The sequence below is a fragment of the Pseudomonas frederiksbergensis genome (assembly GCF_000802155.2).
GTDB lineage: Bacteria > Pseudomonadota > Gammaproteobacteria > Pseudomonadales > Pseudomonadaceae > Aquipseudomonas > Aquipseudomonas frederiksbergensis_A.
The window spans coordinates 1-57,671 of sequence record NZ_JQGJ02000003.1; the positions used below are offsets into that span (position 1 = coordinate 1).

Annotated in this window: 52 protein-coding genes (1 of these 52 running past the window's edge); 27 read left to right on the forward strand and 25 right to left on the reverse strand. The window is 59.8% G+C overall.

The window, feature by feature from the left end:
* Positions 1–118: 118 nt before the first annotated feature.
* Positions 119–1,318, reverse strand: coding sequence for a tyrosine--tRNA ligase (gene tyrS, locus JZ00_RS06015; RefSeq protein ID WP_039590840.1), 1,200 nt, complete (start codon positions 1,316–1,318; stop codon positions 119–121).
* 212 nt (positions 1,319–1,530) lie between these two features.
* On the opposite strand from tyrS, the gene JZ00_RS06020 reads away from it, so the two are divergent.
* Both JZ00_RS06020 and JZ00_RS06025 read left to right on the forward strand, forming a co-directional pair.
* On the forward strand, positions 1,531–2,949 hold the full coding sequence (locus JZ00_RS06020; protein WP_039590838.1) for a peptidoglycan DD-metalloendopeptidase family protein: 1,419 nt from the start codon (positions 1,531–1,533) through the stop codon (positions 2,947–2,949).
* 2 nt (positions 2,950–2,951) lie between these two features.
* A complete protein-coding gene (locus JZ00_RS06025) occupies positions 2,952–4,043 on the forward strand; it encodes an anhydro-N-acetylmuramic acid kinase (RefSeq protein WP_039590837.1) in 1,092 nt (363 codons plus the stop codon).
* 68 nt (positions 4,044–4,111) lie between these two features.
* On the opposite strand, the gene erpA is transcribed toward JZ00_RS06025, so the two are convergent.
* Complete coding sequence (erpA, locus tag JZ00_RS06030) at positions 4,112–4,462, reverse strand: iron-sulfur cluster insertion protein ErpA (RefSeq protein WP_039590836.1); 351 nt, start codon at positions 4,460–4,462, stop codon at positions 4,112–4,114.
* 149 nt (positions 4,463–4,611) lie between these two features.
* The gene (argC, locus tag JZ00_RS06035) at positions 4,612–5,646 is read right to left on the reverse strand and encodes an N-acetyl-gamma-glutamyl-phosphate reductase (protein ID WP_039590835.1); all 1,035 of its coding nucleotides are present in this window, start codon (positions 5,644–5,646) and stop codon (positions 4,612–4,614) included.
* Between the two features lie 134 nt (positions 5,647–5,780).
* Here argC and hemJ point away from each other — a divergent pair, with 134 nt between their 5' ends.
* The 6 genes from hemJ (at position 5,781) to coq7 (ending at position 10,213) form a co-directional block, all read left to right on the forward strand.
* Positions 5,781–6,212 carry a protoporphyrinogen oxidase HemJ gene (hemJ, locus tag JZ00_RS06040; RefSeq protein WP_039590834.1) on the forward strand — a complete coding sequence of 144 codons (432 nt, stop codon included), beginning with the start codon at positions 5,781–5,783 and terminating at the stop codon, positions 6,210–6,212.
* Between the two features lie 33 nt (positions 6,213–6,245).
* Complete coding sequence (locus JZ00_RS06045; RefSeq protein WP_039590833.1) at positions 6,246–7,214, forward strand: NAD(P)H-dependent flavin oxidoreductase; 969 nt, start codon at positions 6,246–6,248, stop codon at positions 7,212–7,214.
* Between the two features lie 42 nt (positions 7,215–7,256).
* Positions 7,257–8,219 carry a DUF805 domain-containing protein gene (locus JZ00_RS06050; RefSeq protein ID WP_039590831.1) on the forward strand — a complete coding sequence of 321 codons (963 nt, stop codon included), beginning with the start codon at positions 7,257–7,259 and terminating at the stop codon, positions 8,217–8,219.
* Between the two features lie 62 nt (positions 8,220–8,281).
* The gene (locus tag JZ00_RS06055) at positions 8,282–9,103 is read left to right on the forward strand and encodes an SDR family NAD(P)-dependent oxidoreductase (RefSeq protein ID WP_039590829.1); all 822 of its coding nucleotides are present in this window, start codon (positions 8,282–8,284) and stop codon (positions 9,101–9,103) included.
* A gap of 49 nt (positions 9,104–9,152) precedes the next feature.
* A complete protein-coding gene (locus JZ00_RS06060) occupies positions 9,153–9,491 on the forward strand; it encodes a histidine triad nucleotide-binding protein (protein ID WP_039590827.1) in 339 nt (112 codons plus the stop codon).
* A gap of 74 nt (positions 9,492–9,565) precedes the next feature.
* Positions 9,566–10,213, forward strand: a complete 648-nt coding sequence (coq7, locus tag JZ00_RS06065; RefSeq protein ID WP_039590824.1) for a 2-polyprenyl-3-methyl-6-methoxy-1,4-benzoquinone monooxygenase — start codon at positions 9,566–9,568, stop codon at positions 10,211–10,213.
* Between the two features lie 72 nt (positions 10,214–10,285).
* Here coq7 and speD read toward each other — a convergent pair whose 3' ends face one another.
* Both speD and JZ00_RS06075 read right to left on the reverse strand, forming a co-directional pair.
* Positions 10,286–11,080: an adenosylmethionine decarboxylase gene (speD, locus tag JZ00_RS06070; protein ID WP_039590886.1), complete on the reverse strand. Its 795-nt coding sequence runs from the start codon at positions 11,078–11,080 to the stop codon at positions 10,286–10,288.
* Between the two features lie 238 nt (positions 11,081–11,318).
* Positions 11,319–11,741 carry an OsmC family protein gene (locus JZ00_RS06075; protein ID WP_039590822.1) on the reverse strand — a complete coding sequence of 141 codons (423 nt, stop codon included), beginning with the start codon at positions 11,739–11,741 and terminating at the stop codon, positions 11,319–11,321.
* A gap of 234 nt (positions 11,742–11,975) precedes the next feature.
* On the opposite strand from JZ00_RS06075, the gene crp reads away from it, so the two are divergent.
* Positions 11,976–12,620 carry a cAMP-activated global transcriptional regulator CRP gene (gene crp / locus JZ00_RS06080; protein WP_039590820.1) on the forward strand — a complete coding sequence of 215 codons (645 nt, stop codon included), beginning with the start codon at positions 11,976–11,978 and terminating at the stop codon, positions 12,618–12,620.
* On the opposite strand, the gene JZ00_RS06085 is transcribed toward crp, so the two are convergent.
* The 4 genes from JZ00_RS06085 to JZ00_RS06100 are packed head-to-tail and all read right to left on the reverse strand — an operon-like array spanning position 12,617 to position 15,797.
* Positions 12,617–13,309, reverse strand: coding sequence for a lipoate--protein ligase family protein (locus tag JZ00_RS06085; RefSeq protein ID WP_039590819.1), 693 nt, complete (start codon positions 13,307–13,309; stop codon positions 12,617–12,619). The two genes, crp and JZ00_RS06085, sit on opposite strands and share 4 nt — an antisense overlap.
* A 2-nt stretch (positions 13,310–13,311) precedes the next feature.
* Positions 13,312–14,148: an indole-3-glycerol phosphate synthase TrpC gene (gene trpC, locus JZ00_RS06090; RefSeq protein WP_039590817.1), complete on the reverse strand. Its 837-nt coding sequence runs from the start codon at positions 14,146–14,148 to the stop codon at positions 13,312–13,314.
* Positions 14,145–15,194, reverse strand: coding sequence for an anthranilate phosphoribosyltransferase (gene trpD / locus JZ00_RS06095; protein ID WP_039590815.1), 1,050 nt, complete (start codon positions 15,192–15,194; stop codon positions 14,145–14,147). The genes trpC and trpD overlap by 4 nt, the downstream gene beginning before the upstream one ends.
* 9 nt (positions 15,195–15,203) lie before the next feature.
* The gene (locus JZ00_RS06100; protein ID WP_039590813.1) at positions 15,204–15,797 is read right to left on the reverse strand and encodes an aminodeoxychorismate/anthranilate synthase component II; all 594 of its coding nucleotides are present in this window, start codon (positions 15,795–15,797) and stop codon (positions 15,204–15,206) included.
* Between the two features lie 409 nt (positions 15,798–16,206).
* On the opposite strand from JZ00_RS06100, the gene estP reads away from it, so the two are divergent.
* Positions 16,207–18,114: an esterase EstP gene (gene estP, locus JZ00_RS06105; RefSeq protein ID WP_039590812.1), complete on the forward strand. Its 1,908-nt coding sequence runs from the start codon at positions 16,207–16,209 to the stop codon at positions 18,112–18,114.
* A 65-nt stretch (positions 18,115–18,179) separates the two neighbouring features.
* Here the strand turns inward: estP and trpE are convergent, their stop codons facing one another.
* The 10 genes from trpE to JZ00_RS06155 all read right to left on the reverse strand — a co-directional run bounded on the left by trpE (position 18,180) and on the right by JZ00_RS06155 (position 30,574).
* Complete coding sequence (trpE, locus tag JZ00_RS06110) at positions 18,180–19,661, reverse strand: anthranilate synthase component I (RefSeq protein WP_039590810.1); 1,482 nt, start codon at positions 19,659–19,661, stop codon at positions 18,180–18,182.
* A 70-nt stretch (positions 19,662–19,731) separates the two neighbouring features.
* Positions 19,732–20,550, reverse strand: a complete 819-nt coding sequence (locus JZ00_RS06115; RefSeq protein ID WP_039590808.1) for a phosphoglycolate phosphatase — start codon at positions 20,548–20,550, stop codon at positions 19,732–19,734.
* Positions 20,547–21,221 carry a ribulose-phosphate 3-epimerase gene (rpe, locus tag JZ00_RS06120; protein WP_039590807.1) on the reverse strand — a complete coding sequence of 225 codons (675 nt, stop codon included), beginning with the start codon at positions 21,219–21,221 and terminating at the stop codon, positions 20,547–20,549. Before rpe ends, JZ00_RS06115 begins: the two co-directional genes overlap by 4 nt.
* A gap of 78 nt (positions 21,222–21,299) precedes the next feature.
* Complete coding sequence (locus JZ00_RS06125; protein ID WP_039590804.1) at positions 21,300–22,448, reverse strand: iron-containing alcohol dehydrogenase; 1,149 nt, start codon at positions 22,446–22,448, stop codon at positions 21,300–21,302.
* 144 nt (positions 22,449–22,592) lie between these two features.
* Positions 22,593–23,417 carry an ABC transporter permease gene (locus tag JZ00_RS06130; RefSeq protein ID WP_039590802.1) on the reverse strand — a complete coding sequence of 275 codons (825 nt, stop codon included), beginning with the start codon at positions 23,415–23,417 and terminating at the stop codon, positions 22,593–22,595.
* A gap of 12 nt (positions 23,418–23,429) precedes the next feature.
* On the reverse strand, positions 23,430–24,677 hold the full coding sequence (locus tag JZ00_RS06135; RefSeq protein WP_039590800.1) for an ABC transporter permease: 1,248 nt from the start codon (positions 24,675–24,677) through the stop codon (positions 23,430–23,432).
* A gap of 238 nt (positions 24,678–24,915) precedes the next feature.
* A complete protein-coding gene (locus JZ00_RS06140) occupies positions 24,916–25,959 on the reverse strand; it encodes an ABC transporter substrate-binding protein (protein ID WP_003206153.1) in 1,044 nt (347 codons plus the stop codon).
* Between the two features lie 50 nt (positions 25,960–26,009).
* Complete coding sequence (locus JZ00_RS06145) at positions 26,010–27,134, reverse strand: ABC transporter ATP-binding protein (RefSeq protein ID WP_039590798.1); 1,125 nt, start codon at positions 27,132–27,134, stop codon at positions 26,010–26,012.
* A gap of 345 nt (positions 27,135–27,479) precedes the next feature.
* Complete coding sequence (locus JZ00_RS06150; RefSeq protein WP_039590796.1) at positions 27,480–28,109, reverse strand: response regulator; 630 nt, start codon at positions 28,107–28,109, stop codon at positions 27,480–27,482.
* A gap of 59 nt (positions 28,110–28,168) precedes the next feature.
* Positions 28,169–30,574 (reverse strand): PAS domain-containing sensor histidine kinase, encoded by a 2,406-nt coding sequence (locus JZ00_RS06155; protein ID WP_039590794.1) that lies wholly within the window; start codon positions 30,572–30,574, stop codon positions 28,169–28,171.
* Between the two features lie 74 nt (positions 30,575–30,648).
* Here JZ00_RS06155 and JZ00_RS06160 point away from each other — a divergent pair, with 74 nt between their 5' ends.
* Positions 30,649–31,644 (forward strand): alpha/beta hydrolase family protein, encoded by a 996-nt coding sequence (locus JZ00_RS06160; protein WP_039590792.1) that lies wholly within the window; start codon positions 30,649–30,651, stop codon positions 31,642–31,644.
* Between the two features lie 31 nt (positions 31,645–31,675).
* Here the strand turns inward: JZ00_RS06160 and JZ00_RS06165 are convergent, their stop codons facing one another.
* The 3 genes from JZ00_RS06165 to JZ00_RS06175 are packed head-to-tail and all read right to left on the reverse strand — an operon-like array spanning position 31,676 to position 34,138.
* Positions 31,676–32,443, reverse strand: coding sequence for a TerB family tellurite resistance protein (locus tag JZ00_RS06165; RefSeq protein WP_039590791.1), 768 nt, complete (start codon positions 32,441–32,443; stop codon positions 31,676–31,678).
* Between the two features lies 1 nt (position 32,444).
* Positions 32,445–33,116, reverse strand: a complete 672-nt coding sequence (gene murU / locus JZ00_RS06170) for an N-acetylmuramate alpha-1-phosphate uridylyltransferase MurU (RefSeq protein WP_039590790.1) — start codon at positions 33,114–33,116, stop codon at positions 32,445–32,447.
* A complete protein-coding gene (locus JZ00_RS06175) occupies positions 33,113–34,138 on the reverse strand; it encodes an aminoglycoside phosphotransferase family protein (RefSeq protein WP_039590788.1) in 1,026 nt (341 codons plus the stop codon). Before JZ00_RS06175 ends, murU begins: the two co-directional genes overlap by 4 nt.
* A 130-nt stretch (positions 34,139–34,268) precedes the next feature.
* Here JZ00_RS06175 and JZ00_RS06180 point away from each other — a divergent pair, with 130 nt between their 5' ends.
* The 11 genes from JZ00_RS06180 (at position 34,269) to JZ00_RS06230 (ending at position 48,357) form a co-directional block, all read left to right on the forward strand.
* On the forward strand, positions 34,269–37,067 hold the full coding sequence (locus JZ00_RS06180; protein ID WP_039590786.1) for an LPS-assembly protein LptD: 2,799 nt from the start codon (positions 34,269–34,271) through the stop codon (positions 37,065–37,067).
* The gene (gene surA / locus JZ00_RS06185; protein WP_039590785.1) at positions 37,048–38,364 is read left to right on the forward strand and encodes a peptidylprolyl isomerase SurA; all 1,317 of its coding nucleotides are present in this window, start codon (positions 37,048–37,050) and stop codon (positions 38,362–38,364) included. The genes JZ00_RS06180 and surA overlap by 20 nt, the downstream gene beginning before the upstream one ends.
* Complete coding sequence (pdxA, locus tag JZ00_RS06190) at positions 38,361–39,350, forward strand: 4-hydroxythreonine-4-phosphate dehydrogenase PdxA (protein ID WP_039590783.1); 990 nt, start codon at positions 38,361–38,363, stop codon at positions 39,348–39,350. Before surA ends, pdxA begins: the two co-directional genes overlap by 4 nt.
* Positions 39,347–40,165, forward strand: coding sequence for a 16S rRNA (adenine(1518)-N(6)/adenine(1519)-N(6))-dimethyltransferase RsmA (gene rsmA / locus JZ00_RS06195; protein WP_039590781.1), 819 nt, complete (start codon positions 39,347–39,349; stop codon positions 40,163–40,165). The genes pdxA and rsmA overlap by 4 nt, the downstream gene beginning before the upstream one ends.
* A gap of 108 nt (positions 40,166–40,273) precedes the next feature.
* Positions 40,274–40,654 (forward strand): Co2+/Mg2+ efflux protein ApaG, encoded by a 381-nt coding sequence (gene apaG, locus JZ00_RS06200; RefSeq protein WP_039590780.1) that lies wholly within the window; start codon positions 40,274–40,276, stop codon positions 40,652–40,654.
* Positions 40,654–41,529 carry a symmetrical bis(5'-nucleosyl)-tetraphosphatase gene (locus tag JZ00_RS06205; RefSeq protein ID WP_039590778.1) on the forward strand — a complete coding sequence of 292 codons (876 nt, stop codon included), beginning with the start codon at positions 40,654–40,656 and terminating at the stop codon, positions 41,527–41,529. Before apaG ends, JZ00_RS06205 begins: the two co-directional genes overlap by 1 nt.
* Before the next feature lie 33 nt (positions 41,530–41,562).
* Complete coding sequence (glpE, locus tag JZ00_RS06210; protein ID WP_039590776.1) at positions 41,563–41,892, forward strand: thiosulfate sulfurtransferase GlpE; 330 nt, start codon at positions 41,563–41,565, stop codon at positions 41,890–41,892.
* 300 nt (positions 41,893–42,192) lie between these two features.
* A complete protein-coding gene (locus tag JZ00_RS06215; RefSeq protein ID WP_030139230.1) occupies positions 42,193–44,115 on the forward strand; it encodes a PrkA family serine protein kinase in 1,923 nt (640 codons plus the stop codon).
* A 117-nt stretch (positions 44,116–44,232) separates the two neighbouring features.
* Positions 44,233–45,504, forward strand: coding sequence for a YeaH/YhbH family protein (locus JZ00_RS06220; RefSeq protein ID WP_039590774.1), 1,272 nt, complete (start codon positions 44,233–44,235; stop codon positions 45,502–45,504).
* The gene (locus JZ00_RS06225) at positions 45,501–47,066 is read left to right on the forward strand and encodes a SpoVR family protein (protein WP_039590772.1); all 1,566 of its coding nucleotides are present in this window, start codon (positions 45,501–45,503) and stop codon (positions 47,064–47,066) included. Before JZ00_RS06220 ends, JZ00_RS06225 begins: the two co-directional genes overlap by 4 nt.
* Before the next feature lie 64 nt (positions 47,067–47,130).
* Positions 47,131–48,357, forward strand: a complete 1,227-nt coding sequence (locus tag JZ00_RS06230) for a multifunctional CCA addition/repair protein (protein WP_039590770.1) — start codon at positions 47,131–47,133, stop codon at positions 48,355–48,357.
* Positions 48,358–48,470: 113 nt separating this feature from the next.
* On the opposite strand, the gene folK is transcribed toward JZ00_RS06230, so the two are convergent.
* Together folK and folB are read right to left on the reverse strand one after the other, a co-directional pair.
* A complete protein-coding gene (folK, locus tag JZ00_RS06235; RefSeq protein ID WP_039590768.1) occupies positions 48,471–48,989 on the reverse strand; it encodes a 2-amino-4-hydroxy-6-hydroxymethyldihydropteridine diphosphokinase in 519 nt (172 codons plus the stop codon).
* Positions 48,980–49,333: a dihydroneopterin aldolase gene (gene folB / locus JZ00_RS06240; RefSeq protein WP_039590767.1), complete on the reverse strand. Its 354-nt coding sequence runs from the start codon at positions 49,331–49,333 to the stop codon at positions 48,980–48,982. The genes folK and folB overlap by 10 nt, the downstream gene beginning before the upstream one ends.
* Positions 49,334–49,407: 74 nt before the next feature.
* Here folB and plsY point away from each other — a divergent pair, with 74 nt between their 5' ends.
* A complete protein-coding gene (gene plsY / locus JZ00_RS06245; protein ID WP_039590765.1) occupies positions 49,408–49,977 on the forward strand; it encodes a glycerol-3-phosphate 1-O-acyltransferase PlsY in 570 nt (189 codons plus the stop codon).
* Between the two features lie 7 nt (positions 49,978–49,984).
* On the opposite strand, the gene tsaD is transcribed toward plsY, so the two are convergent.
* Positions 49,985–51,010 (reverse strand): tRNA (adenosine(37)-N6)-threonylcarbamoyltransferase complex transferase subunit TsaD, encoded by a 1,026-nt coding sequence (gene tsaD, locus JZ00_RS06250; protein WP_039590763.1) that lies wholly within the window; start codon positions 51,008–51,010, stop codon positions 49,985–49,987.
* 199 nt (positions 51,011–51,209) lie between these two features.
* On the opposite strand from tsaD, the gene rpsU reads away from it, so the two are divergent.
* The 4 genes from rpsU to JZ00_RS06270 all read left to right on the forward strand — a co-directional run.
* Complete coding sequence (rpsU, locus tag JZ00_RS29960) at positions 51,210–51,425, forward strand: 30S ribosomal protein S21 (protein ID WP_002551877.1); 216 nt, start codon at positions 51,210–51,212, stop codon at positions 51,423–51,425.
* A 480-nt stretch (positions 51,426–51,905) separates the two neighbouring features.
* On the forward strand, positions 51,906–53,864 hold the full coding sequence (gene dnaG, locus JZ00_RS06260; RefSeq protein WP_039590759.1) for a DNA primase: 1,959 nt from the start codon (positions 51,906–51,908) through the stop codon (positions 53,862–53,864).
* 67 nt (positions 53,865–53,931) lie between these two features.
* Positions 53,932–55,779, forward strand: a complete 1,848-nt coding sequence (gene rpoD / locus JZ00_RS06265) for an RNA polymerase sigma factor RpoD (RefSeq protein WP_039590757.1) — start codon at positions 53,932–53,934, stop codon at positions 55,777–55,779.
* A 123-nt stretch (positions 55,780–55,902) separates the two neighbouring features.
* Positions 55,903–57,671, forward strand: partial view of a bifunctional diguanylate cyclase/phosphodiesterase gene (locus JZ00_RS06270; RefSeq protein ID WP_039590753.1) — the 5' portion only. It continues 1,975 nt past the right edge of the window; only the first 1,769 of its 3,744 coding nucleotides appear in the window; its start codon is at positions 55,903–55,905; its stop codon lies off the right edge, out of view.

A 57,671-nucleotide genomic window follows, 5' to 3' on the forward strand; every position in this document is an offset into this window, starting at 1 on the left:
CCCGCTTTGCCGAAACCATCTAACTCATTGAAACTCAAGGAGTTTTACGCTTCGACTGCGCCGGAAGTGGGGCGAATTATAGACATCCAGAATTTGCCGTCAACCGTTATTTTCAGCTTTATTCGGATTTCAGCGTAATACGCGCAAACGCCTTCTTGCCAGCTTGGCAGACATGCGTAGAACCCAGCTTATATATATAGGTGCGATCCACTACCACCCCATCAATACGCACACCACCCGAGCCAAGGAGATCTCGCGCCATCGCGGCGTTCTTGACCAAGCCCGCCTTATTGAGGACAGCCGCGATCGGCATATCTTCCGCAGCAGTCAAGCCAATCTCAGGCAAGTCATCTGGCAGCTCGCCATCTTTCATACGATTACCCGCCGCACGATGAGCGCTGGCCGCAGCCTCTTCTCCGTGGAAACGAGCGACGATTTCCTCAGCCAGCTTGATCTTGATATCTCGCGGATTAGCCCCCGCCTCAACATCGGCACGGAACGCATTGATCTCATCCATGGACCGGAAGCTCAGCAGCTCGAAATAACGCCACATCAGCGCATCAGGAATGGAGACCAACTTGCTGTACATGACGCCCGGCGCTTCCTGGATGCCCACGTAATTGCCCAGGGACTTGGACATCTTCTTCACGCCATCCAGCCCTTCCAGCAAAGGCATGGTCAGGATGCATTGCGCCTCCTGGCCATAACCACGCTGCAGCTCACGCCCCATCAACAGGTTGAACTTCTGGTCGGTACCGCCGAGCTCGACGTCCGCCCGCAGTGCAACCGAGTCATAACCCTGAACAAGCGGGTACAGGAATTCGTGGATAGCGATTGGCTGATTGCTGGTATAGCGCTTATCGAAATCATCACGCTCGAGCATACGAGCGACAGTGTATTGAGACGTCAATCGGATGAAATCAGCCGGCCCCATCTGATCCATCCAGGTGGAATTGAAAGCCACTTCGGTCTTGGCCGGATCCAGGATCTTGAAAACCTGAGTCTTATAGGTCTCGGCATTATCAAGAACCTGCTCTCGGGTCAGCGGCGGACGCGTCGCGCTCTTGCCGCTTGGATCACCGATCATCCCGGTGAAGTCGCCTATAAGGAAGATGACCTGATGCCCTAGATCCTGGAACTGACGCAGCTTATTAATAAGCACGGTGTGACCCAGGTGCAGATCGGGCGCTGTCGGATCAAAACCGGCCTTGATGCGCAGCGGCTGCCCGCGCTTGAGCTTCTCGACCAGCTCGGACTCGACCAACAATTCTTCCGCACCACGCTTGATCAGCGCTAGCTGCTCTTCAACCGACTTCATAACAGACCCGTAAGGCTCAGATTCAAAGGGCCCCAACCATACAAGAACGCTCACCAAATACAAGGTTTGCGGGGTGCGCAGGCGCCAATCCACAGAACAGAAGGCTCGCGGGCTTGCTTCGCAGGGGTTTTGGTTATATTTTATACAGTTATTTCATCTTCATCATGTCATTCATCTTTTCCAATTCATTTTTTTAAAAGTCAAAATTACTTATGACCACAGAACCGTCTAAAGCGCCGCCGCTTTACCCGAAGACCCACCTGCTTGCCGCAAGCGGTATCGCAGCCCTCCTTAGCCTGGCGCTCCTGGTATTTCCCTCCAGCGATGTCGAAGCCAAAAAGACGACTCTGAGTCTTGAACTGGAAAGTCCTGCTGAACAACTGACACAAGAACAAGACGCCGCTGAAGCCGTTCAAGCCACAAACGAAGCGGCCGCCTCTCCATTTGCACAGATTGAGAACAGTCCGGAAGACACTGTCCAAGCCGCCGCCCAGGCAGAAGCACCTGCTGCAGCAGAAAAGAAAGGACCGAACCACCGCGAAGTGATTGTTGCCAAGGGCGACACACTTTCCACTCTGTTCGAAAAAGTTGGCCTGCCCTCGACCTCGGTCCATGAAGTCCTGGCCAGCGATAAACAAGCCAAGCAATTCACTCAATTGCAGCGCGGCCAGAAGCTTGAATTCGAGCTCAATCCCGAAGGCCAGCTGACCAATCTGCACACCAAGCTGAGCGACCTGGAAAGCATTACCCTGACCAAGAACGACAAGGGTTATGTGTTCAACCGTATCACCGCCAAGCCTACCGTTCGTTCCGCCTACGCTCACGGCGTCATCAACAGCTCACTGTCCCAGTCGGCCGCACGCGCCGGCCTTTCCCATAGCTTGACCATGGACATGGCCAGCGTATTCGGCTACGACATCGACTTCGCCCAGGACATACGCCAGGGTGACGAGTTCGACGTGATCTATGAGCAGAAAGTAGTGAATGGGAAGAGCGTCGGCAACGGTCCGATCCTTTCCGCGCGCTTCACCAACCGCGGCAAGACATACACCGCCGTGCGCTACACCAACAAGCAAGGCAATAGCAGCTACTACACCGCCGACGGTAATAGCATGCGCAAGGCATTCATCCGCACACCGGTTGATTTCGCCCGCATCAGCTCGAAGTTCTCCGCCGGTCGCAAGCACCCGATCCTGAACAAGATTCGCGCCCATAAAGGTGTCGACTACGCCGCCCCCCGTGGTACGCCAATCAAGGCCGCCGGCGACGGCAAAGTGTTGTTGGCCGGACGTCGGGGCGGTTATGGCAACACTGTGATCATCCAGCACGGCAATACCTATCGTACGCTGTACGGTCACATGCAGGGCTTCGCCAAAGGCGTGAAGACGGGCGGTTCCGTCAAGCAAGGCCAGGTTATCGGGTACATCGGGACAACCGGCCTTTCCACTGGACCGCACCTGCACTATGAATTCCAGGTCAACGGCGTCCACGTCGACCCGCTTGGCCAGAAACTGCCGATGGCCGATCCGATCGCCAAGGGCGAGCGCGCGCGCTTCCTGGCTCAGAGCCAACCCTTGATGGCCCGTATGGATCAAGAGAAAGCCACGATGCTGGCCTCGAGCAAGCGCTGAGCATGGAGCTCTACATCGGTGTGATGTCCGGGACCAGCCTTGATGGCCTGGATATCGCACTGGTCAACCTGACCCCGGCGATCAAGTTGATCGCCACCCACTACATCCCCATGCCCGCCGCCCTGCGCACCGAACTGCTTGAACTGTGCAGCAGCGGGCCCGATGAGATTGCCCGCTCCGCCATTGCCCAGCAAAGTTGGGTCAAACTGGCTGCACAGGGCATCCATGCCCTGCTCAACGAGCAGCAACTCAAGCCTGCAGACATCACGGCGATTGGCAGCCACGGCCAGACCATTCGCCATGAACCAGCCCGCGGATTTACCGTGCAGATCGGCAATCCAGCGCTATTGAGCGAATTGACCGGCATCACCGTCGTAAGCGACTTCCGCAGCCGTGACGTCGCCGCTGGCGGACAAGGCGCCCCACTGGTCCCGGCGTTTCACGAGGCGCTGTTCGAAGAGCGGGTCGGTAATCGCGCCGTTCTCAACGTAGGCGGCTTCAGCAATCTCAGCCTGATAGAGCCCGCGAAACCTGTAGCCGGTTTCGACTGCGGCCCAGGTAACGTACTGCTCGATGCCTGGATATATCAGCAACGAGGCGAACATTTTGATCGCGATGGCCAATGGGCTGCCACCGGGAAAGTCGAACCGATCCTACTCAACACGCTGCTCAGCGACCCCTTCTTCGCCACCAAGGGACCGAAAAGCACCGGGCGCGAAGTCTTCAACCTCCCTTGGCTGAGCCATCATTTGTCGAAGCTGAAACCCTTCGCTCCGGAAGATGTACAGGCAACGTTGCTCGAACTGACTGCGCTGACCATTGTTGAATCACTGCAGCATGCCCAATCGAACACTCGGGAATTGCTGGTCTGCGGGGGCGGCGCGCACAACCAGACGCTTATGAAGCGTCTGGCTGACTTGCTACCCAATGCCAACGTCAGCAGCACGGCAGCGTACGGTGTGGACCCGGACTGGGTTGAAGCGATGGCTTTTGCCTGGCTTGCCCATTGCTGCCTTGAACGCATCCCAGGCAATCGTCCAAGCGTCACGGGTGCCCGGGGCCCGCGCGTGCTCGGCGCCATCTACCCGGCCTGAGAAATGATCATTGCAGGCAATAAAAAACCGCAGGGCCGTGAGGCACTGCGGTTTTTTTGCTGAAGCACTTAGATCGAAAACGAAGAACCACAACCACAAGTAGTAGTAGCGTTTGGATTCTTGATCACGAAACGCGACCCTTCCAAGCCTTCCTGGTAATCCACCTCGGCACCCGCCAGGTACTGGAAGCTCATCGGATCGACGACCAGGCTGACGCCTTCGCGCTCGACAATGGTGTCATCCTCAGCCACGTCCTCATCAAAAGTGAAGCCGTACTGGAAACCTGAACAACCGCCGCCCGTCACGAATACGCGCAGCTTCAAACGATCATTGCCCTCTTCATCGACCAGGCTCTTCACCTTGTGCGCAGCACCTTGGGTGAATTGCAAAGCCGTGGGGGTGAAGGTTTCGACGCTCATGCTGAATATCTCCCGGCGTTTACGCCGCCATAATGCGTGATGGCGGGCATTATCCGCTTCTCCTACAAAATTGGTCAACTATTTAGAAGAGCAGTGGCGAACTACAAGCTTCAAGCCTGGAGCCGCCAACGTAGCGCCTACGGCTGCCGTTACGGCAGCATCCCCGCGTGTGACAGCCCCAGGCGCTCATCCAGCCCGAACAGGATGTTCAAGTTCTGGACTGCCTGCCCGGACGCGCCCTTGACCAGGTTATCGATGACCGACAACACCACCACCAGATCCCCATCCTGCGGCCGATGCACGGCGATCCGGCAAACGTTCGCACCACGCACGCTGCGGGTCTCAGGGTGGCTGCCGGCGGGCATCACGTCGACGAACGGTTCGTTGGCGTAACGCTTTTCGAACAACGCTTGCAGGTCCACTGAACGGTCGACCACCGTTGCATAAAGAGTGGAATGGATGCCACGTATCATCGGGGTCAGGTGCGGCACAAAGGTCAGGCCGACATCCTTGCCCGCTGCCCGGCTCAATCCCTGGCGAATTTCAGGCAGGTGGCGGTGTCCCTTGACCGCGTAGGCCTTCATGCTTTCCGAGGTTTCGGAATACAGCGAACCGACACTGGCGCCACGCCCCGCACCGCTGACACCGGACTTGCAGTCGGCTATCAGCCGCGAAGCATCGGCAAGACCGGCCTCCAACAACGGAAGGAATCCCAACTGCGTCGCAGTCGGGTAGCAACCCGGAACCGCAATCAAGCGCGCCTGCCTGATTTTTTCCCGATTGACTTCGGGCAAGCCATAGACCGCTTCATCAAGCAGCTCTGGTGCTCCGTGAGGCTGGCCGTACCACTTGGCCCATTCCTGGGCATCCTGCAGGCGGAAGTCTGCCGACAGGTCGATGACCTTGGTCCCGGCGGCCAGCAATTCACCGGCCAGGCCGTGAGCAACACCGTGGGGCGTGGCGAAAAACACCACGTCGCACGCGCCTAGGGTCTTGATGTCCGGGACGCTGAATGCCAGGCCGTCGTAATGACCCCGCAGGTTCGGATACATGTCGGCGACGGCCAAGCCGGCCTCGGATCGGGAAGTGATGACCACCACCTCAGCCTGCGGATGCTGCGCCAGCAGACGCAGCAGTTCGACACCGGTGTAACCCGTGCCGCCGACGATACCGACCTTGACCATAAACCTGCCCTCACCGAACCCACTGGAAAGCCGTCGATGATAGGGGCCGCAGGGCGCCGCGACAACCGTCAAGGTGACGTGTGGCCGCTCTAACCTCTACTATCGGGCTACCGTGAATCTGGGAATAACTAAAAATGCTCTATCTATGGCTCAAAGCACTTCACATTGTCAGCATGGTCTGCTGGTTCGCCGGCCTGTTCTACCTGCCTCGCCTGTTCGTCTATCACGCCCAAAGCGAGGACAGCGTCAGCAAAGAACGCTTCAGTGTCATGGAGCGCAAGTTGTATCGCGGCATCATGGGGCCGGCGATGATTGCCACCTTGGTGTTCGGCATCTGGCTGCTAAGCCTCAACGCCAGTGCCTATTTCACTCAAGGAGGCTGGATGCACGCCAAGCTGACCCTGGTTGTGCTGCTGATCGGTTACCACCATATGTGCGGCGCCCAGGTGAAGCGCTTCGCCCGTGGCGAAAACACCCGCAGCCATGTCTTTTATCGCTGGTTCAACGAAGTGCCGGTTCTTATATTGCTGGCTATCGTAATTCTCGTCGTGGTCCGTCCGTTCTAATTCCAACCGCATACTGACCAGGGGTGCCATCCAATGTCGCTGCCCGCTTTGCTTGAACAACGTCTGCGACTGCCCGTCGCGGCCGCACCGATGTTTCTCATTTCCAACCCCCAGTTGGTGCTGGCCTGCTGTCGCAATGGTGTTATCGGCAGCTTCCCGGCGCTGAACCAACGCGAAAGCAGTGGCTTCAAGGCGTGGCTGGAAGAAATCGAAGCAGGCCTGGCCAAGCTGGAAAACCCGGCACCCTATGCGGTCAACCTGATCGTCCATAACAGTAATCCGCGACTTGAGGCCGACTTGGCGATCTGCATCGAACATAAGGTGCCGATCGTCATCACCAGCCTGGGCGCGGTTAAAGAACTGGTCGACGCAGTCCACGGCTATGGCGGGCTGGTATTCCACGACGTGACCACCCGCCGCCATGCCGAAAAAGCCGCCGAGGCAGGCGTCGATGGCCTGATCGCCGTTGCAGCAGGCGCCGGTGGACACGCCGGCACTTGGAGCCCGTTCGCACTGCTCGCGGAAATCCGGCAGTTCTTTGATAAAACCCTGCTGCTCGCAGGATGTTTGAACCATGGCCATCAGATATTGGCGGCTCAACTGCTCGGCGCGGATTTGGCCTACTTAGGAACGCGCTTTATCGGCACGATCGAAAGTCACGCGCCCGACGCTTATAAAGAGATGTTGCTCACATCCAGAGCTGCCGACATCGTGCATACTCCTGCTGTGTCCGGAGTGCCCGCCAGCTTCATGCGCCAGAGCCTGGAAAGTGCCGGCTTCGACCTTTCCGCCCTGCACGGCAAGGGCACGGCGAACTCCGGCTCAAAACTCAAACCGCTGAATGATGAAGCCAAGGCCTGGAAAACCGTATGGTCCGCAGGTCAAGGCGTGGGTGAGATCCATGATTTGCCAAGTGTCGATCAGTTGATCGCACGCCTGGATGAAGAATACCGCCACGCGCAAGCACGGGCGGCACAGCTTGGCGGCCAATGGCCCCGCTGAAACCAACCAAAAAAACCAATTTGAAAGACAAGGATGCCAGGCATGAGCGAAAACCGTTTCAACATCGTATTCGACGGGGCTTTGCTGCCTGGCGTCGATACGACGACCGCCAAGCTCAATCTCGCCGAACTGTTCAAAAGCGATGTCAGCGCGATAGAGCGCCTGTTCAGTGGCCGCAAAGTGTCCCTGAAAAACAACCTGTCCCAGAATGAAGCGCAGCAGTATCTCGAAGCGCTCCATAAAACCGGGATCGATGCACGGATCGAAACCGAACCGTCCCTCCAGTTGAATCTTGGCGAAGTGCAGGAATCGCCCCAGCCGAGTGCACGGCATCCTGAGTCGATCATCGACCCTGCCTCTCCCTACGCGCCTCCACGAGCACAAGTAGGCGAGGCATTTGCCGAATATGGCACGCTAAAGCCCTTCAGCTTCGAAGGACGTATCGGGCGCCTCCGCTACCTGGCCTGGACCATGGTTCTGACCCTGGCCATGCTTCCCCTTGTCGGCCTGGGCTTCTGGCTCGCCACGACCTGGCTGCTCGCTTCCGATTCGATCGCGGGGCTGATTGTCGGCGGCCTGGTCGCCGCCGTCGTCGTGCTGGCGTTTGCCTTTGTGAGCATCCAGTTCAACGTCCAGCGCCTGCATGACCTCGGCTGGTCAGGGTGGTTGTGGCTGATCAACCTCGTTCCATTCGTGGGCAGCATCTTCCCGTTCATCCTCATCATCGCTCCGGGCAATACCGGCGCAAACCAGTACGGCCCGCCTCCTCCGCGCAACACCACGGCGGTCAAGCTGCTGGCGTCGCTTTGGCTGGTGATGATCGTCTTGATTTTCATGGCCACGTTCGCCGGTATCTTCGGAGCCCTCCAGGAGGATTACGACAGCAGCGACGTGAGCAGCTATGAAAGCAGCGAATATAGCGACCAGAGCGCCGAAGAACCCGCGGCGGAGGCAGCCGAGCCCGCCTCGCCTTCTGTAGACTACCAAGAAGAAGAGGAACAATAAGCGTACTTCGCGCCGGTGACTGCCACGTCCAACGGCGCGAAGCCGTTGCGATGGAGAACTGCATGACCCGTTACGCTCTGATCACCGGCGCCTCCAGTGGTATCGGCCTGGCCATGGCCGAAGCTCTGGCTCGGCGCGGGCGCAACCTGTTACTGGTAGCTCGACAGCGCGATCGGCTGGAAAGCATTGCTATCGAACTGACCCAACGATTTGGCGTGGAAGTCCTGTTTCGGGCTTGCGACCTGAGCGAGCCCTTGCGGCTTTCAGGTTTTCTCCTGGAATTGGAGGACGGCGAGCGACAGATAGACCTGCTGGTCAATTGCGCCGGCATCGGCACCTGCGGTCCGTTCCTGGGCCAGGACTGGATGACCGAACAAGACCTGATCGAAGTGAATATCCTTGCCCTGACCCGCCTCTGTCATGCAGTAGGCAACAGCATGGCGCTGCACGGAGGCGGCCAGATTCTCAACGTCGCCTCTATCGCCGCGTTCCAGCCCGGCCCCTGGATGAGCACTTATCACGCCAGCAAGGCCTATGTGTTGCACTTCTCCGAAGCCCTTCGGATAGAGCTCAGGAAATGCGCAATCAAGGTATCAGTTCTTTGCCCGGGTCCAAACCATGCAGTTTTTTTCGCCAAGGCCCAGGCGGACGAGCAGAAACTGCGTAGTAACAAAAAGTCGATGAGCCCTGAAGAAATTGCGCTGTATGCCGTCCGCGCATTGGACCGGGACCGCGCCATCATCATCCCTGGGCGTCGCAATCGCTTGATCGCCATGCTGCCACGACTCGCGCCGCGCTGGCTGGTTCGAACCCTGGCCGGCATATTCAATAAAACCTGCTACTCACGGTGCCCCCCCTCCGACCTGAAAACCCGGGCTCGCTGACCGAGCCGGCGGTACACTCGAACTCAACCAATCCAATGGAGATACAGCTGTGGATACTCTGTTCACCAAGATCATCAGCCGGGAAATCCCGGCCAGGATCCTCTACGAGGATGACCAGGTCCTGGCCTTCCATGACATTGCTCCGCAGGCTCCGGTGCACTTCCTGGTCATCCCGAAAAAGCCGATCCGCACCCTCAACGACCTGACCGAGGAAGACAAGGGACTGGCCGGACACATCCTGTTCACCGCCCAGCGCCTGGCGCTAGAACTTGGCTGCGAGGAAGGCTTTCGCGTGGTGATGAACTGCAATGAACTTGGCGGGCAAACTGTCTATCACATTCATATGCATGTGCTGGGACAGCGCCAGATGAACTGGCCGCCGGGTTGATACCCTGACCCAACGCAAATCCTCAGCGGCCGATTGAGTTAAACTGGCCGCCGTGATTTTTTCCGGAGGTACGCATGACTACCCAACGTCACTACTCGCCCATTGACCGTTTGCTGCTGCAAGCCGATACCGCGATGCGCACGCTGCTACCCTTCAGTGGCCAGCCGTACCGCCCATCACCGGCAATCGTGCAGCCGGACGTGCAGATGAGCGACGAAGAGACTCGCCATGTCGCTGGGCTGATGCGCATCAACCACACCGGTGAAGTTTGCGCCCAGGCCCTTTATCAAGGGCAGGCGCTGACGGCAAAACTGCCGCAGGTCCGCGAGGCGATGGAACAGGCCGCCGAAGAAGAAATCGATCACCTGGTCTGGTGTGAGCAACGCATCCGCCAACTGGGCAGCCATACCAGCGTGCTGAATCCGTTGTTCTATGGGATGTCCTTCGGGATCGGCGCGGTCGCCGGCTTGATCAGCGATAAAGTCAGCCTCGGTTTCGTAGCGGCAACCGAGCATCAAGTGTGCAAGCATTTGAATGAACACCTGCAGCAATTGCCGGCCGAGGATGACAAATCCAGGGCGATACTCGAACAGATGCGCGAGGACGAGGAGCACCACGCGGAAAGCGCGCTCGATGCAGGCGGCTTCCGCTTCCCCGCGCCCGTCAAGTTCGGCATGAGTCTGTTGGCGAAGGTGATGACCAAGAGCACCTATCGGATCTGATAACGGAACCAGCCTCCAGAACCAAAAAAGGCGACTGTCCCCAAGGGCAGTCGCCTTTTTTTTGCCGAATCCTTAGCGCGGCATGTTGCGCGCGTAGAAGATTTCCAGCATTTCGTGCTTCACACGCTCTTCCACCTGGCCACGCTGCTCGATAGACAGGTTGCTGGTGGCGTCACCGAACAGGTAGTTATCCAGTTCGAAGTCCTTGAGGAGCATTTTCGTGTGGAACAGGTTTTCCTGGTACACGTTCACGTCGGTCATCTGGTACGCGTCGCGAGTGTCCTCGGACAGATAGTTCTGAATCGAGTTGATCTCATGATCGATGAAGTGCTTGTGGCCTTCCACGTCCCGGGTAAACCCACGCACGCGATAATCCACGGTCACAATATCGGAATCGAACTGGTGAATCAGGAAGTTGAGTGCCTTGAGCGGTGAAATGACGCCACAGGTCGACACATCGATGTCCACTCGGAACGTCGCGATACCGTCCACCGGATGGATTTCCGGATAGGTATGTACCGTGATGTGGCTCTTGTCGAGGTGTGCCAGGATAATTTCAGGCAACGGACCCGGCGACTCTTCGATCTGGCTGTCGGTCGGTGTTACCGGCTCTTCCGAGATCAGAATGGTCACGCTGGCGCCCTGGGGTTCATAGTCCTGACTGGCGATGTTCAGGATGTTGGCACCAATGATATCGACAACTTCAGTGAGGATCTGCGTGAGGCGCTTGGCGTTGTACTCTTTATTGATGTACTCGACGTAGGCCTGCTGGTCTTGCGGGGTTTCCGCATAGCAGATGTCATAGATGTTGAAGCTCAAGGTCTTTGTCAGGTTATTGAACCCATGGAGCTTGAGTTTGCTTTTCACCGTTTGAAAACTCTCTGTGTATTGCGGCCCGGCCGCGTGATCAAGCATGCCCGTCAGATGCGAACGACGCACCTGCGTAGGACGGTTAACACCTCTTCGCGATGGCGATTTTGGTTGTCTGTCCAGGCAAATGACCGACCACTGGCCGATCACCGCCCTGAAAAAAGTGGCGCATTATGCAGACGTCAGCTTCTGATCGCCAGAGCTTGCACCGCTTTTGTGATGGTTGGATGTCGATTCAACCCAATTCGATGATTTCATAATCGTGAGTGATTTCAACACCTGCTGCGCCGAGCATGATCGAAGCTGAGCAGTACTTCTCCGCCGACAACTCAATGGCGCGCTTGACCTGGGCTTCCTTCAGCCCCCGGCCCTTAACCACGAAATGCATGTGGATCTTGGTAAATACCTTCGGGTCTTCGGTCGCACGCTCCGCTTCAAGGAAAGCCTCACAACTCTCGACCGCCTGGCGTGATTTCTTGAGGATGCTGACCACGTCGAAGTTACTGCAGCCACCCACACCCAGCAGCAGCATTTCCATCGGCCGGACACCCAGGTTACGACCTCCAGCTTCTGGCGGGCCGTCCATGACGACCACATGACCGCTGCCCGATTCACCGAGGAACATGGCTTCGCCAGCCCATTGGATGCGTGCCTTCATCGCCAAGACTCCACTGTCAAAAAAAGGGGGCGCCAGCTTAGCACACCACCCTGCAGTGGCAGCTGTCGCCTTGGGACAGCGGGGCGGATACCGCCAAGTAAATTCTCGAATCAATTTTGGACGCCTCTGTTAAGCTGGCGCCCAATCACTGGCGTATTGCCAGCTTTTAGCGAAAGCTATTCGCATCCACAAAAAATCAAACCAACACACCGCGCAGTTTTCCGGGACACAACCATGGTTGCCATTACTCCCACGTCCAAGATCAAGAACCTCGACAAACTCTTGATGCATTGCCAGCGTCGCCGCTACCCCGCCAAGCAAAACATCATCTGCGCGGGCGATCGTTCCGACACGCTGTTTTTTATCATCAAGGGTTCGGTCACTATCCTGATCGAAGATGATGACGGACGAGAGATGATCATTGCCTACCTCAACTCCGGGGATTTTTTTGGCGAGCTGGGGTTGTTTGAGCAGGCGGGGAGAGAGCAGGAACGCAGTGCCTGGGTGCGAGCCAAAATCGAATGCGATGTTGCTGAAATCAGCTACAGCAAATTCAGGGAGCTGTCGCAGCAGGACCCGGATATCCTTTACGTCCTCAGCGGACAAATCGCACAGCGCCTGCGCAACACCACTCGCAAAGTCGGCGACCTCGCCTTCTTTGATGTCACCGGCCGCGTCGCTCGCTGCTTATTGGAATTGTGCAAGCAGCCCGACGCGATGACCCATCCGGATGGCATGCAAATCAAAGTGACCCGCCAGGAAATCGGCCGAATCGTGGGCTGTTCGCGGGAAATGGTCGGTCGTGTGCTCAAGGATCTGGAAGAACGCAACCTGGTCAGCGTCAAAGGCAAGACCATGGTGGTATTCGGAACCCGCTAAAGGCGGTCGAGCAGGTCCTGGTATAGCGTTTCAAGCCGTTCCAGCGCATGAGGTGCCGGGTACTTTTCATGGAGGGCGATGTGGCTCTCGGCGCGCACGCGCTGATCCAGGCCACACGCCTCGTTGAAACGATTGACCGCCGCGACCATGCCCTCGCGTTCGTCCTCCAGCAACAGCGCGCCATGCACCAGCCCTACCGGGCGTTGCCCGCCTTTGCTCTGTCGCCAGCGCTGCGCGGTGCCGACCATCTTCCGACCGTCGAGATTGACGTTGAAACGCCCATCACAAAATGCGCCCTCCACTTCACCCAGCGAAGCGACCCCGCCCAACTCATCGAGCAACTGGCAGATGGGATCACACAACCGACGATAGGCGGTTTCGATCCGACCGTGATCGCCTTCGCTTCGCGGTGGTGCGTAGACCAGGGCGATATTGACGGTAGCGCCTGACTGAGGCACCGGCTCGCCACCCGTTTCGCGCAGGAGCACCGGCCACCCGTTGGCCGCCGAAACCTCACAGGCCAGTTCGAAGCCCGGCAAGCGGCTCAAGCGCCGCGGCATGACCAACGCACGGTCGCTGGGTTGCCAGAACAGCAAGCCGAACTCAGCGTCGCCGGCGCAAATGCTGGCCAGCAGATCCTGTTCGGCTTGCAGGCCGTTTTCGACAGTGAAGGCAATGGCTGGAGGCATCATCAGTCCAGCGTCGAACCGCTCACCGGAACGCCGCGCTCGGGGAAAAACAACCGCTGCAACTCCATGCCAGGGTTTTCGGCCCGCATGAACGCTTCGCCTACCAGGAACGAATAGACATCGCTGACTTCCATCAACTCGACATCGGCCCGGTTAAGGATACCGCTCTCCGTGATGACCAGACGATCACGCGGGATGCGTGGCAGCAGGTCCAAGGTAGTTTCCAGGCTGACTTCAAAGGTATGCAGATTGCGATTGTTCACGCCTACCAGCTTGGTATCCAGGGTCTTGAGGGCCCGCTCCAACTCGTCGCCGTCATGGACTTCCACCAATACGTCCAGGCCGACGTCCTTGGCGACCGCAGCCAACTCGGCCATTTTCACGTCGTCCAGCGCCGAGACGATCAACAGCACGCAATCGGCGCCCAACGCCCGCGCCTCGACGATCTGGTAGGGATCGATCATGAAGTCCTTGCGGATCACCGGCAGCTTGCATGCAGCTCGAGCCTGCTTGAGGTAATCGTCGGCACCCTGGAAAAAATCGACATCGGTCAGCACCGAAAGGCAGGTGGCGCCGCCTTTTTCGTAGCTCTTGGCAATGTCGGCCGGAACGAAGTTCTCCCGGATCACGCCCTTGCTGGGAGAGGCCTTTTTTATCTCGGCAATCACCGCCGGCTGCTTTCTTTTCGCCTGGTCGATCAGTGCCTGGGCAAAGCCGCGAGGCGCATCTGCCGAACGCGCGAGGGTTTCCAACTCGGCCAGACTGACCCGGGCAATGCGCTCGGCGACCTCCTGCCTTTTGCGAGCCAGAATGTTTTCCAGAACTGTTGGCACGCTCATCCTTCATTCTCCACTTTGAATACGGCGGTAAACGCGCCCAATTCTTCCAGTTTTTCCCTGGCCAGGCCGGTGTGCAACGCATCATGGGCGAGCTCGACACCTTGCTTGAGGCTGCTGGCGTGATCGGCGGCATACAACGCGGCACCCGCATTGAGCATGATCATTTCCGCAGCTTTCTGGCCATTCTCGGTTTTACGACGCCCCAAGGCGTCGCGAATCAACTCCAGCGACTGGGCCGGCCCATCCACCGCCAGGCCATGCAGGCTCTGGCTCTTCATGCCCAGGTCTTCAGGTTCGACCCAATATTCGGTGATCTGATCATTTTTCAGCTCAGCCACGAAGGTCGGCGCCGCCAGGCTGAATTCATCCAGGCCATCCTTCGAATGGACCACCAGCACGTGCTTGCTGCCCAGGCGCTGCAGGACCTCGGCCAAAGGGCGGCACAACGCCTGGCTGAATACGCCGACGACCTGATGCTTCACACCGGCCGGATTCGTAAGCGGGCCGAGCATGTTGAACAGCGTGCGCAAACCCAGTTCGCGACGGGGCGCAGCAGCATGTTTCATGGCGCTATGGTGGGTCTGGGCGAACATGAAGCCGATGCCGACGTTATCGATACAGCGAGCCACCTGGACCGGTGTCAGGTTCAGGTAGATACCGGCAGCCTCCAGCAGGTCGGCGCTGCCGCTCTTGCCCGAGACCGCTCGATTGCCATGCTTGGCGACGGTGCAACCAGCTGCAGCAACGACAAACGACGCGGCGGTGGAAACGTTGAAGATATTGGCGCCATCACCGCCGGTACCCACCACGTCCACCACGCCGTCCAGCGTCTTGAGTTCGACCTTGTCCGCCAGCTCTCGCATGGTCGTGACCGCACCGACGATTTCGTCGATGCTCTCGCTCTTCATGCGCATGGCCATCATGAACGCGCCGATCTGCGCGTCTGTGCACTGGCCAGTCATGATCTCGCGCATCACGTCGCGCATCTCGTCGGTACTCAGGTCGAGCTGGCCGACGATACGGTTCAGGGCTGTCTTGATGTCCATGAAAAGTCCTTAGCGCGTGCCGCCGGTTTGTTTGAGGAAGTTGGCGAACAGCTCGTGGCCCTGTTCAGTGAGGATAGACTCGGGGTGAAATTGCACACCTTCGATATTTAACGTCTTGTGTCGCAGGCCCATGATTTCATCCACCGAGCCGTCTTCGAGCTGGGTCCAGGCGGTCAATTCCAGGCATTCCGGCAATGTCTCACGCTTGACGATCAAAGAATGGTAGCGAGTGACGGTAAGCGGATGGTTCAGGCCCTCGAAAACACCCTTGTCTTCGTGGAAGACCGGACTGGTCTTGCCATGCATGACTTGTCGGGCGCGCACGACGTCGCCACCAAACGCCTGGCCGATGGACTGGTGGCCCAGGCAGACGCCGAGTATCGGCAACTTGCCGGCAAAATACTTGATAGCCTCGATGGAGACGCCCGCTTCGGTCGGCGTGCATGGGCCAGGCGAGACCACGATGCGCTCAGGCTTGAGGGCCTCGATTTCGGCGATGGTCAGCTCGTCGTTGCGCACTACCTTGACCTCGGAGCCCAGCTCGCCAAGGTATTGCACAACGTTGTAGGTAAAGGAGTCGTAGTTATCGATCATCAGCAACATGGCGTAAACAACCTATTGAATACACTGACTTGGAATACAGCCTTCGAAGAGTGACCCGCACGGTGCTGCGCTGGGCATCACAGCGATGCGCCTGCAAAGCGGTTTTCAAGCGGGTAAAGAAGGCAAATCGGTACAAGTCCGGCGTAGCCGGCATGGAACGTTCAGGCGCGCCAACGCCAGCGGGCGTGAGCCTTGATCAATTGATTCAGAAATTTGCTGACAATCGACACGGGGAAAGTCTCGTTCATACGTTCCGGCACAGTAACTTAGCTGGGCGGAGCACGCAATAAGACGGGCCCGCAGGGCCTCTAAACAATCACGATGCCAGCCGACGGGTGGCAGAGCGCGGGAGGCATTTGGTACTGTCGTTTCGTTTCTCTATAAAAACAAGATTGAAAAGGACCTTCTCATGATCAAACAGACGTTGTTCGTACCGCTTGCCGGTTGCCTGCTGGCGATAGCATGTGCCCAGGCAGGCGCCGCTCCGAACCCTTATTCCAAGTTCATTGTGTTCGGGGACAGCCTCAACGACGCCGGCCAATTCACCGATGCCGGAGGCCCACCCGGCTCGACCGAGCGCTATACCAACCGAACCGGCCCGATCTACACGGACGGCAGCGGCGAGGCCTACTCGGCCAACTCCACCCAATTACTCGGCGGGCGCCTGGGCTACTCCGACGATGAGACCGCCGCCTCCACTTCGGCTGTGCGCGCCGGTCAGGGGCTGGCAGATGGCAATAACTGGGCGGTGGGTGGTTATCGCACCGACCAGATCCTCGAATCGATTACCGGCATTTCCGACACCGGTGAGCGTAGCCGCCCCGGTTATCTGCAATCCAATGGCCTGCGTGCCGATCCGGATGCGCTGTACTACATATCCGGCGGTGGTAACGATTTCCTTCAAGGCCTGGTGCTGACTCCCGCACAAGCGAACGCCGCCGCGGACCGCCTGGCCGACAGCGTCCAAGTTCTGCAAACCGCCGGTGCCCGCTATGTAATGGTCTGGTTGTTACCCGACCTGGGGCTGACACCAGCCCTCAATGGCACGCCACTGCAAGGCGCTGTCTCGCAGCTGGGCAACCAGTTCAACCAACAACTGATCACGCGACTGCAGGGCATCGACGCTGAAATCATTCCGTTGAACGTACCGTTGTTGCTAAAGGAAAGCTTCGCTGATCCGGCACGATTCGGCCTCGCCGCCGGAGAAAATCTTACCGCCACATGCTTCAGCGGCAACGGCTGCACGGAAAACCCCACCTATGGCATCAACAGCGCCACGCCCGATCCCAGCAAACTGATCTATAACGACGCGGTCCACCCCACCGAGGCCGGGCAGAAGCTGATTGCCGGCTACGCCTATTCCCTATTGGCGGCGCCGTGGGAACTGACATTGATGCCGGAAATGGCCCATTCGACCTTACGCGCCCATCAGGATGAACTGCGCAGCCAATGGCAATCGGACTGGGAGGACTGGCAGGCGGTCGGCCAATGGCGCGCCATCGTCGCAGGCGGCGGCCAGCACATGGACCTGGACAGCCAGGACAGCGGCGCCAGTGCCGACGGCAGCGGCTACAGCCTCAACGTCGGCGGCAGCTATCGCCTCAACGAGGCCTGGCGTGTGGGTGTAGCTGCCGGGCTGTACCGCCAGGATATGGACGCAGGCGCTAACGATTCGACGTACAAGCTCAACAGCTACCTGGCGACGGCTTTCGCCCAGTTCCAGCAGAACCGCTGGTGGGCCGACGCTGCGCTGACCGGCGGCAAGCTCGACTACGACAACCTGGAGCGCAAGTTCGACCTGGGTGTCAACGAAGCCCAGGAAAAAGGCGACACCGACGGTCATCTGTGGGCATTCAGCTCGCGGGTGGGCTACGACATTGCCCAGCCGGGCAGCGAATGGCATCTCTCGCCGTTCGTCAGCGCCGACTACGCGAAGGTTGAGGTAGATGGCTATTCGGAAAAGAGCAACCGCTCCACGGCCCTGACCTTCGATGACCAGACCCGCGACTCGAAACGCCTGGGCATCGGCTTGCAGGGCAAATACAACATCACCCGGCAGACCCAGGTGTTTGGCGAATATGCCCACGAACGCGAATACGAAGACGACACGCAAAAGGTCAACATCGCCCTCAACAGCTTGCCAGCCAACGACTTCACGCTTGAAGGCTACACGCCACAGAGCCACTTGAATCGCCTGAGCCTGGGCGTCAGTCACAAGTTGACCAACGACCTGGCGCTGCGGGGCGGTTATACGTTGCGCAAGGATGATGACCTGACCCAGCAAGGCGTGAGCCTGGGGGTCAGCCTGGACTTCTAGTCGTGTAAACCCTGTGGGAGCGAGCTGCTCGCTCCCACATTGATCAGATCAAGCTGCGACAGGATTCAGTCGCTGGAGGTCTGCTCGGCCAACGCCACGGCGCGGAACATCGCCCGGCGCTTGTTCAGGGTTTCTTCCCATTCCAACGCGGGCACCGAGTCGGCGACGATGCCGCCGCCGGCCTGCACGTGCAGCTCGCCGTCCTTGATGACCGCAGTGCGAATGGCAATCGCGGTGTCCATGTTGCCGTTCCAGGCAAAGTAACCCACGGCCCCGCCGTACACACCCCGCTTGACCGGCTCCAGTTCGTCGATGATTTCCATCGCGCGGATCTTCGGCGCGCCCGACAAGGTGCCCGCCGGCAGGATCGCCCGCAAAGCGTCCATTGCCGTCAGCCCGGCCTTCAACTGGCCGGTGACGTTGGACACGATATGCATCACGTTTGAATAGCGCTCGATGACCATTTTCTCGGTGAGCTTCACCGACCCCACTTCCGAGACCCGCCCAGTGTCATTGCGGCCCAGGTCGATCAACATCAAGTGTTCGGCGATTTCCTTGTCGTCCGACAGCAGGTCCTCTTCCAGCGACCGGTCAGCCTCCTCCGTGGCGCCACGGGGACGAGTGCCGGCGATCGGTCGGACGGTGATCAGGTTGTCTTCGACGCGCACCAGCACTTCCGGCGAACTGCCCACGACATGGAAGTCGCCGAAATTGAAGAAGTACATGTAGGGCGTCGGGTTGAAACAGCGCAGCGCCCGGTAGAGATCGATGGGCGCGGCCTTGAAGTCGATGGACATCCGTTGCGACGGCACGACCTGCATGCAATCGCCGGCGAGGATGTATTCCTTGATCGTATCGACGGCCCGTTCGTAATCGTCCTGGGTGAAGCTGGAACGGAACACCGGGTCGGCGGCCGACTGCTTGTGGAAGTCCAGGCCTGGGCGCGGCGTGATTGGCTGGCGAAGCTTTTCCAGCAGCGCCTGCAGGCTTTCCTGCCCCTGCTCGTAGGCGTCTTCCCGGGACGGGTCGGCGAGGATAATCGCGTGCATCTTGCCGGCGAGGTTATCGAAGACCACGACCGCGTCGGAGACCATCAGCAAAATGTCCGGCACCCCAAGCGGATCGGGGTTCGGACAGGTGCCGAGACGTTTTTCCACATAGCGCACGCAGTCATAGCCGAAATACCCCACCAGGCCACCGTTGAAACGCGGCAGCCCGGGGATGGTCGGCACGTTGTAGCGGGCCTTGAAGGATTCGACGAACGCCAGCGGATCCTCCACTTCTAAGCTTTCGATCTCGACGCCGTCCTGGGTCACGCTGACGCGATGGTCATGCACCCGCAGCACCGTACGGCACGGCAAGCCAATCATGGAATAACGGCCCCACTTCTCACCGCCCTGCACCGATTCAAGCAGATAGGAGTTCGGCTGGTCGGCCAGCTTGAGATAGATCGACAGCGGCGTGTCGAAGTCGGCCAGGGTTTCGCAGGCAAGCGGGATGCGGTTGTAGCCGGCAGCGGCTAGACGCAGAAATTCTTCGCGGATCATGGTGTGCCTCGTGGCAAGAGGAGCTGACAGTCAGGTATGCAAACGCGCCGGATAACCGGCCAAGATCACGTCAGGCGCGCCAACGCCAGCGGGCCAGGGCCTTCATGACTTTCATCCAGAGTTTGCGAGTGACCACCACGATGGCGTTTCCAGAAGAGGATTGAACAGCGTCGGGCAACGTTATCTCAGCGGCCGGGTCCAGGCAACCGGGAATTAACAGGCGCAAATCATCGATCACCAGCGTCGGAAACTCTTCGGCGATGGGCCGGCCGTGGTTGTAGCCGTAACTCAGGGCAACGCACTTGACCCCTGCCGCCTTGGCCGCCAGCACATCGCTGCGCGAGTCGCCGACAAACAAGGATTGGGAGGCCGGGATGTTGGCCATTTTCATGACGAAGAACAGCGCGGCCGGGTCGGGCTTTTTCTGTGGCAAGGTATCGCCGCCGATGATCCAGCGGAAATAGCGGCCGATCTTCATCTGGTCCAGCAGCGGCGCGACGAAGCGTTCCGGCTTGTTGGTGATTAGGGCCATCTCCACGCCTTGCTTTTTCAGCCACTTGAGGGTGGAACGCACGCCGGGATAGACCACCGTCAGCTGGTGATTGTCTTCATAGGCTTCATTGAACAACGCCAGCGCCTGCTCGGCCTCGGCGTCATCGACGCCTTGGGCATCGATGTCGTTGGCCAGGGCCCGGCGCACCAGCATGGGCGCGCCGTTGCCGACCCAGTGGCGCACCGCATCGATGCCGGCGGGCGGGCGTCCGAGCTTGAGCAGCATCGTGTCCACGGCCGCCGCGAGATCCGGAACCGAATCGACCAGTGTGCCATCAAGGTCGAACATCACCAGACGCGGCAAGCTGCCGGGGAACAGCTGCTCGAAGCCGCTCATGGACGGGCCAGGGCCAGTTCAGAACGCATCTTTTCAATCACTTCTGCATAGTTCGGCGCATTGAAGATCGCAGAACCGGCGACAAAGGTGTCGGCGCCGGCCGCGGCGATTTCACGAATATTGTTCACATTCACGCCACCGTCGATTTCCAGGCGGATGTCGCGGCCCGAGGCATCGATCAGCGCACGGGCTTCGCGCAGCTTGTCGAGGGTGCCCGGGATGAACTTCTGCCCGCCGAAGCCAGGGTTGACGCTCATCAGCAGGACCATGTCGACCTTGTCCATCACGTACTTGAGCACGTCCAGGGGCGTGGCCGGGTTGAATACCAGGCCGGCCTTGCAACCGCCTTCGCGGATCAACTGCAGGGAACGGTCGACATGCAGCGTAGCTTCCGGGTGGAAGGTGATGTAGGTCGCGCCAGCCTCGATGAAATCGCCAACGATGCGATCCACCGGGCTGACCATCAGGTGCGCATCGATCGGCGCGGTGATGCCGTATTTGCGCAGCGCCGCGCAGACCATCGGGCCGATGGTCAGGTTGGGCACGTAGTGGTTGTCCATGACATCGAAGTGCACGATGTCGGCCCCGGCGGCCAGAACGTTGTCCACTTCCTCGCCCAGGCGGGCGAAGTCGGCGGAGAGAATCGACGGAGCAATAGCGAAGGGCTGCATCACGCACCTGTTTTGAGCGAAATCACGATGGCGCGCATTGTATACCTCAAGATTTGGCGCGCCCACCGTGACAATCGATCAATACGCCGCACGGTAGATCTTCTCGATATCGGCGGCGCTCAGTTGGCGCGGGTTGTTGCGCATCAGCCGCTCGATCCCTGCGGCTTCCACCGCCATGGAGGGGATCACGTCCTCGGTCACGCCCAGTCCGCTCAGGCCCTGGGGAATCTGCACGGCGGCGCACAAGGCGACCATGGCCTCCACGGCTTCATCGGCCGCTTCGAGGTCACTCAGGTGGGCGGTCCTGAGGCCCATGGCCTCGGCAATGTCGCGCATGCGCTCGACGCAGGCCATCTTGTTCCAAGCCATCACATAAGGCAGCAACAAGGCATTGGCGACACCATGGGACACATGGAAGCGCCCGCCCAACGGATAGGCCAGCGCGTGCACCGCCCCGACCCCGGCATTACCAAAGGCCATGCCGGCCATCAGGCTGGCCGTGGCCATGTCTTCACGGGCCTGCAGATGGTTAGGATTGGCGTAGGCCTTGGGCAACGCGCGGGTGATCAGCTTGATTGCACCGATGGCCAGGGCGTCGGTGATCGGTGAAGCATTGAGGGACAGGTAGGCCTCGATGGCGTGCACCAGCGCATCCACGCCACTGGCAGCCGTTACGCCGCGTGGGCAGGTGAGCGTCATTTGCGGGCTGACCAGCGCCACGTCCGGCAACAGGTAATCGCTGACGATGCCTTTTTTCAGTTGCGCGGCCTTGTCGGAGAGAATGGCGACGTTGGTAACTTCCGACCCGGTACCGGCCGTGGTGGGAATGGCGATCATCGGCGGGCCTTTGCGCGGCACCTGGTCGACGCCGAACATATCCTGCAACTCGCCGTGGTATCCGGCATAGACGCCCACGCACTTGGCGATGTCGATGGCACTGCCGCCGCCCAGGCCAATCAGGCCGTCATGCCCACCGTCGCGGTAGGCTTGCATGCAGTCTTCGACGATGGCGATTTCCGGGTCGGGCATGACCCGGTCGAAGATCTCGTAGTCGCGCCCGCCCAGGTGCTGCAAGGCCAAGTCCACGGTGCCGGACTTGACCAGCGCCGCATCGGTCACGATCAACGGATTGTCGACATCCAGCCGCGTCAGCTCGGCCGCCAGTTGCTCGATGGCAGCAGCACCGGTGATCAATTTATGGGCGATCTTGAACGAGGAAAGACTCATTGTGCGCGGCCTCTTGTTCGAGAATGGGCTGGCACAAGGATAGCTCGGTATTGAGGGTTAGCTTGTCATTCAGCGCGTGAATGCGATGAAGGACCATCGTGGCAGCGAGCCTGCTCGCTGCCACGATGGTCCTTCAGCAAGCCGTCAGACTTGGGTAGTACGCAGCTTCTCGCTGCGCCCACGCAACCATTCCAATGTCAGCAACAGGATCACCGAGAAGGCAATCAGCAGCGTCGCCGCCGCTGCGATGGTGGGGCTGAGGTTTTCGCGGATGCCGCTGAACATCTGCCGTGGCAACGTGGCCTGCTCGGGACCGGCCAGGAACAAGGTCACCACCACCTCATCGAACGATGTCGCGAAGGCGAACAGCGCGCCGGAAATCACGCCAGGGGCGATCAGCGGCAGGGTCACCCGGCGAAACGCCGTCAATGGCGAGGCTCCGAGGCTGGCGGCGGCTCGAACCAGGTTGTGATTGAAGCCCTGCAAGGTCGCCGAAACCGTGATGATGACGAACGGTACGCCCAGTACCGCGTGGACCACGATCAGCGAGAAGAAACTGTTGCCCATTCCCAGTGGTGCGAAAAACAGGTAGCTGGCCACCCCGATGATCACGACCGGCACCACCATGGGCGAAATCACCAGGGCCATCACCAGCGCCTTGCCCGGGAAGTCGCCACGGGTCAGGCCAATGGCCGCCAGCGTGCCGAAGATCATCGCCAGCAACGTCGCCGCCGGGGCAACAATGATGCTGTTCTTCAAGGCCCGCATCCATTCCGCCGAAGCGAAGAAATCGTGGTACCACTGCAGCGAAAAACCTTGCAGCGGGTAGACCAGGAAGCTGCCGGAGTTGAACGACAACGGGATGATCACCAGCACCGGCAGGATCAGAAACAACAGGATCAGCCCGCAGAGAATGCGCAAGGTGTAGAACCACACCCGCTCGACGGGGGACATGTAAGGACTCAGCATTTCGATTTCCCCTTAGCTCAGACGCAGGCGACTGGCGCCCACCAACCAGCTGTAAATCAGATAAAGCACGATGGTCGCCAGCAAGAGCAGCCCGCCGAGCGCCGTGGCCATGCCCCAGTTGATGCTGGTGTTGGTGTAGAACGCGACGAAGTAGCTGACCATCTGGTCGTTCGGGCTGCCCAGCAGCGCCGGCGTGATGTAGTAGCCGATGGCAAGGATGAACACCAACAGGCAACCGGCGCCGACACCGGCATAGGTTTGTGGGAAGTACACCCGCCAGAAACTGGCGAACGGGTGGCAGCCCAGGGAAATTGCCGCTCGCATGTAGGTTGGCGAGATGCCCTTCATCACGCTGTAGATCGGCAGGATCATGAACGGCAGCAGGATGTGGACCATGGAGATGTACACGCCGACGCGGTTGAACACCAGCTCCAGGGGCTTATCGATGATGCCCATGGCCATCAAGGCGCTGTTGATCAAGCCACCCGATTGCAGCAACACGATCCACGCCGCCACCCGCACCAGGATCGAGGTCCAGAACGGCAACAACACCAGGATCATCAACAGGTTGCTTTGGCGCGATGGCAGATTCGCCAGCAGGTAGGCCAATGGATAGGCGAGCACCAGGCAGATTGCGGTGATCACCAGGCCCATCCAGAAGGTACGGGTGAAGATATCGAGGTAGATCGCCTGGTCAGGGGTGGCCGGGGCCAGTTCGCCGAGGTCATCGATGCGGTGATCGACAGCCGCCAGCAAGTAATACGGGGTAACGTCGCTGGTGTTGCGGCGGATCACCTGCCAGTACGCCGGGTCACCCCAACGCTCATCGAGGTTCTCCAATGCTTCTTTATAAGAGGTCGGCTCGGTGGCAAACGGCAACGCCCGAGCGGTCTTGGTCAGCAGGCTGCGATAGCCGGCCAGCTCCATGTTCAGGCGCTTGGACAAGTCGCCCAGGGTCTGATTCTTGCGGGCTTCGGCCAGGTCTTCACTGGCAGCCTTGTACACCGGCTCGCCCGGCAAACCGCGTCCGTCCCACGCTGCGACGGCGGCGACGGTGCGCGGCATGGCGCCCACCACTTCCGGGTTGCTGACGCTTTTGAACAGCAGCGCGACGATGGGCACCAGGAACACCAGCAACAAAAACAGCACCAACGGCGCGATCAGGGCCTGGGCCTTCCAGCGGTTGACCCGCTCTGCGCGCTTGAGCCGCTGCTTGAGGGTGGGGCTGGTGCCCGCGTTCAGTGGAACGGCGATGGCCATGGCGAACTCCGCAAATCTTTTATCGTTACAGGGGCGGCGGGCCGCCTCTGTTCTTTTGAAACCGCAACCTGTGGGAACGAGTCATTGTGGCGAGCGAGCTTGCTCGCGCTGGGCCGGCCCGACGCCTCGGGCGAAGCGGCCCCAAAATTTTGTCGGCAACATCAATTTTGTGAGTGCTGCGCACTCAAGCGGGAGAATCTCCCTCGCCACAAAAGCCCGTTCAGCCGGGATGCTTCAGTTACTTCGCAGCCCAGGAATTGAAGCGCTGCTCAAGTTGCTCGCCGTTGTCAGCCCAGAAGCTGACGTCGATCTGCACCTGGTTGGCGATGTTTTCCGGGGTGGTCGGCATGTCCTTCAGGACATCCTTGGCCAGCAACGGCACTGCCTGGGTGTTGGCCGGGCCGTAGGCGATGTTTTCCGAGTAGGTCTTCTGCTGCTGCGGCGCCACCGAGAAGGCGATGAACTTCTTCGCCGCTTCGGCGCGGGTCTTGTCCAGGCCGCGTGGAATGGCCCATGCATCGAAGTCGTAGATGCCGCCGTTCCACACCACTTTCAGGTTGCTTTCTTTTTGTACCGCAGCGATCCGGCCGTTGTAGGCCGAGCTCATGACCACGTCGCCGGAAGCCAGGTATTGCGGCGGTTGGGCGCCAGCTTCCCACCATTGGATGTTCGGCTTGAGTTCGTCGAGCTTCTTGAACGCGCGATCCTGGCCATCCTTGCCGGCCAGCACTTTGTAGACGTCTTTCGGCGCTACGCCGTCAGCCATCAGGGCGAATTCCAAGGTGTACTTGGCGCCCTTGCGCAGGCCGCGCTTGCCTGGGAATTGCTTGGTGTCCCAGAAGTCCGCCCAACTGGTCGGCGCGGTCTTGAGTTTGTCGGCGTTGTAGGCCAACACGGTCGACCACACGAAGAAACCTACGCCGCAAGGCTGGATGGCGCCCTTGACGTAGTCTTCGGCTTTGCCGAACAGGGCCGGATCCAGCTGTTCGAACATGTCTTCGTCGCAACCACGGGACAATTCCGGGGATTCGACTTCAACCAGGTCCCAGGAAACGCTCTTGGTGTCGACCATGGCCTTGACCTTGGCCATTTCGCCGTTGTATTCGCCGGCCACGATCTTGCCGTTGCCGGCCGCTTCCCACGGTGCGTAGAAGGCTTTGACCTGGGCCGCCTTGTTCGCCCCGCCGAAAGACACCACGGTCAGGTCCGGGCCCGCCGCCATCGCGCTTGCCGCACCCATCATGCCCAGTGTCAGGGCTGTGAACTTCAGGGATCTCAACATTTATTGTTCTCTCCACGTGCAGGGTTGGTGTTGGTTACAGCAGGGGGCGATCAATTCGCCTCTAGAAGGGGATCGAGCGCACGCACATGCTCGACTTGCCAGCCAAGCGGAACCACGTCCCCAACGGCCAGCCCGGGATCGAGCTCGGCAATCGGTTGTTTCACGAAGAAGTCGTTCTTGCCGCAGACTTCCAGGCGAACCCGGACGTGGTCGCCCAGATAGATGAATTCCGCCACCCTCCCTGAGAAGCGGTTGACACATTGTTCACTGGAACCGTTGAGGCTGACCCGCTCCGGCCGGATCGACAGCGTGACCGGCTCGCCCGGCTTGCCGACATTGACGGCCAGGGCCTCGACTTTTTCGCCACGCCCCAGTTCCACCAGGCAGCGATCACCGGTCTGGCTGTGCAGGCGCCCGTTGAGGCGGTTGTTTTCACCGATGAAGTTGGCGACGAAGGTGTTCTTCGGTTCTTCGTACAAGGTACGCGGAGGAGCGATCTGCTGGATCTCGCCTTGGTGGAACACGGCAACGCGGTCGGACATGGTCAAGGCTTCGCCCTGGTCGTGGGTCACGTAGACGACGGTCACGCCGAGGCGCTGGTGCAGGTGCTTGATTTCCATCTGCATGTGTTCGCGCAGTTGTTTGTCCAGTGCGCCGAGGGGTTCGTCCATCAACACGAGTTGCGGCTCGAACACCAACGCCCGCGCCAGGGCAACCCGCTGCTGCTGGCCACCGGACAATTGTGCCGGGTAGCGTTGTGCGAAGGTTTCCAACTGGACCATGCTCAGGACACGCTTGACCCGATCACCTACGTCGCTCTTGTTCAGGCCGCGCACGGTCAGCGGGAAGGCCAGGTTCTCGGCGACGGTCATGTGCGGGAACAAGGCGTAGTTCTGGAAGACCATGCCGATGTCGCGCTTGTGCGGCGGCACGTTATTGATCGAGCGGCCGGCCAATTGGATCTCGCCGGCGGTCGGGGTCTCGAAACCGGCGAGCATCATCAGGCTGGTGGTCTTGCCGGAGCCGGAAGGCCCGAGCAGGGTCAGGAACTCGCCTTTGCGAATGTCCAGGTTGAGGTCCTTGACGATCAGGTTCTCGCCGTCGTAGCTCTTTTGAACACCACGAAAGCTGACCAGCACATCACTGGTCCCCGCGCTTGAATCGACCTGGCTCATACCCGCACCTTTTGTATTGATGACTGCTTGTGAGTCCAAGCCTAGTGGAGCCCGGGACCCACGCAAATCGGGGCGCAGGAGAGAATCGCCTCAGCCGGGTGGAAGAGCCGGGGTAGGGATTGCCCTACAAGGATGGCGGGATTGGATAAATGCAGTTGCGCACTTCAAGCGGCAAGCTGCAAGTTGGGGGCAAATGCGGTAGTGAGGCGTGTCGTAAATGGATATGCCGACACGAAACCCTGTGGGAACGAGCTTGCTCGCGATGGCGGCGTGTCGGCGACATCGGTACTGATGGTGTGACGCTTTCGCGAGCAAGTTCGCTCCCACAGGAGACGGTGGTGAACGTCAGAGCAACTTGTGTTCCATCGCATACTTCACCAATTCGGCCAGCGAGGTGATGTTGAGCTTTTGCATCAACCGCGCCTTATGGGTACTGATGGTCTTGCTGCTCAGGGCTAATTGCTGGGCGATGTCATTGACGTTGGCGCCTTGCGCGAGGCGCTCGAAGACCGAGAATTCGCGCTCCGATAACAGCGAGTGCAGCGGCCGCGTATCGGTCAGGCCCACTTCGAAGACCATGCGGTCGGCCAGGTCCGGATCAATATATCGACCACCGGCCGCGACCTTGCGAATCGCCATGAGCAGCAAGGCTGGATCGCTGTCCTTGGTGGCGTAGCCGGCGGCACCGACCTTCAGGGCGCGAGCGGCCATTTGCGCCTCGTCATGCATCGACAGCACCAGGATGGCCGGCGGATTGCTCAGTGCCCGGATCCGCGGGATCGCCTCCAGGCCGTTGACGCCTGGCATGGAAATATCCAGCAGCACCACTTCGCACGGCACGTGTCGCAAGGTCTCGAGCAATTGCTCACCATTGCTCGCCTCCCCCACCACCACCAGATCCTTGGCCAGGCCGATCAATTGCTTGATACCTTCACGGACGATGGTGTGGTCTTCGGCTACCAGTACACGGATCACGGTTCTTCTCCAGATTTGGAATCATCGCGAGCAAGCTCGCCACACAGGGTTCGTGCACATCAATCGAGTTGCGGCTTGTCCAGCGGTACCCACACGGCAAGGGAAGTCCCCTCGCCCGGTTCACTTTCCAGGGTCAACCGCCCCCCCATGATCAACACTCGCTCACGCATGCCGACCAGGCCGAAGGATGTCGGCCGCCCGGTATCAGCAATAAATCCTACACCGTCGTCGCTGACTGTCAGACACAACTGGTCGCCTTCCTGAGTCAGCGTCAGTTCCACAGTATGCGCCTGGGCATGGCGCATCACATTGGTCAGGGCTTCCTGGAGAATCCGGAACAGGCCGATGGCCTTGGCGTCGCTCAATGGCGGCAAGTTGTCAGGAACCTGCACCAGACAGGGAATCTGCGTGCGCGCCTCGAAGCGCCGGGCCTGCCATTCAATGGCCGAGGCGATACCGGCATCGAGAATCGGCGGGCGCAAAGCCGTCGCCACGTCCCGCACCAACTGGAACAATTGGGCGATCAGGCGTTTCATGCTGTTGAGCCGCTCTTGCAGGCCGGGGTCCAGCTGGGCGTAGGCCAGTTCGCACATGGATGTCTCCAGCTTCAGCACCGTCAGCATCTGACCCAGCTCATCGTGAACTTCCCGGGCGATGCGCGCTTTTTCCTCCTCCCGCACGCTTTCCAGGTGCGCCGACAATTCACGCAACTGCTCTCGGGAGCTGGCCAGCTCCAGTTCGATGCGCTTGCTTTCGGTGATGTCCCAGACGATTCCGTCCCAGACGTAGGCGCCATCCTCGAGACGGCGCGTGATTGCCTTGATCTCGGCCCAGCGCTGCTGACCGTCGCGGGTGAGGATGCGGCCTTGCCATGACCAGTCGCTGTCACTGTCCAGCGCCTGGTCCTGGGTGCGGTGATAATCGGCCTTGTCCTCCGGGTGCACCAGGCTGCGCAGCCCGGTATCGCTGCGGGCCAGGGTCGCCGGAGAGTAGCCCACCAGACTTTCGCTGCCTTCGCTGATGTAGGCAAAATCGATCTGCCCAGTCACCGGCGCCCGCTCCAGGCGAAAGACCAACCCCGGCACGTTGGCGGCGATGCCTTGCAGCCGCGCCTCGCTTTCGCGCAAAGCCGCCAATGCGCGTCGCCGCTCGGTCACGTCGTTGAGGTAGACGACCAGGTATTCGGCATCACGAAACCGCAAGAAGCTCAGGGAAACGTCGGCCGGCAGGATACTGCCATCGGCTCGCACGCATTCGGTCTCGAAACTCTGTGGTCCGTCTTCACTGGCGCGGGCGCGTTTCCACAAATTCAACCAGCGGTCCATGTGCAAACCCGGCTCGAAATCGATAAGCGGCCGGTCGATGATCGCGCCTGAAGCGTAGCCCAACATGGTTTCAGCGGCGCGGTTGGCGTAGCGCACATGACTGTCCCAGTTGACCCAGAGGATGCCGACCGTGCTCTGGTCAATGGAAAACTGTGTCAAGCGCAAGGCTTCTTCGCTGGCGGTACGCTGGGCAATGTCCTCGCGCGCGGTACGCAAGCGGCGCTCCAGTGCGCGTTGCTGGCGGCGTTGCCAAAACACGATGGCCACGCTGGCGAGCAACAGCGCCAGCAACAGCAAGGTCAGGTTCTGCCAGAAACCCGGGGTTTCGGTCAGGCGCGGGTATTTCGGCTTGAGCCAACGACTGTGCAACTGTTCCAGCTCCTTGGCCGGGATGGCCTGCAGGGCACTGTCGATAATTTCGGACAACTGGAGCCAGTCCCGGCGCGTGGCGACCCGTAGCAACTGTGGTGAACCAATATCGCCCACTACCGCCAGCTCGGAGAATTCGGGTTCGACCATCAACCGTCCAAGCTGCGCCTCATCGACCACCGCGTATCGGGCCTGCTGGGTCAGCAACAATTGCAGCGCCTCGCGCTCCATCGGCACGCCTTGCAGGTTCAGCGCCGGATAATTGCCGCGCAGATAATCGGCCGTGGCGCTGGGCATGCGCACCGCAACGCGGACCTGGCCGTCGAGCTTCTCCAACTCCACGCCCTCAGCGCCCTTCTGCGCGCCGACGATCAATTGCGGCACGCGCATGTAAGGATCGGAAAACTGCCAGAGCCTGAGCCCGACCGGAGTCTGGGTCAGGCCGGGAGCAACATCGATTTCGCCGTCGCGCACCGCTGCTTCCAGTTGCGCGACGTCTTGGAAATTGCGCCACGTCAGATCGACGCCCAACGCCTTGCCCAGCCATTGCATCAACTCGACGTTGGTGCCGGACAACCGCTGCAAACGCCGGTCGTACTGCGCAAAAGGCGCCTGCAATACCAGGCCGACCCGCAGCGGCTGATGTTGTGCCAACCATTGGCGCTGCTCTGCGCTCAATTGCACGCCATGGGTCTGCGGCGCGGGCGCAGCCCATGTCATCAAGGGAAGCCATAAACAGCCGATAACCCACAGGCAGCAAAAACGCATCATCGAAGTCTCATGCACTGACAAATACTGACCAACCCATTAGGCTGCCGGAAATACTTCTGGTCATGGAATATCCGATGCCCTCTGTTTATCGCCTGGCGTTGCCAGCATTGTGCCTGTCGCTGATCCTGCCGAGTGCATTTTCTGCACAGGCTGGCGAAACGGCGCCCGCCGCCGCGGAGCAAGCCGCCGGGGACAAACCGGTCGAACGCCAGCCCTTGCTCGAGCGTAGCCAGGAAGAGGCCGCGGCGCTCGTACGAAAAGTGCCCGCTCAGGAACAGCAACAGCTACAAACCGGCAGCGATGCTTTTCTAGCGCTGTGGAAGCCCGCCAATACCAGCGAGCCCAAGGGCGCAGTCATCATAATCCCCGGTGCGGGTGAAACCGCTGACTGGCCTCAAGCCGTCGGCCCCCTGCGCAAGAAACTGCCTGATGCCGAATGGAGCAGCCTGAGTATCACGCTACCGGACCTGCAAAGCGACGTCATCGCTCCGCGCACCGTGGAAACTCCTCCCGAGACCAAGCCCGCGGATGTCGCTGCTGCGGCACCAGACACCACGACTGCGGCGCCGATCGAGCAAGTGACCGGGGGCGAAGCCGAGGCGGCGGATGCGGTCATCGCTGAAACCGGCGAAGAACATGCCAAGGCCGATGCCGAGCGCATTTTCGCCCGCATCGACGCGGCCCTGGCCTACGCCGAACAGCAGAGCGCCCGCAGCATTGTGCTGCTGGGCCATGGCACGGGCGCCTATTGGGCAGCGCGCTACCTTAGCGAAAAGCAGCCTTCGCAGATCGAGCGCTTCGTGATGGTCGCAGCCCAGGCCCCGGTCACCGCCAAACCTGGCCTGGCAGAGCTGACGCCAACCCTGAAGCTGGCAACCGCCGATATTTTCTATATGGACAAGCCGCTGGACCGCAACGCGGCGCTGGAACGCCTGCAAGCGAGCAAACGCTTGAAAGGTTCGACCTTCAGCCAGGTTGCCCTCAAGGCCCTGCCGAACCGGTCGGCGGAACAAGAGCAACTGTTCCGTCGGATTCGGGGTTGGTTGAATCCTCAGAATCCGGGGGAGTGAGACTAAGCTCACTCGACCCAGGTGCCGCGAACTAGCGGAAATCCCTTCGCTCGCGAATCAAGCGATAGGCATTGTGCAGGTCCCGGGTCTTATCGGTGGCCTCGCGAACCTGTGAAGGCGTGGCTCCGCTGCCGGCGATCTTGTCCGGGTGATGCCGGCTGAGCAAGCGGCGGTAGGCCCGCTTGATTTGCGGCGGTTCACTGGTGCCCGAAACACCCAGCAATCGCAATGCCTCCTGATAAGTCATGCCACTCGTGGGTTGCGACAGTTTCTGCGGTTCGTAGTCCATCGCCAGCGCCTGGACCTGCTGCGGCGTCCAGCCGAGCCACTTTCCCCATTGGACAAGCAGCTCGCGCTCGCTGGCGCCGGCGCGGCCATCGGCCCAGACCATCCGCCAGCAGGCGCGTAGCACGCCTTCAGCCGCATGGGGTTGGGTGGCGAGGCGACGCAGATAACCGCGCAGGCGATCATGCTCGGACTTGCCCCGGTTGAACGCCGCGATGGCACGACGTTGCGCCGGCTCGCTCAAATCAAGCGCGCGCATTTCCTGGCGAGCCTGCTGGATATGGCCGTCAACAACGCGGCCATCGCTTTTCGCCAAGCGTCCGAGCAACACAAACAACAACTCATCGTTGCGCAACGCCGGGCGGCCGCCCAGGCGTTCACGCACTTGTGCCCAACTGTGCACGTTCAGGCGCCTGTCCAGCGCCTGCCCCAGCAACGCGCCAAGCATGGCCCCCGGGATGCTGGCTATGGCAAAGCCTGCTCCCGCTCCGATCAGAGTCCCTGGCCACCACATATCAACGGCTCGCTTCTATCAATTTTTCAACCTGTGCCAAACGTTCAAGTGTCCCAACATCGACCCAATGCCCTTGCAAGCGCTCACCGCTGGCCTGACCTTGGTCCATGGCCTTGCGCAGCAACGGTGCGAGCTTGAACGCGCCGTCCACGCAGCCGTCGAACAATCGCGGATGCAGGACGGCAATGCCGCTATAGGTCAGTTTGTCGGCCGTCGGCGCGCCTTCATGAACCTTTCCGTCGGTCAGGACGAAATCGCCGCCTGGGTGGTGTTCAGGATTGTCCACCAGCACCAGATGAACCACGCCCTCGAGCGAACGGTGCAAGCTGCGGAAATCGAAGTCAGTCCATATGTCGCCATTGACCACGAGGAACGGCTCATCGCCCAGTAGCGGCAGGGCCCGGAAAATCCCCCCGCCGGTTTCCAGCGGCTCGCCTTCCGGCGAATAGATAATGCGCACGCCGAACCGCGAGCCGTCCCCCAGGTAATCTTCGATCTGCTGCCCGAGCCAGGCGTGATTGATGACAATCTCGTCAAACCCGCCGGCGACCAATGCCAGCAGGTGATATTCGATCAAGGGAGTGCCGGCGACACGGATCAATGGCTTGGGCGTGGTGAGCGTCAACGGTCGCATGCGCTCGCCCTTGCCCGCCGCCAGGATCATGGCCTTCATGCGCTTGCTCCGGCCGATGGGCGCAGGCTGCGAAGCAGTTCGTCCAGCGGTGCGAGCTCAGGGCGGCGGGCAATCACCGCTTCTATATAGTCGAAGAAGCGCGGCACATCGCCCAAGTAGCGCGGCTTGCCGTCGCGATGGCAGATGCGCGCGAAGATCCCGATCACCTTGAGATGGCGCTGCACGCCCATCAAGTCGCTGGCTCGCAGGAAATCTTCGAAGTCCGGCTGCACGGGAATGCCAAGTGCGACGGCCTGCTGCCAGTAATCCTCCAACCAACCGCGCACCCGCGCCTCGGGCCAACTGAGGAAGGCGTCCTTGAACAGGCACGTCACATCGTAGGTCACCGGTCCATAGACCGCATCCTGGAAATCCAGCACGCCTGGATTGGGTTCGCTGAGCATGAGGTTGCGCGGCATGTAGTCGCGGTGCACCAGCACTTTCGGCTGGGCCAGGGCGCTGCTGATCAACAGCTCTGAAGCCTGCTGCCAAAGCTGCTGCCGGGTCGCATCGAACTCGACGCCCAATTCGCGCTTGACGTACCACTCCGGGAACAACTCCAACTCACGACGCAGCAACGGGATGTCATAACTGGGCAGCGGTGCGACCATTGGCAGTTGTTGAAAAGCCAACAGCGCTTGCAAGGCATCGCGGAATAAATCGTCGGCGTTTTCGCCGTTGATCACATCCAGGTAGGTCTGGTTGCCCAGGTCATTGAGCAAAAGAAAACCGCGATCGAGGTCCTCGGCATAAATTTTTGGCACGTTGATGCCGGATTTCGCCAACAAAAACGCGATATCCACGAAGGGTTTGCAGTTTTCCTGGGGCGGCGGGGCATCCATCACGATCAGGCTATGGCCCTCGCCTTCCCAGCGGAAATACCGCCGGAAACTCGCGTCACTGCTGGCGGCGGTCAACGTGGCCGGGGGTACGGCGCCCCAGCCCTGTTGAGTGAAAAGAATCGGTAGCTGCTCATCGAGCCAAACTTTCAGGTGTTGCAAGCGTACATCTTGGTCAGGCATTGCAAGGGTCTCCGACGGCGCTAGCCGTCAAGCGGGTCATGCTTTATTATCCAGCATCTTTTTCAGACCATCGAGAGGCGTGCGGCCCACACCGCGGGCAGATGGCACGCAGGAAGCCCGGACTAATAAGATGGCATTGAAATCCCCCGCGTTTCGTAAAAAATTTCCGTTGCTGGTCACCGGCAGTCTGCTGGCCCTGCAACCCCTGGCCTCTTCATTCGTCGTTGCGGCGCAGCAGTATGACTGTTCCGTCTCCGCTTCGGGTGCCTGGGACTGTTCACCCAAGACACCGGCCGCAGCTTTGCCGCCACGTCCCGTGCATGAAGGCAGCGCGGTTGCCGACAGTGGCAGCGCTCCGGCCGACAGCGATTCGGGCGAGGTAGCCGGCGACAAGCCGATGCTCGTCACCGAAGCCAAGGGCCGCGGCCTGAAGACGCGCAGTGAAGACTACAGCCACCTCGACTGGGTTCCTCGCGAGAATCTCACGCCTGCTCAACTGGCCGAGACCGGCCCGTACTGCGCTGGCGCGTACATCGAGCCGTCGCGCCCGGGCATGAACGACAAGACCGCCAAGAGCGATGCCCCGACCTTCCTCGGTGCCAAGGCTTCGCGCTACGAGCAGGAGCAACAGGTGGCGACCCTGGCCGGTGACGTTGTCATGCGCCAGGGCAGCATGCAGGTCGAGGCCGACGAGGCCAGCCTGTACCAGGCCGAGAACCGCGGCGAGCTGAGCGGCAACGTGCGCGTTCGCGACAACGGCGCGCTGATCGTCGGCGACCATGCCGATGTACAGCTGGATACCGGCGAAGCCAAGGTCGACAACGCCGAATACGTGATGCACAAGTCGCGCATCCGCGGTAATGCGCTGTATGCCAAGCGCGCCGAGAACGCGATCATCCGCCTCAAGGACGGTACGTACACCACGTGCGAACCGGGCAGCAACGCCTGGACACTCAAGGGCAACAACATCACCTTGAACCCGGCCACCGGCTTCGGCACCGCGACCAACGTGACACTGCGGGTCAAGGACATTCCGGTCCTGTACACGCCCTATATCTACTTCCCGATCGATGACCGTCGCCAGTCCGGCTTCCTGCCGCCGACCATCGGCAGCGGCAGCGATACCGGCTTCCTGCTGGTTACCCCGTACTACTTCAACCTGGCGCCGAACTACGACGCCACGTTGTACCCGCGCTACATGAGCAAGCGCGGCATGTTGATGGAAGGCGAATTCCGCTACCTGACCAAGTCCAGCGAAGGTCAGTTCGGCGCTGCATACCTCAACGATGAAGACGATGAGCGTAGTGGCCAGACCGACTACGACAAGACTCGCTACATGTACAACTGGCAGCACAAGGGCGGCCTGGATTCGCGTGTATTCACAGAAGTCGACTACACCAAGATCAGCGATCCGTACTATTTCCAGGATTTGCAGACCGACCAGATCGGCGTCGAATCGCGGGACTATGTGAACCAGCAAGGCGCGGTCAGCTATCGAGGCGATACCTATACCGCGCGGCTGAATGTCCAGGCCACACAGATGGCCACTATCTCGAACATCACGCCTTATGATCGCTTGCCGCAGATCACCTTCAATGGTGCGTTGCCGCAGCATCCGGGCGGTCTGGATTTCGCCTACAAGACTGAGTTCGTGCGCTTCGATCGTGATCTGCGGACCGGTAATTACGTCGATGAAAACGGGGTACCCGACCCATTCCTTGACACTAACGTCAGAGGATTGGCCCGTGCTACTGGCGACAGGATGAATCTGGCACCTGTGGTCAGCCTGCCGATGAACGCAAGTTATGGCTTCATCAAGCCATCGCTCAAGTATCAGTACACTCAGTACGATCTGGACCTCGACAGCAGAGGCAAAGCCGACATTGCCGCCCAGGGCCCAGAGGGCGATCGCCTCAACGGTACGTATAGCAGCAGCCAGAACCGTGGCGTTCCAATCGCCAGCATCGACAGCGGTCTTTACTTTGACCGTGACACCCAGTGGTTCGGCAAGAACTACCGCCAGACCCTGGAGCCGCGCCTGTTCTACCTCTACGTGCCGGATGAAGACCAGAGCGACATTCCGGTCTTTGACACCAGCGAATATACCTTCAGCTATGCATCGCTGTTCCGTGACAACCGATTCTCGGGTTCCGACCGCGTAGGGGACGAGAACAAGCTGTCCCTGGGCGTCACGAGCCGCTGGATCGAAGAAAACGGCTTCGAGCGTCAACGCATCAGTGTTGGCCAAGCCCTCTACTTCAAGGATCGCGAGGTCCAGTTGCCAGGCATTGATGCCCGAACTCGGGACGATGCCCATTCCGACGTTTCGCCATATGCGCTGGAATATGAATATCGCTGGAATCGCGACTGGCGCACCACGGCCGAATATAACTGGGACCCAGACACCCACAGCCCTCGCTCCGGCAGCGCAATGTTCCACTACCAGCCGGAGGACAACCCGAACAAGGTTATCAACGCCGGTTATCGCTATCGCAACGACCAGATCCGGTACGACGAGAACACTGGCCAATGGCAAGTCGGCGGCGGCGACTACGGCACTCCCGGTTCGCCTGGCTACGTGAAGGACTACTACAAGATCAAACAGCACGACTTCTCGGTCATCTGGCCGATCGTGCCGCAGTGGAACGCAATCAGCCGCTGGCAGTATGACTACAACCGCAACCGTACTCTGGAAGCCTTCGGTGGTTTCGAATACGACAACTGCTGCTGGAAACTGCGCCTGATAAACCGTTACTGGGTCGACTATGAAGAATTCAGTCAAGCCGCCCCGGAAAACGAAAAAGGCGACCACGGCGTCTTCCTCCAAATTGTTCTGAAGGGACTCGGCGGCCTCACCGGCGCCAAGGTAGAGAGCTTCCTCGACAAAGGCATTCAAGGTTATCGTGAACGTGAAGACCAAGCTTTCTGATTGTCTGCGCCCGCTGATGCTGGGCGCATTGTTCCTGGGTACCGCGGCCAACGCCGCGGTACAGTCCATCGACAAGGTCGTGGCCATCGTCGATAACGACGTGGTCATGCAAAGCCAACTGGACCAGCGCGTCCAAGAAGTGCAGCAAACCATTGCCAAGCGTGGCGGCGGCTTGCCACCACCGGGCGTGCTGGACCAACAAGTGCTCGAGCGCCTGATCGTCGAAAACCTGCAGTTGCAGATTGGCGAACGTTCCGGCATCCGCATCACTGATGAAGAACTGAACCAGGCCGTCGGCACCATTGCCCAGCGCAACAACATGACCATCGATCAGTTCCGCGCCGCCCTGGCTCGCGACGGCCTGTCCTTTGACGACGCCCGCGACCAGATCCGCCGCGAGATGGTCATCAGCCGGGTACGTCAGCGTCGCGTGGCCGAACGCATCCAGGTGTCCGAGCAGGAAGTGAAGAATTTCCTCGCCTCAGACCTGGGCAAGATGCAACTGTCTGAAGAACTGCACTTGGCGAACATCCTGATTCCTACCCCCGAAAGCGCCAACTCCGAAGCGATTCAGAGTGCTTATCGCCAGGCCATGGATGTTTACCAGCAGCTCAAGCAAGGCGCTGACTTCGGCCAAATGGCGGTAGCGCGTTCGGGCAGTGAAAACGCCCTGGAAGGCGGCGACATGGGCTGGCGTAAAGCCGCTCAACTGCCACCACCGTTCGACCGTGAGCTCAGTGCCATGGCCGTCGGCGACATTACCCAGCCTGCCCGCACCCCTGGCGGCTTCATCATCCTGAAGTTGCTGGAGAAACGCGGTGGCGGTACCCAGGTGCGCGATGAAGTCCATGTTCGCCATATCCTGATCAAACCGAGTGAAATCCGCAGCGAAGCCGAGACCAAGCGCCTGGCCGAGAAACTCTACGAGCGGATCACCTCTGGCGAAGACTTCGCCGAGCTGGCCAAGAGCTTCTCGGAAGACCCTGGGTCGGCCCTCAATGGTGGCGACCTGAACTGGGTCGATCCGAATGCGCTGGTTCCCGAGTTCCGCCAGGTCATGGCCGAGACCCCACAGGGTCAACTGTCCAAGCCGTTCAAGAGCCCTTATGGCTGGCACGTACTGGAAGTCCTTGGCCGTCGCGCCACTGACAGCACCACCCAGGCGCGCGAACAGCAGGCGATGACGGTATTGCGTAACCGCAAGTACGACGAAGAGCTGCAAACCTGGCTACGCCAGATTCGCGACGAAGCCTACGTCGAGATCAAACTCCCTGGTGCAGACCAGGCAGCGCAGTGAAACCCAAGCGTTTCGCGCTGACCCCCGGCGAGCCTGCCGGCATCGGTCCCGACCTGTGCCTGCTGCTCGCCTCGCAAGCCCAGCCGCACCCCCTGATTGCCATCACCAGCCGCGACCTGCTCCTCGAGCGGGCCGCGCAGCTGGGGGTGGACGTCAATCTGCGTCCGGTCACACCAGACGCCTGGCCTGATGCCCCGGCACCCGCGGGCAGCCTGTATGTCTGGGATACACCGCTGGGCGCCCCGGTTGTTACGGGCCAACTGGATACCGCCAACGCTGCTTTTGTCCTGGAAACCCTGACCCGCGCCGGCCAAGGCTGCCTGGACGGGGCTTTCGCCGGCATGATCACCGCGCCGGTACACAAGGGCGTCATCAATGAATCCGGCATTCCGTTTTCCGGACACACGGAATTCCTGGCCGACCTGACGCAAACCGCGCAAGTCGTGATGATGCTCGCCACCCGCGGCCTGCGCGTGGCCCTGGTCACCACTCACCTGCCCCTGCGGGACATCACCGACGCTATTACCCCGGAACGCATCGAGCGAGTCGCGCGGATATTGCACACCGACCTTCAGAACAAATTCGGCATCGCCCGGCCACGTATCCTGGTGTGCGGGCTGAACCCTCATGCAGGGGAAGGCGGACACCTGGGCCGTGAAGAAATCGACATCATCGAACCCACATTGGAGCGCTTGCGCAGCGAGGGCATGGACCTGCGTGGCCCGCTACCTGCCGACACTCTATTTACCCCCAAATATCTGGAGCACTGCGATGCGGTGCTGGCGATGTACCACGACCAGGGCCTGCCCGTGTTGAAGTACAAAGGCTTCGGCGCAGCGGTGAACGTGACCCTGGGCTTGCCGATCATCCGCACCTCCGTGGACCACGGCACTGCCCTGGACCTGGCTGGCAGCGGCAAGATCGACACCGGCAGCCTGCAAGTCGCATTGGAAACCGCGTACCAGATGGCCGAGACTCATATATGACCGAGCAATACCAACACCGCGCGCGCAAGCGCTTCGGCCAGAATTTCCTGCATGATGCCGGCGTGATCGACCGCATCCTGCGCTCAATCAATGCCAAGCCCGATGATCGCTTGTTGGAAATCGGTCCGGGCCAGGGCGCACTGACGCAGGGTCTGCTCAGTAGCGGCGCGCAACTCGACGTGGTGGAACTGGACAAGGACCTGGTCCCGATTCTGAATCAGCAGTTTGCAGGAAAAAGCAATTTCAACCTGCATCAAGGCGATGCGCTGAAATTCGATTTCAACAGCCTGGGTGCCGCGCCGGGCAGCCTTCGTGTAGTGGGCAACCTGCCCTATAACATCTCGACGCCACTGATTTTCCACCTGCTGAACAATGCCGGCCTCATCCGCGACATGCACTTCATGCTGCAAAAGGAAGTGGTCGAGCGCCTCGCCGCGGGTCCTGGCGGCGGTGATTGGGGTCGCTTGTCGATCATGGTCCAGTACCATTGCCGGGTCGATCATCTGTTTAACGTGGGTCCGGGCGCATTCAACCCTCCCCCCAAAGTCGATTCCGCAATCGTCCGCCTTGTACCGCACGCGGTCCTGCCGCACCCCGCCAGGGATCACAGACTGCTGGAGCGCGTGGTACGCGAAGCATTCAACCAGCGTCGCAAAACCCTGCGCAACACCTTGAAACTATTGCTCGGCAGCGCTGAAATCGAAGCCGCCGGCGTCGACGGCAGCCTGCGCCCCGAGCAATTGGACCTGGCGGCCTTTGTGCGCCTGGCCGACAAGCTCAGCGAACAGGTCACGCCAAACGACAACGCCCCCTGACACGCGACGATCCTTATCGGGCAGTACGCCAGTCTGGTTTACTACCCGATACTTGGCCTAGACTGACTCCCTCAGTGACTCCCGCGTCCCGCTTCCAAGGCCTTTTGCATGTCCGATCCTCGTTACCAGGTCGACGTCAGCGTCGCCACCCGCTTTCTCGCTGAACAGTCGCAACCCGAGCACAACCGCTTCGCCTTCGCCTACACCATTACCGTGCGCAACAACGGCTCGCTGCCAGCCAGGTTGCTGTCCCGGCATTGGGTCATCACCGACGGCGACGGCCATGTCGAAGAGGTGCGGGGCGAAGGAGTGGTTGGCCAGCAGCCGCTGATCGATGCAGGCAAGAGCCACAGCTACAGCAGCGGGACGGTGATGACGACCAAGGTCGGCACCATGCAAGGCACTTACCAGATGCTTGCCGAAGACGGTAAGCGCTTCGATGCGATCATCAAGCCTTTCCGCCTCGCGGTGCCTGGAGCGCTGCACTGATGGCCACGTATGCGGTGGGCGACCTGCAGGGCTGCCTGGACCCGCTCAAATGCCTGCTGGAACAGGTAGCGTTCGACCCATGCAAAGACACGTTGTGGCTGGTGGGCGACCTGGTCAACCGGGGTCCGCAATCGCTGGAAACCCTTCGTTTCCTCTACGGCATCCGCGATTCGTTGGTGTGCGTGCTTGGCAATCACGATTTGCACCTGCTGGCCGCCTGGCAAAACATCGAACGCCTGAAAAAGTCCGATACCTTGGGCGAGATCCTGGGCGCGCCTGATTGCGTCGAACTGCTCGAATGGTTGCGCCAGCAAAAACTCATGCATTACGACGAGGCGCGACATCTTGCGCTGGTACATGCCGGCATCCCGCCCCAATGGTCCCTGCGCAGGGCGCTAAAATGCGCGGGCGAAGTGGAGCAGGCATTGCGCGACGATAACCTGTTCGCTCCCTACCTGGACGGCATGTACGGCAACGAACCCGTCAAATGGGACAACGACCTCACCGGAACGGCCCGCCTTCGGGTGATCACCAACTATTTCACCCGCATGCGTTTCTGCACCCGCGACGGCAAGCTCGACCTCAAGGGCAAGGAAGGCATCGAGACCGCCCCGCCCGGCTACGCGCCCTGGTTCAAGCACAAGGAGCGCAAGACCCGCGACCTGAAGATCATTTTCGGGCACTGGGCGGCCCTTGAGGGAAAAACTGGCGAAGCCGGGGTCATTGCCCTCGATACCGGCTGCGTCTGGGGTAGCGCGATGACACTGATGAACGTCGACACCGGCGAGTTGCTGCGCTGCGATTGCGACGAGAAAGGCCACGCCAAGCCCCATCAACCGACTACTGAATCAATGCCAGCCAGCACCGCCGTTTGAACGGCGCCACGCTTGAGGCCAGAGGAGTCTTTCATGACCGAATTCAAACGTATCCCTCCCGAAGCGGCCCACGCACTGCTCAAGAAAGGGGCTGTCGTCGTCGATGTGCGCGACCCGGCGACTTTCGCAGCTATGCATATCAGCGGCTCCAAGCATCTGGATAACCATTCCCTCCACGCTTTCATCCAGGGCGCTGATCTCGATGCGCCTACCGTCGTGGTCTGCTATCACGGCAACTCCAGCCAGAGCGCGGCGGCTTACCTGGTCAGCCAGGGCTTCAGCGACGTCTACAGCCTGGACGGCGGTTTCGAGCTATGGCGGACGGTTTATCCTAATGAAACAGAGCAAGCCACCCAGGAATAATTTTTTATGACGCCCAAGCCCGCGAGAACCGCGGGCTTGCGCGATGGCAGACGAACGGTCTGCCACAACTAATTACGTATTCAACCTTTACCTCTCGGATTCCGAACTATCCTTAGCCTCAGGCCATCCAAAACAGGGGAGAGCCGGTACACCGGCGCGCGGATCATCGGTAGTCAGCTTTCAGGAGCCCACATTCTTGAAAGCATTCTGGGGGGTAAAACGGCAACTGGGTTCCCAGCGGCTGTCCAGCATCGACTGATTGATCCGACACCGGCTCCACGTATCGAGCGAGGTGACGTCATGAGTATTTTTAGCCACTTCCAGCAACGTTTCGAGTCCACGCGGCAAGAGGAGTACTCGCTGCAGGAATACCTCGAACTCTGCAAGCAAGACCGCAGTGCCTATGCATCGGCCGCGGAGCGCCTGTTGCTGGCAATCGGAGAACCGGAACTGCTGGATACCTCGACCAACTCGAGGCTCTCGCGAATTTTTTCCAACAAAGTGATCCGGCGCTACCCGGCCTTTGCGGACTTCCACGGGATGGAGGAATGCATCGAACAGATCGTGTCTTATTTCCGCCATGCTGCCCAAGGCCTGGAAGAGAAAAAGCAGATTCTCTATCTGCTCGGCCCCGTTGGTGGTGGTAAATCGTCCCTGGCCGAAAAACTCAAGCAACTGATCGAAAAAGTCCCCTTCTACGCCATCAAGGGTTCTCCGGTTTTCGAATCGCCCCTGGGGCTGTTCAACGCGACCGAGGACGGCGCGATCCTCGAAGAAGACTTCGGGATCCCGCGCCGTTACCTCAATACCATCATGTCGCCATGGGCCACCAAGCGCCTGGCGGAGTTCGGCGGCGACATCAGCCAGTTCCGCGTGGTCAAGCTCTACCCTTCGATCCTCAACCAGATCGCAGTGGCCAAGACCGAACCGGGCGACGAAAACAACCAGGACATCTCGGCCCTCGTGGGCAAGGTCGATATTCGCAAACTGGAGGAATTCCCACAGAACGACGCCGACGCTTATAGCTATTCGGGTGCACTGTGCCGGGCCAACCAGGGCCTGATGGAATTCGTCGAGATGTTCAAGGCGCCGATCAAGGTACTCCACCCATTGCTGACCGCCACCCAGGAAGGTAACTACAACAGTACCGAGGGGCTGGGGGCGATTCCGTTCAGCGGCATCCTGCTGGCGCACTCCAACGAGTCGGAATGGCATACCTTCCGCAACAACAAGAACAACGAAGCCTTCATCGACCGGATCTACATCGTCAAGGTGCCTTACTGCCTGCGGGTCACCGACGAGGTGAAGATCTACGACAAACTGTTGTTCAACAGCTCGCTGTCCAAGGCCCATTGCGCGCCCGACACGCTGAAGATGCTTGCCCAGTTCACCGTGTTGTCGCGCCTGAAGGAGCCGGAAAACTCCAACATCTATTCGAAGATGCGGGTGTACGACGGCGAAAACCTCAAGGACACCGATCCGAAGGCCAAGTCTATCCAGGAATACCGCGACAACGCGGGCGTGGACGAAGGCATGAATGGCTTGTCCACCCGTTTCGCGTTCAAGATCCTGTCCAAGGTCTTCAACTTCGACCCCCACGAAATCGCCGCCAACCCGGTCCACTTGTTGTATGTGCTCGAGCAACAGATCGAGCAGGAGCAGTTCCAGGCAGAGACCCGCGAGCGCTACCTGCGCTTCCTCAAGGAATACCTGGCGCCACGCTATATCGAGTTCATCGGCAAGGAGATCCAGACCGCATACCTGGAATCCTATAGCGAATACGGCCAGAACATTTTCGACCGCTACGTGCTGTACGCGGACTTCTGGATTCAGGACCAGGAATATCGAGATCCGGAAACGGGCGAGATCCTCAATCGCGTAGCGCTCAACGAGGAACTGGAAAAGATCGAAAAACCAGCGGGTATCAGCAATCCGAAGGACTTCCGCAACGAGATCGTCAACTTCGTGCTGCGCGCCCGGGCCAACAACAACGGCAAGAATCCTACCTGGCTCAGCTATGAGAAGCTGCGGGTGGTCATCGAGAAGAAAATGTTCTCCAACACCGAGGACCTGCTGCCTGTCATCAGCTTCAACGCCAAGGCCAGCAAGGAGGACCAGCAAAAACACAACGACTTCGTTACGCGCATGGTCGAACGTGGCTATACCGACAAACAGGTACGACTGCTCTCCGAGTGGTATCTGCGGGTCCGTAAATCACAATAGCCAGCTACAAGCCGCAAGCGACAAGCTGCAAGAAGAAGTTGCGTGACCCTACAGCTGGGTAACTGCTTTTTACTTGCAGCTTGCAGCTCACAACTTGAAGCTGCCCGGAGGGCCCCCATGAGCTATGTGATCGACCGACGCCTGAATGGCAAGAACAAGAGCACGGTAAACCGCCAGCGTTTCTTGCGGCGCTACCGTGACCACATCAAGAAGGCCGTCGAGGAGGCGGTCAGCCGTCGTTCCATTACGGACATGGAACATGGCGAGCAGATCAGCATCCCCGGCCGCGACATCGACGAGCCGGTGCTTCACCATGGTCGCGGCGGCAAGCAGACCGTCGTGCACCCCGGGAACAAGGAATTCACCAGCGGCGAACATATCCCACGCCCACCGGGTGGGGGCGGCGGCAAGGGCCCCGGCAAGGCCGGCAATTCCGGCGAGGGGATGGACGAGTTCGTCTTCCAGATCACCCAGGAAGAGTTCCTCGAATTCATGTTCGAGGACCTGGAGCTACCGAACCTGGTCAAACGCAACCTGACCGGCACCGACACCTTCAAGACCGTGCGCGCCGGTATCAGCAACGAAGGTAATCCTGCGCGTATCAATATCATCCGCACCCTTCGCTCAGCCCATGCGCGTCGCATCGCCCTTTCGGGCAGCAGCCGGGCGAAACTGCGCGAGGCCAAAGAAGCGCTGGCTCGCCTCAAGCAGGAAGAACCGGATAACTTCGGGGATATCCAGGCGCTGGAAGCAGAGATCGAGCGCCTCAGCGCACGCATCCATCGCGTGCCCTTCCTCGACACCTTCGACCTCAAGTACAACCTCCTGGTCAAACAGCCGAATCCCAGCTCGAAAGCCGTCATGTTCTGCCTGATGGACGTCTCCGGCTCCATGACCCAGGCAACCAAGGACATTGCCAAGCGGTTCTTCATCCTGCTGTACCTGTTCCTCAAGAGGAACTACGACAAGATCGATGTGGTGTTCATCCGGCACCACACCAGCGCCAGGGAAGTCGACGAAGAAGAGTTTTTCTATTCTCGGGAGACCGGCGGCACCATCGTTTCCAGTGCCCTGAAGCTGATGCAGGAGATCATGGCCGAACGCTACCCAGCCAACGAATGGAATATTTATGCGGCCCAGGCGTCCGACGGCGACAACTGGAACGACGACTCGCCGATTTGCCGGGACATCCTGATCAACCAGATCATGCCGTTCGTCCAGTACTACACGTACGTCGAGATTACGCCGCGCGAACATCAAGCGCTGTGGTATGAATACGAACGCATCGCCGAAGCGTTTTCCGACACGTTCGCCCAGCAGCAACTGGTCTCGGCCGGGGATATCTACCCGGTCTTCCGTGAACTCTTCCAGCGCAGGTTAGTGACATGACCGCCAAAAAAGAGCAGAAACGCCAGCCCATATCCACCGGCTCCGAATGGACATTCGAGCTGATACAGGCCTACGACCGCGAGATCAGCCGTATCGCGGATCGCTATGCCCTGGACACTTACCCCAACCAGATCGAAGTGATCACCGCTGAGCAAATGATGGACGCCTACGCGTCCGTCGGGATGCCGCTGGGTTACCACCACTGGTCGTACGGCAAGCATTTTCTCAGTACCGAGAAATCCTACAGTCGCGGCCAGATGGGGCTGGCCTATGAAATCGTGATCAACTCCGACCCGTGCATCGCCTACCTGATGGAAGAAAACACCATCTGCATGCAGGCGTTGGTAGTGGCGCATGCCTGTTATGGCCATAACAGCTTCTTCAAGGGCAACTATCTGTTCCGCACGTGGACCGATGCCAGCTCGATCATCGATTACCTTGTATTCGCCAAGCAGTACATCATGCAGTGCGAAGAGCGCCATGGTATCGATGCGGTGGAGGATCTCCTCGACTCTTGCCACGCCTTGATGAACTACGGCGTGGACCGCTACAAGCGGCCCTATCCTATCTCCGCCGAAGAAGAACGTCGGCGGCAGAAGGATCGGGAGGAGCATCTGCAGAAGCAGATCAATGACTTGTGGCGCACCATTCCCAAAGGCGCCGACAAGTACAACGAGAAGGACAACGCGCGCTTCCCTGCCGAGCCCCAGGAAAACATTCTCTACTTCATCGAAAAACATGCGCCGCTGCTGGAGCCGTGGCAGCGGGAAATCGTGCGTATCGTGCGCAAGATCGCCCAGTATTTCTATCCGCAACGCCAGACCCAGGTGATGAACGAGGGATGGGCAACGTTCTGGCACTACACCTTGATGAACGATCTGTACGATGAGGGCCTGGTCACGGACGGCTTCATGATGGAGTTCCTGACGTCCCACACCAGCGTAGTGTTCCAGCCCGGCTTTGACAGCCCCTACTACAGCGGTATCAATCCCTATGCCCTGGGCTTTGCCATGTACCGTGACATCCGGCGCATGTGCGAAAACCCCACCGAGGAAGATCGCCGCTGGTTCCCGGAAATCGCCGGTTCGGACTGGCTGTCGACAATAAAATTCGCGATGAGCAGCTTCAAGGATGAGAGTTTTATTCTGCAATACCTGTCGCCTAAGGTGATCCGCGACCTCAAGCTGTTCAGCATCCTCGACGACGACCAGAAAGACGATCTGCTGGTGCCCGCCATCCATGACGAGGGCGGTTATCGCATCATCCGGGAAACCCTGGCGGCGCAATACAACCTGGGTAATCGCGAGCCCAACGTGCAGATCTACAGCATCGATCGCCGCGGGGATCGCTCCCTGACCCTGCGTCATCAGCAGCACAACCGCAAACCGCTAGGCGAATCGACGGATGAGGTACTCAAGCACCTGCACCGCCTGTGGGGGTTCGACATTCATCTGGAAACCCTGCAAGGCGACCAGATAATGAAAACCCATCATGTACCCCCACGGACCGAACAAGCCGAAGGCGATTATGGACGCCTGGATCTGGCCGTCATTCACCTTTGATCACGCTTTCGCCTCCGGACGTCCGACGTAAAGGTTTATCCTGTCGGCCCAACGGAGGTTTTTTATGCAGATCTACAAAGTCGGCGGCGCTGTTCGTGATCGCCTGCTAGGCATCCCGGTCACTGACATTGACCGAGTGGTGGTGGGCGCCACTGCCGAGGAAATGCTTGCCAAGGGTTTCCGTCCCGTGGGGGCTGATTTCCCGGTATTCCTCGATCCGAAGACAGGCGACGAATACGCCCTCGCCCGCACGGAGCGCAAGAGCGGCAGGGGTTATGGTGGTTTCATCTTCCATGCCAGCCCTGAGGTCACGCTTGAAGAAGACCTGATCCGCCGGGACTTGACGATCAACGCGATGGCCGAGGACGATCACGGCAATCTTACCGACCCCTACCACGGGCAGCGCGATCTTGAAGCTCGCCTGCTTCGCCACGTTTCCCCCGCATTCGCCGAAGATCCTCTCAGAGTCCTGCGTGTTGCGCGCTTCGCTGCACGCTATGCCCCCCTGGGTTTCAGGGTGGCTGGCGAGACGCTTGAGCTGATGCGCCAACTCAGCGACTCCGGCGAGCTGGAGGCATTGACGGCCGAACGCAGTTGGAAAGAAATTTCCCGGGCACTGATGGAGAGCCAGCCGCAGGTATTTATCCAGGTGTTGCGCGACTGCAACGCCTTGAAGACCCTGATGCCCGAGGTCGATGCACTGTTTGGTGTTCCACAACCTGAAGCTCATCACCCCGAAATCGATACAGGCGCTCACACGCTGAGCGTGCTGGAACAGTCAGCAAACCATGGCCAGCCCCTGACTGTGCGCTGGGCTTGCCTGCTCCACGATTTGGGCAAGGGCCTGACACCTGAACATGAATGGCCGAGACACATCGCCCATGAGCACAAGGGGCTGAAGCTGATCAAGGCGGTCAACGAACGCTTCAAGGTGCCTCGCGACTGTCAGGAACTGGCGCTGCTGGTTGGCCAATACCACACGCATGGCCATCGAGCGCTTGAACTCAAGGCATCCACTCTGCTTGAACTGCTTCAAAGCTTCGATGCTTACCGCCGCCCCCAGCGCTTCGAGGAGTTCATCGCCGCCTGCGAGATGGATGCACGCGGTCGCAAGGGGCTCGAACAGCGCAGTTATCCACAGGCCGATTACTTGCGGGGCGCAGCGGCCGCAGCACGGGCGGTGGCAGTCCAGCCGTTGCTGGAGAAAGGCTTCAAGGGACCGGAACTCGGTGAAGCGATCAAGCGTGAGCGTCTCAGGGCGCTGAAGGCTTACAAGGAAACGGCGAGCTGACGGGACCTGCGTCAGTTTGCCTGGGTGGTGGATATCCCGCTGTCATCGCGAGCAAACCTGCTTCCACAGGACTTATGCAGACCACAAGCGTGCTCGCGATGATGGCAGACGCCTTACAGCAGGCTCGGTGGCGTAAGCTGCTCCCCTCGCCACTCGAAAGCCACCGGCGCCAATACCTGGTCGATCTTCGCCTCTTCCCACAACGTGGCAAAACTTTTACCCACGCCTGGATGAGTCCGATCCGGCGCGATCAAGGATAAGGGCCACAGCACAAAGGCATTCTTGAGAATTTCAGCACGCGGCAGGATCAAGCCATCGAAGTTGCCGACCTGTTCGCCGTACAACAACACGTCGATATCCAGCGGCAGACCCTTGCGGTCCGGCGCATAACGACCGTTGTCGGCCTCGATGAACTTGAGGCGGCGGTCCAACTCCATCAGCGACAGGTCAGTGAAGGCCGAGACGACGAAGTTGAAAAACGGTCCACTCTTGATCCCCACCGGCTGGCTCTCGAACACAGCCGAGCAGCGCATATCCACCAGGAAGCCGGACAGCGCTTCCAGCCCGGCACACAGATGGGTTTCGCGCTCGATATTGCTACCAAGCCCTAGGAAAACCTGGGTCAACGACATCCGCGCTCGATCTCCACGCCCACACCACTGGCAGCCGGTACAGCGCCAGGCTTGGTCACTTTCAGGCGCAGCCAGGTGATCTTGAACTCATCCATGAGCTCCTGGGCCAGGCGTTCGGCGAAAGTCTCGACCAATTGGAACTGCGCCTGCTCGGCGAACGCCTGGATGCGTGACGACACGCTGGCATAGTCGAGCGCCAGTGTCAGGTCGTCGCCTGCGGCAGCCGGACGGTTATCCCAGGCGAAGCTCAGGTCAAGCCGCAGGCACTGTCGGATGCCTCGCTCCCAGTCGTAGGCACCGATTACCGTGTCGACTTCAAGGCCTTCGATAAACACTCTGTCCAAGCACTCTTCTCCGCAGCACGACAAGGGCGCATTGCGCCGTTAGAATCAGGGCGTCCCCGCCCGGAATGGTTAGCATGTTTTGGTTACTGGCGATCCTCGCCTACCTGCTCGGCTCACTGTCCTTCGCCATTTTGCTCAGCCGCCTGACCGGTCGCCCGGATCCGCGAACGAGTGGCTCGGGCAATGCCGGCGCCACCAACATGCTGCGCCTGGCCGGACGCAAACTGGCCATCCTGACCCTGCTCGGCGACCTCTGCAAAGGCCTCTTCCCGGTACTGATCGCCAGCCTTGCAGGGCTCTCGTTGCAGCAACAGGCCTGGATCGGCGTCTGTGCCGTCATCGGCCATCTGTTTCCACTGTACTTTCGCTTTCGCGGCGGCAAGGGCGTCGCCACTGCCGCCGGCATGCTGCTGGGCCTGTACCCACCGGCCGCCCTGCTTGCCGTCTGCGCCTGGCTGCTGACCTTCTACCTGACCCGCACCAGTTCCCTGGCCGCACTGATCGCCACGCCACTCACCCTGCCGTTACTGGCCTGGCAGGAGCCGGCGGCCTTGCTGCCGATGACAGCACTCGTCGCACTGATCGTCTGGCGCCACCGGGGCAATCTACGCGACCTGTTCGCCGGGCGCGAACGGCATTTTTAATGCCGCTTCACAGCGGCGACAACTGCTCCATGGGCCAACGGGCTTGCACGCTGATCGCCAGGCCCTCATGTTGGCCCGCTTGCAGGCGCTGGCAACCGGCAAAAGCAATCATCGCGCCGTTATCCGTGCAGAACTGTGGCCGGGCGTAGTAGACATCCCCTTTCATGTCACCGAGCATTTTTTCCAGGGATGTCCGCAAGGCCTTGTTCGCGCTCACACCGCCGGCGATCACCAGGCGCTTGAGCCCGGCCTGCTTCAAGGCGCGCTTGCACTTGATGGTCAGAGTCTCTACCACGGCCTGCTGGAACGCCAGGGAGATGTCGCAACGGGCTTGCTCGCTGTCGTCCCCGGCGTTGACACACTGTTGCCAGGTGTTGAGCGCAAAGGTTTTCAGGCCGCTGAAGCTGAAATCCAGACCCGGTCGATCGCACATCGGACGCGGAAAGACGAAGCGTCCTTCAACCCCCTGGGTTGCCAGCCTTGCGATTTCCGGCCCACCGGGATAGTTGAGGCCCATCATCTTCGCGGTTTTGTCGAAAGCCTCACCGGCGGCATCGTCGAGCGACTCCCCCATGAGCTCGTATTGACCGATCCCATCCACGCGGACCAGTTGGGTGTGTCCACCCGATACCAACAAAGCGACGAACGGGAATTGCGGCGGTTGCGGCTCCAGCATCGGTGCCAGCAGATGGCCTTCCATATGATGCACGCCCAAGGCTGGAATGCCCCAGGCGAAGGCCAGCGCCTGAGCGCAGGAGGCACCAACGAGCAGCGCGCCTACCAGGCCCGGCCCGGCCGTATAGGCGATGGCATCGATCTCGGTCGGCACGCAGCCGGCTTCTGCCAGGACCTGGCGGATCAAGGGCAGCATGCGCTTGACGTGGTCGCGGGACGCAAGCTCGGGCACGACGCCGCCATAGGCGCGATGCAGGTCGATTTGACTGAACAAAGCGTCGGCCAGCAGGCCGCGCTCACTGTCGTAGAGTGCAACGCCGGTTTCGTCGCAGGACGTTTCTAATCCCAGTACTAGCATGGGTTTGCGCCTTGTAGAGGCTGAATTCGAAGGCGCGCATAATAGTCGCCGCGTTGTGCCCCGACCAGCGGTTTTCGATCAGAGGCTTTGCATTCCGAGCGATGAGGGGTTAACATCCGCAACCCTTAAAAACCGACGTCTTCAAGTGCTCTTTTGCCGCGAGGATGTTGACCCCGGTAATGAATGAAGGTAGCTCTGGATGCCAGCCGTCAAAGTAAAAGAGAACGAACCCTTCGACGTAGCTCTGCGTCGTTTCAAGCGCTCCTGCGAAAAAGCCGGTGTTCTGGCTGAAGTTCGTAGCCGCGAATTCTACGAGAAGCCGACTTCCGAGCGTAAGCGCAAAGCAGCAGCCGCTGTTAAGCGTCACGCCAAGAAAGTTCAGCGCGAACAGCGCCGCGCCGTACGTCTGTACTAATACACAGACGTCCGTCGCAAGCTTCTTGCCAAGCCCGGCCCTCAAGCCGGGCTTATGGCATTTGCGGAACAACGCTTGATGCTTCACCGTCAAAGCCGCAGACGCGACCTAGACAAACCGCTTCACCGCGTCAGACCTGGCTCTTTTGCCAGCGGTGCACGTCTTTTCTGACGAGCCTTCCAAGGCTACTGACGAGCACACCCTGATTCCTCTAACGACGATCAGCCCAAGGCACCTCCTTGCGTGCCCGCTTCATGAGCTATCCGTGGCCAGATCGGCGGTTACCGGATTCAGCGCAACACATTCGCACAGTCGAGTACTGATAGTAATTAACGTCAGTGGACAATCGGCAGATACACTTCCGACAAGCAATGAAGCAGACAATCCGGTCGAGCCATTTTTTTGAGTGCCTCGAAACCAGGAATCAATCACGCCTGCTGATTTCGGGCCCCTATTTCGCGCAGTGATGATGAGAACGCCATGGCCGGGCTAATTCCCCAGAGCTTTATTGACGACCTCCTGAACCGTACCGACATCGTCGACGTGGTCAGCTCTCGCGTGCAAATGAAGAAAGCAGGCAAGAACTACACAGCCTGCTGCCCATTTCACAAAGAAAAAACCCCATCTTTCAGCGTCAGCCCCGACAAGCAGTTCTACTACTGCTTTGGCTGCGGCGCGGGCGGCAACGCCCTCGGCTTCCTGATGGACCACGACAACCTGGACTTCCCCCAGGCTGTCGAAGAACTGGCCAAAGCCGCCGGCATGGAGATTCCCCGCGAGGAAAGCGGTCGGGCGCACAAGCCGCGCCAACCGACCGACTCCCCGCTTTACCCACTGCTGACGGCCGCGGCGGATTTCTATCGCCAGGCGCTTAAAAGCCACCCAGCCCGCAAGGCGGCGGTGGATTATCTCAAGGGCCGCGGCCTGACCGGGGAAATCGCCCGGGATTTCGGCCTCGGCTTCGCCCCGCCCGGCTGGGACAATCTCTACAAGCACCTGAGCAGCGACACGCTGCAACAACGCGCCATGATCGACGCCGGCCTGCTGATCGAGAATGCCGAGACCGGCAAGCGCTACGACCGTTTCCGTGACCGGGTGATGTTCCCGATCCGCGATACACGCGGGCGAATCATCGCCTTTGGCGGCCGGGTACTGGGCGACGACAAGCCCAAGTACCTGAACTCCCCGGAAACCCCGGTTTTCCATAAAGGCCAGGAACTCTACGGCCTTTACGAGGCGCGCAAGAATAACCGCAACCTCGACGAAATCATCGTCGTCGAAGGCTACATGGACGTGATTGCCCTGGCCCAGCAAGGCTTGCGCAACGCCGTCGCGACCCTGGGCACGGCCACCAGCGAAGAACACATGAAGCGTCTGTTTCGCGTGGTGCCCAACGTGCTGTTCTGCTTCGACGGCGACCAGGCCGGCCGTAACGCCGCCTGGCGCGCACTGGAGGCCACCTTGCCGTGCCTGCAGGATGGGCGGCGCGCACGCTTCCTATTCCTGCCCGAAGGCGAGGACCCGGACACCCTGGTGCGCTCCGAAGGCACCGATGCATTTCGTGCGCGGATCAACCAGCACGCGCAACCGCTGGCCGATTATTTTTTCCAGCAACTGACCGAAGAAGCCGATCCACGCTCCCTCGAAGGCAAGGCCCACATGGCCACCCTCGCGGCTCCGTTGATCGACAAGGTGCCCGGCGCCAACCTGCGTACGCTCATGCGTCAGCGCCTCAGCGAAATCACCGGCCTGAACAACGAAGCGATGAACCAACTGGCGCACAGCGCTCCACAGGAAGCGCCGCCAGCGTATGACCCAGGTATCGATTACGACGCGATGCCGGATTTCGCCGACTATCATCAACCCCAGCAGGATTACGCCCCGCAGCAGGAATGGACGCCGAAAAAAAATGCCGGCGGCGGCAAGAAATGGGACAAGAAACCCTGGGACAAGAATGGCAAGCGGGGCGATCGCGACCAGCCACGTGTCCCGCGCGTGCCGGCCGCCGTCGAACCACCAACACTGGCAGCCCTGCGCACCTTGCTGCATCACCCGCAATTGGCTGAAAAGGTCGAGGACGCAGGACATTTTGCCGCTGAGGACCACAGCAACACGCAGTTGCTGGTCGCACTCCTTGAAGCCGTGCAGAAAAACCCCAAGCTAAACTCATTCCAGTTGATCGCGCGGTGGCATGGCACCGAGCAGGGGCGCCTCTTGAAGGCGCTGGCCGAGAAGGAATGGCTGATAGAGGGAGACAACCTTGAACAACAGTTTTTCGACACCATTACTAGCTTGTCCGCCCGCCAACGCGAGCGAAACCTGGAACAACTTCTGCGCAAAGCTCGCCAGAGCGAGTTGACCAGCGAAGAGAAAAACCAATTGCGGGATTTACTCAGCCGCAATGTTTGCGCATCAAACCCGACCTCAACTGGCGCGTGAGGTCACAGCTCAGGTATAATCCTCGGCTTGTTTTTTGCCCGCCAAGACCTTCAGTGGATAGGGTGTTATGTCCGGAAAAGCGCAACAGCAGTCTCGTATCAAAGAGTTGATCCTATTGGGTCGTGAGCAGGGCTACCTGACTTACGCGGAGGTCAACGACCACCTGCCGGAGGATATTTCAGATCCGGAACAGGTGGAAGACATCATCCGCATGATCAACGACATGGGGATCAACGTATTCGAGGTTGCTCCAGATAAGGATGCCCTTATGCTGGCCGACGCCGATACCGACGAGGCGGCCGCTGAAGAAGCGGCCGCAGCGTTGGCGGCGGTCGAGACCGACATTGGTCGCACCACGGACCCTGTGCGCATGTACATGCGCGAAATGGGTACGGTAGAGCTCCTCACGCGTGAAGGCGAAATTGAAATCGCCAAGCGTATTGAAGAGGGCATCCGTGAAGTGATGGGCGCAATCGCGCACTTCCCTGGCACGGTCGAGCATATTCTCTCCGAATACACCCGCGTGACCACCGAAGGTGGCCGCCTGTCCGACGTCCTGAGCGGCTACATCGACCCGGACGACGGCATCGCGCCGCCTGCCGCCGAAGTGCCGCCGCCGATCGACGCGAAAGCCGCCAAGGCCGACGACGACACCGATGACGAAGACGCCGAAGCCAGCGACGACGAAGAAGAAGCCGAAAGTGGTCCGGATCCGGTCATCGCTGCCCAGCGTTTCGGCGCCGTTGCCGACCAGATGGAGATCACCCGCAAGGCGCTGAAGAAGCATGGTCGCAACAACAAGCAGGCAATTGCCGAGCTGTTGGCGCTGGCCGAGCTGTTCATGCCGATCAAGTTGGTGCCGAAGCAGTTCGAAGGCCTGGTGGAACGTGTTCGCAGTGCCTTGGATCGCCTGCGTCAGCAAGAGCGTGCGATCATGCAGCTGTGCGTCCGTGATGCGCGCATGCCACGTGCAGACTTCCTGCGCCAGTTCCCTGGTCATGAAGTCGACGAAAGCTGGACCGATGCACTGGCCAAGGGCAAGAGCAAATACGCTGAAGCCATTGCCCGCCTGCAACCGGACATCATTCGTTGCCAGCAGAAACTCAGCGCGCTTGAGGCCGAGACCGGCCTGAGCATCGCCGAGATCAAGGACATCAACCGTCGCATGTCGATCGGCGAGGCCAAGGCCCGCCGCGCGAAGAAAGAGATGGTCGAAGCGAACTTGCGTCTGGTGATCTCGATTGCCAAGAAGTACACCAACCGCGGCCTGCAATTCCTCGACTTGATCCAGGAAGGCAACATCGGCCTGATGAAAGCGGTGGACAAGTTCGAATACCGTCGCGGCTACAAGTTCTCGACTTATGCCACCTGGTGGATCCGTCAGGCGATCACTCGCTCGATCGCCGACCAGGCCCGCACCATCCGTATTCCGGTGCACATGATCGAGACGATCAACAAGCTCAACCGTATTTCCCGCCAGATGCTGCAGGAAATGGGTCGCGAACCGACCCCGGAAGAGCTGGGCGAACGCATGGAAATGCCTGAGGACAAGATCCGCAAGGTACTGAAGATCGCCAAAGAGCCGATCTCCATGGAAACCCCGATCGGCGATGACGAAGACTCCCATCTGGGTGACTTCATCGAAGACTCCACCATGCAGTCGCCGATCGATGTCGCCACCGTTGAGAGCCTCAAGGAAGCGACCCGCGAAGTACTTTCCGGCCTCACGGCCCGTGAAGCCAAGGTACTGCGCATGCGTTTCGGCATCGACATGAACACCGACCACACCCTTGAGGAAGTCGGTAAGCAGTTCGATGTGACCCGTGAGCGGATTCGCCAGATCGAAGCCAAGGCGTTGCGCAAATTGCGCCACCCGACGCGAAGCGAGCATCTACGCTCCTTCCTCGACGAGTGACCTTCAAACCCCCGGCCCTGCCGGGGGTTTTGTTATGCGCAGATAAAACGCCTTTCGTTGCCACCCCCGCCCTTTTGCCCGTCTACACTCGAAACATCCTCCCCACGCCAAGACGAGACCGTGATGCCCAGACTGACGGCCATGCTTTTGCTGTCACTGATGACCTGGACCGCAACGGCCGGTGCGTTGACGCTCACCGATGAAGAGCGCCGCTGGCTCAAGGACCACCCCGACCTGCGCCTGGGCGTCGATGCCTCATGGCCGCCGTTCGAATTCCGCGACGACCAGGGTCGCTACCAAGGCTTGGCCGCCGACTACGTCGATATCATCCGCCAGCGACTGGCGATCACATTGACACCCATCGAGCCAGTCAGCTGGACCGCGGTGCTGGAGCAAGTCGCGCAGGGCAAAATTGATCTTCTGCCAGGCATCATGTCCACACCTGAGCGCCAGAATTACCTGGCTTTCACTCGTCCTTACCTGGACTTTCCAATCGTCATCCTCGCCCATCACGGCGGCGCCCAACCGCGCAAGCTCGAGGATCTGTATGGCTTGAAGATCGCCGTGGTGGAAAACTATGCCCCACACGAACTGTTGCGCAATCACCATCCCGACCTGAACCTGGTTGCGCTGCCCAACGTCAGCTCGGCCTTGCAGGCTCTGGCGACCGATCAGGTGGATGCCGTGGTGGGCGACCTCGCTTCCAGCGTCTGGAGCCTGCGTCAACTCAAGCTCGATGGGCTCTATGTGAGCGGGGAAACCCCTTACCGTTATCAGTTGGCCATGGCCGTCCCGCAGGAAAACAAGTTGCTCGTCGGCATCCTGGACAAAGTGATGGCGGATATGTCTGCGGCAGAAATCAGCGAGATCCAGGAAAAGTGGATCGGCAACGTACGTGATTATCGGCAGCTCTGGTCAGATCTGTTGCTGTATGGCCTGCCAGGGCTGCTTTTGCTGATCGGCATCCTGGCGGTGGTGATTCGCATCAATCGCCGCCTCAGCTCGGAAATTGCTCGAAGAGTCGACTTGGAACAGGAGCTGCGCAGCAGCGAATACCATTACCGCGGATTGGTCGAGAGTCTTTCAGCCATCGCATGGGAAGCGAAGGTCAGCGATTACACCTACAGCTACGTCTCGCCCCACGCCGAAGAACTGCTGGGGTATCCCCTTGCCCATTGGCTCATCCCCGGTTTCTGGCGCAACATCATCCATCCGGCCGACCTCACCCGCGCCCAGACTTATTGCGATCAAGAAGTACTTGCCGGGCGCGATCATTGTGTCGATTACAGGGTGATCACCGCTGACGGTCGCTGCTTGTGGGTACGGGATATTGTCAGCCTGATCCAGCACGGCCATGAACCGCTGATGCGTGGCCTGATGATCGACATCAGTGAAGCCAAGCACACCGAAGAAGCGTTGCGTCTCTCCGAACAAAAGTTCGCCTCGGTGTTTCGTCAGTGTCCTGACATCCTTGTGATCGCGCGCCTGCAGGATGGCTGCCTACTGGAAGTCAACAAAGCCTTTGAAGAGCAGATCGGCATCAATGCCAATCACGTCATAGGCAAAAACGCCACGGACCTGAAAATCTGGGGCATCCAGGGCGTGGGGCCGGGCCTGTTGCAGCGTCTGCAGGCCGGGAGCATTCGCAATCTGGAGATGCCCTTTCGACGCAGTAATGGCCAGATTTTTACCGGATTGATCTCGGCCGAACCCTTCGATCTCGACACTACACCCGCCCTGGTCGTGGTTGTGCGAGACATCAGCCAGCTCAAGGAAACCCAGCAACAGCTGCAGACCTCTGAAGAGAAATTCGCAAAGGCGTTTCATGCTTCTCCCGACGGCCTGCTGCTGTCCCGGCAAAGCGACGGCCTGCTGATAGAAGTCAACGAAGG

Coding starts and splice junctions, on each gene's coding strand:
- tyrS (WP_039590840.1), bottom strand. CDS start 1,318: ATGAAGTCGGTTGAAGAGCAGCTAGCGCTGATCAAGCGTGGTGCGGAA.
- JZ00_RS06020 (WP_039590838.1), top strand. CDS start 1,531: ATGACCACAGAACCGTCTAAAGCGCCGCCGCTTTACCCGAAGACCCAC.
- JZ00_RS06025 (WP_039590837.1), top strand. CDS start 2,952: ATGGAGCTCTACATCGGTGTGATGTCCGGGACCAGCCTTGATGGCCTG.
- erpA (WP_039590836.1), bottom strand. CDS start 4,462: ATGAGCGTCGAAACCTTCACCCCCACGGCTTTGCAATTCACCCAAGGT.
- argC (WP_039590835.1), bottom strand. CDS start 5,646: ATGGTCAAGGTCGGTATCGTCGGCGGCACGGGTTACACCGGTGTCGAA.
- hemJ (WP_039590834.1), top strand. CDS start 5,781: ATGCTCTATCTATGGCTCAAAGCACTTCACATTGTCAGCATGGTCTGC.
- JZ00_RS06045 (WP_039590833.1), top strand. CDS start 6,246: ATGTCGCTGCCCGCTTTGCTTGAACAACGTCTGCGACTGCCCGTCGCG.
- JZ00_RS06050 (WP_039590831.1), top strand. CDS start 7,257: ATGAGCGAAAACCGTTTCAACATCGTATTCGACGGGGCTTTGCTGCCT.
- JZ00_RS06055 (WP_039590829.1), top strand. CDS start 8,282: ATGACCCGTTACGCTCTGATCACCGGCGCCTCCAGTGGTATCGGCCTG.
- coq7 (WP_039590824.1), top strand. CDS start 9,566: ATGACTACCCAACGTCACTACTCGCCCATTGACCGTTTGCTGCTGCAA.
- JZ00_RS06075 (WP_039590822.1), bottom strand. CDS start 11,741: ATGAAGGCACGCATCCAATGGGCTGGCGAAGCCATGTTCCTCGGTGAA.
- crp (WP_039590820.1), top strand. CDS start 11,976: ATGGTTGCCATTACTCCCACGTCCAAGATCAAGAACCTCGACAAACTC.
- JZ00_RS06085 (WP_039590819.1), bottom strand. CDS start 13,309: ATGCCTCCAGCCATTGCCTTCACTGTCGAAAACGGCCTGCAAGCCGAA.
- trpC (WP_039590817.1), bottom strand. CDS start 14,148: ATGAGCGTGCCAACAGTTCTGGAAAACATTCTGGCTCGCAAAAGGCAG.
- trpD (WP_039590815.1), bottom strand. CDS start 15,194: ATGGACATCAAGACAGCCCTGAACCGTATCGTCGGCCAGCTCGACCTG.
- JZ00_RS06100 (WP_039590813.1), bottom strand. CDS start 15,797: ATGTTGCTGATGATCGATAACTACGACTCCTTTACCTACAACGTTGTG.
- estP (WP_039590812.1), top strand. CDS start 16,207: ATGATCAAACAGACGTTGTTCGTACCGCTTGCCGGTTGCCTGCTGGCG.
- trpE (WP_039590810.1), bottom strand. CDS start 19,661: ATGATCCGCGAAGAATTTCTGCGTCTAGCCGCTGCCGGCTACAACCGC.
- JZ00_RS06115 (WP_039590808.1), bottom strand. CDS start 20,550: ATGAGCGGCTTCGAGCAGCTGTTCCCCGGCAGCTTGCCGCGTCTGGTG.
- rpe (WP_039590807.1), bottom strand. CDS start 21,221: ATGCAGCCCTTCGCTATTGCTCCGTCGATTCTCTCCGCCGACTTCGCC.
- JZ00_RS06125 (WP_039590804.1), bottom strand. CDS start 22,448: ATGAGTCTTTCCTCGTTCAAGATCGCCCATAAATTGATCACCGGTGCT.
- JZ00_RS06130 (WP_039590802.1), bottom strand. CDS start 23,417: ATGCTGAGTCCTTACATGTCCCCCGTCGAGCGGGTGTGGTTCTACACC.
- JZ00_RS06135 (WP_039590800.1), bottom strand. CDS start 24,677: ATGGCCATCGCCGTTCCACTGAACGCGGGCACCAGCCCCACCCTCAAG.
- JZ00_RS06140 (WP_003206153.1), bottom strand. CDS start 25,959: ATGTTGAGATCCCTGAAGTTCACAGCCCTGACACTGGGCATGATGGGT.
- JZ00_RS06145 (WP_039590798.1), bottom strand. CDS start 27,134: ATGAGCCAGGTCGATTCAAGCGCGGGGACCAGTGATGTGCTGGTCAGC.
- JZ00_RS06155 (WP_039590794.1), bottom strand. CDS start 30,574: ATGATGCGTTTTTGCTGCCTGTGGGTTATCGGCTGTTTATGGCTTCCC.
- JZ00_RS06160 (WP_039590792.1), top strand. CDS start 30,649: ATGCCCTCTGTTTATCGCCTGGCGTTGCCAGCATTGTGCCTGTCGCTG.
- JZ00_RS06165 (WP_039590791.1), bottom strand. CDS start 32,443: ATGTGGTGGCCAGGGACTCTGATCGGAGCGGGAGCAGGCTTTGCCATA.
- murU (WP_039590790.1), bottom strand. CDS start 33,116: ATGAAGGCCATGATCCTGGCGGCGGGCAAGGGCGAGCGCATGCGACCG.
- JZ00_RS06175 (WP_039590788.1), bottom strand. CDS start 34,138: ATGCCTGACCAAGATGTACGCTTGCAACACCTGAAAGTTTGGCTCGAT.
- JZ00_RS06180 (WP_039590786.1), top strand. CDS start 34,269: ATGGCATTGAAATCCCCCGCGTTTCGTAAAAAATTTCCGTTGCTGGTC.
- rsmA (WP_039590781.1), top strand. CDS start 39,347: ATGACCGAGCAATACCAACACCGCGCGCGCAAGCGCTTCGGCCAGAAT.
- apaG (WP_039590780.1), top strand. CDS start 40,274: ATGTCCGATCCTCGTTACCAGGTCGACGTCAGCGTCGCCACCCGCTTT.
- JZ00_RS06205 (WP_039590778.1), top strand. CDS start 40,654: ATGGCCACGTATGCGGTGGGCGACCTGCAGGGCTGCCTGGACCCGCTC.
- glpE (WP_039590776.1), top strand. CDS start 41,563: ATGACCGAATTCAAACGTATCCCTCCCGAAGCGGCCCACGCACTGCTC.
- JZ00_RS06215 (WP_030139230.1), top strand. CDS start 42,193: ATGAGTATTTTTAGCCACTTCCAGCAACGTTTCGAGTCCACGCGGCAA.
- JZ00_RS06220 (WP_039590774.1), top strand. CDS start 44,233: ATGAGCTATGTGATCGACCGACGCCTGAATGGCAAGAACAAGAGCACG.
- JZ00_RS06225 (WP_039590772.1), top strand. CDS start 45,501: ATGACCGCCAAAAAAGAGCAGAAACGCCAGCCCATATCCACCGGCTCC.
- JZ00_RS06230 (WP_039590770.1), top strand. CDS start 47,131: ATGCAGATCTACAAAGTCGGCGGCGCTGTTCGTGATCGCCTGCTAGGC.
- folK (WP_039590768.1), bottom strand. CDS start 48,989: ATGTCGTTGACCCAGGTTTTCCTAGGGCTTGGTAGCAATATCGAGCGC.
- plsY (WP_039590765.1), top strand. CDS start 49,408: ATGTTTTGGTTACTGGCGATCCTCGCCTACCTGCTCGGCTCACTGTCC.
- tsaD (WP_039590763.1), bottom strand. CDS start 51,010: ATGCTAGTACTGGGATTAGAAACGTCCTGCGACGAAACCGGCGTTGCA.
- rpsU (WP_002551877.1), top strand. CDS start 51,210: ATGCCAGCCGTCAAAGTAAAAGAGAACGAACCCTTCGACGTAGCTCTG.
- dnaG (WP_039590759.1), top strand. CDS start 51,906: ATGGCCGGGCTAATTCCCCAGAGCTTTATTGACGACCTCCTGAACCGT.
- rpoD (WP_039590757.1), top strand. CDS start 53,932: ATGTCCGGAAAAGCGCAACAGCAGTCTCGTATCAAAGAGTTGATCCTA.